The 57,671-nt window shown below is 67.1% G+C and carries 44 protein-coding genes (1 of these 44 cut by a window edge); 33 read left to right on the top strand and 11 right to left on the bottom strand.

Annotated elements, in window-relative coordinates; genetic code table 11:
• From sctJ to asnB, 8 genes are all read left to right on the top strand, one after another.
• Positions 1–74: the 3' portion of a type III secretion inner membrane ring lipoprotein SctJ gene (sctJ, locus tag C5O79_RS27605; RefSeq protein WP_046548328.1), read on the top strand. Its footprint begins 796 nt before the window's first position; 74 of the gene's 870 nt are visible here — the last part of the coding sequence; its start codon lies off the left edge, out of view; the stop codon is at positions 72–74.
• Positions 71–820, top strand: a complete 750-nt coding sequence (locus C5O79_RS27600; RefSeq protein WP_124473986.1) for a SctK family type III secretion system sorting platform protein — start codon at positions 71–73, stop codon at positions 818–820. Before sctJ ends, C5O79_RS27600 begins: the two co-directional genes overlap by 4 nt.
• A complete protein-coding gene (gene sctL, locus C5O79_RS27595; RefSeq protein WP_131931920.1) occupies positions 802–1,431 on the top strand; it encodes a type III secretion system stator protein SctL in 630 nt (209 codons plus the stop codon). The genes C5O79_RS27600 and sctL overlap by 19 nt, the downstream gene beginning before the upstream one ends.
• Entirely contained in the window at positions 1,428–2,804 is a 1,377-nt protein-coding gene (gene sctN / locus C5O79_RS27590) for a type III secretion system ATPase SctN (RefSeq protein ID WP_046548325.1), read from the top strand. The genes sctL and sctN overlap by 4 nt, the downstream gene beginning before the upstream one ends.
• Entirely contained in the window at positions 2,797–3,483 is a 687-nt protein-coding gene (locus C5O79_RS27585) for a hypothetical protein (protein ID WP_046548324.1), read from the top strand. Before sctN ends, C5O79_RS27585 begins: the two co-directional genes overlap by 8 nt.
• The gene (gene sctT, locus C5O79_RS27580; protein ID WP_047849651.1) at positions 3,477–4,286 is read left to right on the top strand and encodes a type III secretion system export apparatus subunit SctT; all 810 of its coding nucleotides are present in this window, start codon (positions 3,477–3,479) and stop codon (positions 4,284–4,286) included. The genes C5O79_RS27585 and sctT overlap by 7 nt, the downstream gene beginning before the upstream one ends.
• A 16-nt stretch (positions 4,287–4,302) precedes the next feature.
• Positions 4,303–5,334 carry an EscU/YscU/HrcU family type III secretion system export apparatus switch protein gene (locus tag C5O79_RS27575; RefSeq protein ID WP_131931918.1) on the top strand — a complete coding sequence of 344 codons (1,032 nt, stop codon included), beginning with the start codon at positions 4,303–4,305 and terminating at the stop codon, positions 5,332–5,334.
• A 266-nt stretch (positions 5,335–5,600) separates the two neighbouring features.
• Positions 5,601–7,568, top strand: a complete 1,968-nt coding sequence (gene asnB, locus C5O79_RS27570) for an asparagine synthase (glutamine-hydrolyzing) (RefSeq protein ID WP_046548321.1) — start codon at positions 5,601–5,603, stop codon at positions 7,566–7,568.
• 54 nt (positions 7,569–7,622) lie between these two features.
• On the opposite strand, the gene C5O79_RS27565 is transcribed toward asnB, so the two are convergent.
• The 7 genes from C5O79_RS27565 to C5O79_RS27535 all read right to left on the bottom strand — a co-directional run bounded on the left by C5O79_RS27565 (position 7,623) and on the right by C5O79_RS27535 (position 27,756).
• Entirely contained in the window at positions 7,623–21,005 is a 13,383-nt protein-coding gene (locus C5O79_RS27565) for an LWXIA domain-containing protein (RefSeq protein ID WP_131931916.1), read from the bottom strand.
• Positions 21,006–21,222: 217 nt separating this feature from the next.
• Positions 21,223–22,020, bottom strand: coding sequence for a lytic transglycosylase domain-containing protein (locus C5O79_RS27560; protein WP_122476376.1), 798 nt, complete (start codon positions 22,018–22,020; stop codon positions 21,223–21,225).
• Entirely contained in the window at positions 22,017–22,691 is a 675-nt protein-coding gene (gene sctR / locus C5O79_RS27555) for a type III secretion system export apparatus subunit SctR (protein WP_046548318.1), read from the bottom strand. The genes C5O79_RS27560 and sctR overlap by 4 nt, the downstream gene beginning before the upstream one ends.
• A 3-nt stretch (positions 22,692–22,694) precedes the next feature.
• Positions 22,695–23,858 carry a type III secretion system cytoplasmic ring protein SctQ gene (gene sctQ / locus C5O79_RS27550; RefSeq protein ID WP_122476374.1) on the bottom strand — a complete coding sequence of 388 codons (1,164 nt, stop codon included), beginning with the start codon at positions 23,856–23,858 and terminating at the stop codon, positions 22,695–22,697.
• A gap of 369 nt (positions 23,859–24,227) precedes the next feature.
• Entirely contained in the window at positions 24,228–24,626 is a 399-nt protein-coding gene (locus tag C5O79_RS27545) for a winged helix-turn-helix domain-containing protein (RefSeq protein WP_046548316.1), read from the bottom strand.
• Positions 24,627–25,081: 455 nt separating this feature from the next.
• A complete protein-coding gene (locus tag C5O79_RS27540) occupies positions 25,082–27,292 on the bottom strand; it encodes a xanthine dehydrogenase family protein molybdopterin-binding subunit (protein WP_046548315.1) in 2,211 nt (736 codons plus the stop codon).
• 2 nt (positions 27,293–27,294) lie between these two features.
• Positions 27,295–27,756 carry a (2Fe-2S)-binding protein gene (locus C5O79_RS27535; RefSeq protein WP_006480868.1) on the bottom strand — a complete coding sequence of 154 codons (462 nt, stop codon included), beginning with the start codon at positions 27,754–27,756 and terminating at the stop codon, positions 27,295–27,297.
• Positions 27,757–27,937: 181 nt separating this feature from the next.
• On the opposite strand from C5O79_RS27535, the gene C5O79_RS27530 reads away from it, so the two are divergent.
• Positions 27,938–28,861, top strand: coding sequence for an AraC family transcriptional regulator (locus C5O79_RS27530; protein WP_046548314.1), 924 nt, complete (start codon positions 27,938–27,940; stop codon positions 28,859–28,861).
• 133 nt (positions 28,862–28,994) lie between these two features.
• On the opposite strand, the gene C5O79_RS27520 is transcribed toward C5O79_RS27530, so the two are convergent.
• Positions 28,995–29,477, bottom strand: coding sequence for a hypothetical protein (locus C5O79_RS27520; protein ID WP_240687926.1), 483 nt, complete (start codon positions 29,475–29,477; stop codon positions 28,995–28,997).
• On the opposite strand from C5O79_RS27520, the gene C5O79_RS38240 reads away from it, so the two are divergent.
• The 8 genes from C5O79_RS38240 (at position 29,476) to C5O79_RS27475 (ending at position 37,133) form a co-directional block, all read left to right on the top strand.
• Positions 29,476–29,631 (top strand): hypothetical protein, encoded by a 156-nt coding sequence (locus tag C5O79_RS38240; protein WP_165935649.1) that lies wholly within the window; start codon positions 29,476–29,478, stop codon positions 29,629–29,631. The genes C5O79_RS27520 and C5O79_RS38240 overlap by 2 nt on opposite strands.
• A 1,474-nt stretch (positions 29,632–31,105) precedes the next feature.
• Positions 31,106–31,429, top strand: coding sequence for a hypothetical protein (locus C5O79_RS27505; protein ID WP_046548313.1), 324 nt, complete (start codon positions 31,106–31,108; stop codon positions 31,427–31,429).
• Positions 31,430–31,541: 112 nt separating this feature from the next.
• Complete coding sequence (locus C5O79_RS27500; protein ID WP_081421033.1) at positions 31,542–32,132, top strand: hypothetical protein; 591 nt, start codon at positions 31,542–31,544, stop codon at positions 32,130–32,132.
• A 75-nt stretch (positions 32,133–32,207) separates the two neighbouring features.
• Complete coding sequence (locus tag C5O79_RS27495) at positions 32,208–32,489, top strand: hypothetical protein (RefSeq protein WP_046548311.1); 282 nt, start codon at positions 32,208–32,210, stop codon at positions 32,487–32,489.
• A gap of 44 nt (positions 32,490–32,533) precedes the next feature.
• Positions 32,534–34,219 (top strand): chemotaxis protein CheA, encoded by a 1,686-nt coding sequence (locus tag C5O79_RS27490; protein WP_122476368.1) that lies wholly within the window; start codon positions 32,534–32,536, stop codon positions 34,217–34,219.
• 156 nt (positions 34,220–34,375) lie between these two features.
• Positions 34,376–34,960 (top strand): hypothetical protein, encoded by a 585-nt coding sequence (locus C5O79_RS27485; RefSeq protein ID WP_046548309.1) that lies wholly within the window; start codon positions 34,376–34,378, stop codon positions 34,958–34,960.
• Positions 34,961–35,095: 135 nt separating this feature from the next.
• Complete coding sequence (locus C5O79_RS27480; RefSeq protein ID WP_047851015.1) at positions 35,096–36,493, top strand: sigma-54 dependent transcriptional regulator; 1,398 nt, start codon at positions 35,096–35,098, stop codon at positions 36,491–36,493.
• Between the two features lie 133 nt (positions 36,494–36,626).
• Positions 36,627–37,133: a hypothetical protein gene (locus C5O79_RS27475; RefSeq protein ID WP_046548308.1), complete on the top strand. Its 507-nt coding sequence runs from the start codon at positions 36,627–36,629 to the stop codon at positions 37,131–37,133.
• Positions 37,134–37,160: 27 nt separating this feature from the next.
• On the opposite strand, the gene C5O79_RS27470 is transcribed toward C5O79_RS27475, so the two are convergent.
• Positions 37,161–37,655: a hypothetical protein gene (locus C5O79_RS27470; RefSeq protein WP_039360941.1), complete on the bottom strand. Its 495-nt coding sequence runs from the start codon at positions 37,653–37,655 to the stop codon at positions 37,161–37,163.
• Between the two features lie 388 nt (positions 37,656–38,043).
• Here C5O79_RS27470 and C5O79_RS27460 point away from each other — a divergent pair, with 388 nt between their 5' ends.
• From C5O79_RS27460 to C5O79_RS27425, 8 genes are all read left to right on the top strand, one after another.
• Entirely contained in the window at positions 38,044–38,727 is a 684-nt protein-coding gene (locus C5O79_RS27460; protein WP_122477477.1) for a response regulator transcription factor, read from the top strand.
• Positions 38,724–39,122 carry a hypothetical protein gene (locus C5O79_RS27455; RefSeq protein ID WP_131931910.1) on the top strand — a complete coding sequence of 133 codons (399 nt, stop codon included), beginning with the start codon at positions 38,724–38,726 and terminating at the stop codon, positions 39,120–39,122. Before C5O79_RS27460 ends, C5O79_RS27455 begins: the two co-directional genes overlap by 4 nt.
• A gap of 74 nt (positions 39,123–39,196) precedes the next feature.
• Positions 39,197–39,466: a hypothetical protein gene (locus tag C5O79_RS27450; RefSeq protein ID WP_131931908.1), complete on the top strand. Its 270-nt coding sequence runs from the start codon at positions 39,197–39,199 to the stop codon at positions 39,464–39,466.
• A gap of 200 nt (positions 39,467–39,666) precedes the next feature.
• Positions 39,667–42,327, top strand: coding sequence for a type VI secretion system Vgr family protein (locus C5O79_RS27445; protein ID WP_131931906.1), 2,661 nt, complete (start codon positions 39,667–39,669; stop codon positions 42,325–42,327).
• 25 nt (positions 42,328–42,352) lie between these two features.
• Complete coding sequence (locus C5O79_RS27440; protein WP_122476358.1) at positions 42,353–44,134, top strand: hypothetical protein; 1,782 nt, start codon at positions 42,353–42,355, stop codon at positions 44,132–44,134.
• Between the two features lie 96 nt (positions 44,135–44,230).
• Positions 44,231–45,451, top strand: a complete 1,221-nt coding sequence (locus C5O79_RS27435) for a T6SS immunity protein Tli4 family protein (RefSeq protein ID WP_124494867.1) — start codon at positions 44,231–44,233, stop codon at positions 45,449–45,451.
• 16 nt (positions 45,452–45,467) lie between these two features.
• Entirely contained in the window at positions 45,468–45,731 is a 264-nt protein-coding gene (locus C5O79_RS27430; protein ID WP_122476356.1) for a PAAR domain-containing protein, read from the top strand.
• A gap of 115 nt (positions 45,732–45,846) precedes the next feature.
• On the top strand, positions 45,847–46,182 hold the full coding sequence (locus tag C5O79_RS27425; RefSeq protein ID WP_226235481.1) for a TrfB-related DNA-binding protein: 336 nt from the start codon (positions 45,847–45,849) through the stop codon (positions 46,180–46,182).
• A 75-nt stretch (positions 46,183–46,257) separates the two neighbouring features.
• On the opposite strand, the gene C5O79_RS27420 is transcribed toward C5O79_RS27425, so the two are convergent.
• Positions 46,258–47,811, bottom strand: coding sequence for a methyl-accepting chemotaxis protein (locus C5O79_RS27420; protein WP_046548307.1), 1,554 nt, complete (start codon positions 47,809–47,811; stop codon positions 46,258–46,260).
• Positions 47,812–48,058: 247 nt separating this feature from the next.
• On the opposite strand from C5O79_RS27420, the gene panE reads away from it, so the two are divergent.
• The 8 genes from panE (at position 48,059) to C5O79_RS27380 (ending at position 57,310) form a co-directional block, all read left to right on the top strand.
• Complete coding sequence (gene panE, locus C5O79_RS27415) at positions 48,059–49,006, top strand: 2-dehydropantoate 2-reductase (protein WP_122476354.1); 948 nt, start codon at positions 48,059–48,061, stop codon at positions 49,004–49,006.
• Between the two features lie 228 nt (positions 49,007–49,234).
• A complete protein-coding gene (locus C5O79_RS27410) occupies positions 49,235–50,194 on the top strand; it encodes an AraC family transcriptional regulator (protein WP_122476351.1) in 960 nt (319 codons plus the stop codon).
• 121 nt (positions 50,195–50,315) lie between these two features.
• Positions 50,316–51,260, top strand: coding sequence for a substrate-binding domain-containing protein (locus C5O79_RS27405; protein WP_122476349.1), 945 nt, complete (start codon positions 50,316–50,318; stop codon positions 51,258–51,260).
• Between the two features lie 62 nt (positions 51,261–51,322).
• Positions 51,323–52,843: a sugar ABC transporter ATP-binding protein gene (locus tag C5O79_RS27400; RefSeq protein ID WP_122477472.1), complete on the top strand. Its 1,521-nt coding sequence runs from the start codon at positions 51,323–51,325 to the stop codon at positions 52,841–52,843.
• Positions 52,830–53,843 (top strand): ABC transporter permease, encoded by a 1,014-nt coding sequence (locus tag C5O79_RS27395; RefSeq protein WP_046548303.1) that lies wholly within the window; start codon positions 52,830–52,832, stop codon positions 53,841–53,843. Before C5O79_RS27400 ends, C5O79_RS27395 begins: the two co-directional genes overlap by 14 nt.
• 46 nt (positions 53,844–53,889) lie before the next feature.
• Positions 53,890–54,978: an alcohol dehydrogenase catalytic domain-containing protein gene (locus C5O79_RS27390; RefSeq protein ID WP_046548302.1), complete on the top strand. Its 1,089-nt coding sequence runs from the start codon at positions 53,890–53,892 to the stop codon at positions 54,976–54,978.
• A 29-nt stretch (positions 54,979–55,007) separates the two neighbouring features.
• Positions 55,008–56,555, top strand: coding sequence for an FGGY-family carbohydrate kinase (locus C5O79_RS27385; protein WP_122476347.1), 1,548 nt, complete (start codon positions 55,008–55,010; stop codon positions 56,553–56,555).
• Positions 56,552–57,310, top strand: a complete 759-nt coding sequence (locus tag C5O79_RS27380) for an SDR family oxidoreductase (RefSeq protein ID WP_131931902.1) — start codon at positions 56,552–56,554, stop codon at positions 57,308–57,310. Before C5O79_RS27385 ends, C5O79_RS27380 begins: the two co-directional genes overlap by 4 nt.
• Positions 57,311–57,377: 67 nt before the next feature.
• Here the strand turns inward: C5O79_RS27380 and C5O79_RS38235 are convergent, their stop codons facing one another.
• Complete coding sequence (locus tag C5O79_RS38235) at positions 57,378–57,518, bottom strand: hypothetical protein (protein ID WP_021158153.1); 141 nt, start codon at positions 57,516–57,518, stop codon at positions 57,378–57,380.
• Between the last annotated feature and the right edge of the window lie 153 nt (positions 57,519–57,671).

Raw genomic sequence — 57,671 nt, 5'->3', positions numbered from 1 at the left:
CACCGCGCGCGGGGCACGGGGCGACCGGTTCCGGCGGCCTGCGCACGCCGGACGGCGCACGCGACGGCGCATGAACGATCCGCATGCGCCGCCGCCGGGCGACGGGCCTGCCGCATCCGATGCGGTGCCGCTGCCGTGGCTGCAGCCGCTCGGGCCGCCGCCCGCGGCACGCCGCGCCGCGTTTCATGCGCTCGTCTGCGACTTCAACCTGCGGCCCGACCGCTATCTGCACGTGACGCGCGTGCCGGCCGACTGGCCCGCGCGCTACCGTTCGCCGGATGCGTTCGGCGCGGCCGGCCGCAAGCTGCTCGCGCGGCACCTGCTCGCGTTGAACGGCGTGGCCGACCGGCACGACTTCGACGTGGCGAACCCGTGCGCGCGGCTCGCGCTGCTGCCGGGCGCGGCGCTCGAGCACCTGGCCGCGTATGCGGGGCTGCTGCTGCATCGCGCGTGGCTGCGCGACGCGCTGGCCGCGCGGCGCATTCGCGCCGAAGTGGCGGCGAAGCTCGGCGCCGACGCACTCGAACTCGCACTCGAACGCGCGCCGGAATTCGGCACGCTCGCCGATACGCTGGAACCGTGGCGCGCCGATCCCGCCGCGTTGCCCGCCGTGATTCGCGCGCGCGGCGGGCGGCTGCTGGCCGATTTCATCGGCGTGGCGGGCGACGCGGTCGCGCGGCGCACGCGCCTGAAATTTCACCGCGCGATCGACGACGAAGCGCCGTACTGGCTGAACCGCGCACAGCGCGACCAGTTCGGTGAGCTGATGTTCCTGTTTCTGATTCCCGAGAGGCTTGCGTCATGGGACTGGCTTTTCTGATCACGAGCGACAACCTGCAACTCCTGTCGGAGCGCAAGGTGCTCAAGGAGCGCGAATATGCCGCGCTGCTCGATGCGTCCGCGGTGATCGCCACCGCGCGCGACGAGGCGGCGCGCATCATCGCCGACGCGCAGCGCGAATTCGACAAGCGCCAGGCGGCCGGCTACGACGAAGGGATGCGCCGCGCGCAGCGCGAGCAGGCCGCGCAGGCCTATACGCAGGCGCTCGCCGCCGCGCGCACGATGGAGACGATGAAGGACGCGATGGCCGACATCGTCGTGAAGGCGGTGCGCGCGATCGTCGGCGAGATGAGCACGCAGACGCTGTACGAGGCCGCGCTCGCGCGGATCGCGCCGCTCGTGCGCGACGAGGCGTTCCTGATCGTGCGGATCGCGCCCGGCCGCAAGGACGAAATGCGTGATGCGCTCGACGGCGCATTCGCCGGGCAGTCGAACCGGCAGAAAATCCGCATCGTCGAGGACGCACAGCTCGAACGCCAAGCGTGCACGGTCGAGACGCCGTCCGGGCGCATCGACGCGAGCCTCGACCTGCAGATCGACGCATTGCGCCAGGCGATCCGCCGCGATGTGCTTAAAGGGGCCGCGCGATGAGCGCGCCGCTCGACGATCCGCAGCCGTTCGGCGACGACGATGGCGCGCCGTTCGATCGCGGCCGTCTCGTCGGCGAACTCGATGCGGGCCTCGCGTTCTTCTCGCCGGTGTCGGTGCAGGGCCGCGTCAATCACGCGGTCGGGCAGATCCTGAATGCGACCGGCATCCGCGCGCGGCTCGGCGAAATCTGCGAGCTGCGCACGCCGAACCAGCCGACGCTGCTTGCCGAGGTGGTCGGCTTCTCGCGGCAGACGACGCTGCTCACGCCGCTCGGCGACGTGGCGGGCCTGTCGCCCGAGACGACCGTCGTGCCGTCCGGGCGCGAGCATGTGTTCCCGGTAGGAGAGGGGCTGTTCGGCCGCGTGCTCGACGGGCTCGGCCGGCCGCTCGACGATCGCGGGCCGGTGACCGGGGCCGCGTGGGTGTCGACGCAGCAGGACCCGCCGAATCCGCTCGCGCGCAAGATGATCGACACGCCGTTTCCGACCGGCGTGCGCGTGATCGACGGCCTGATGACGCTCGGCATCGGGCAGCGCGTCGGCATCTTCGCGCCGTCGGGCGTCGGCAAGAGCACGCTGCTCGGCATGATCGCGCGCGGCGCGCAGGCCGACGTGAACGTGATCGCGCTGGTCGGCGAACGCGGCCGCGAGGTGCGCGAATTCATCGAGCACAGCCTGTCGCCCGAGGTGCGTGCGCGTTCGATCGTCGTCGTGTCGACATCCGATCGCCCGGCGATGGAGCGCGTGAAATCTGCGCTGGTCGCCACCGCGATCGCCGAACATTTCCGCGATGCGGGCAAGCGCGTGCTGCTGCTGGTCGATTCGCTGACGCGCTTCGCGCGCGCGCAGCGCGAGGTCGGCCTCGCGAGCGGCGAGCCGCCGACGCGGCGCAGCTTCCCGCCGTCGACGTTCGCGGTGCTGCCGCGCCTGCTCGAGCGCGCGGGGCAGGGCGCGCGCGGATCGATCACCGCGCTCTACACGGTGCTCGTCGAAGGCGACGAGGAGTCGGACCCGATCGCCGAGGAAGTGCGCTCGATCCTCGACGGCCATATCGTGCTGTCGCGCAAGATCGCGCTCGCGAACCGCTATCCGGCGATCGACGTGCTCGCGAGCCTGTCGCGCGTGATGCCGCTCGTCGCGAGCCGCGCGCACCAGCAGGCGGCCGCGCGCGTGCGCGAGCTGATCGCGAAGTACCAGGAAATCGAACTGCTCGTGCAGATCGGCGAATATCGCGAAGGCAGCGACCGCCTCGGCGATCTCGCGCTGCGCGCGCGCGACGCGATCGGTGCGTTCTGCGCGCAGGCGTCGGACGAGGACGTGCGCTTCGACACGCTGCTCGCGAAGCTGACGAAGCTGGCGAACGATCATGTCTGAAGCCGACGACCGCCTCGTGCTCGCGACGCTCGCACGCCTGAAGCGCGTGCGCGAGATGCGCAGCCAGATCGCACGCGTCGCGGCCGCGCGCCAGCAGGGCATCGCCGCGCAGAGCCGCCGTGCGCTCGACGCCGCGCACGCGCAGCTGGCGCAGCAGGTCGCAGCGAAGGCCGCGATCCAGACGCGGCTGGCCGACGACGTGCGCGAGGCGCGCGCGTTGCAGAACGCGGCGGCCGACACGCGCACCTTCGACCGGCATATCGGCACCGCGAACGCGTCGGTGAACGAGGCCGCGCACGTGCATCGCGGCCACGAGGCGACGCTTGCCGACCTGCAGCGCGCCGCGCGCAAGGCGCAGGCCGCCGAGGACAAGCTGGAGAAAGCCGGCGAGAAGGCGCTGCATGCGCGCGCCGCGCGGGTCGAGCGCGATGCCGACGAAGTTGCGGACGGCTATGCGGTGCGGCGCTTCGCGACGGCGGGCGCCTGGGCGGCCTCGGCCGCCGACGTTGCAGGCCACGGACAGGCGCCGCCCGAAGCCGCCGCCGCATTCGATGCGGCGATGACCGCGGCGCCGGCCGATGCGCAGGCAGATGCGGCCGACCTGGGCGAAGCGGCCGCCGCCGATGGCGACGAGCCCCACGACGCCGCATTGCCCGCCGCCGTGGAGCGCCGATGCTAGACCCGGCCTCGGGCTTCAACGACGTCGCGGGCATGCTGCGGCCGCTGCTCTACGTGATGCCGCGCCTGCTGCCGATCATGTTCGTCGTGCCGGTGTTCAACGAGCAGATCGTCACGGGGCTCGTGCGCAATGGCATCGCCGTCGTGATCGCCGCGTTCGTCGCGCCGGCGATCGACGCCGCGCAGGTGGCCGCGCTGCCGTTTCTCATGTGGTGCCTGCTCGTCGCAAAGGAGGCGGTGGTCGGCATGTTGCTCGCGGGCGCGTTCAGCGCGGTGCTGTTCGCGATCCAGGGCGTCGGCTACCTGATCGATTTCCAGACCGGCAGCGGCAGCGCCGCGTTCTTCGATCCGATGGGCGGGCATGAGGGCGGCCCGACGTCGGGATTCCTGAATTTCGTCGCGATCGCGCTGTTCGTCACCGCGGGCGGGCTGCAGGTGCTCGTGCAGCTGTTCGCGCAGTCGTATGCGTGGTGGCCGATCGGCTCGCTCGGCCCCGATTTCTCGTCGATGCTGCAGACCTTCGTCGTGCGCCAGACCGACACGATCTTCGAATGGATGGTGAAGCTCGCCGCGCCGGTGACGATCGTGCTGGTGCTCGTCGAGCTCGGCATCGGCCTGGTCGGGCGCGCGGTGCCGCAGCTCAACATCTTCGTGTTCTCGCAGCCGCTGAAGAGCGCGCTCGCGCTGCTGATGATGGTGCTGTTCCTGCCGGTGGTGTACGCGTCGCTGCATGCGCTGCTGAGCCCCGACAGCGGGCTGATGGCGTTGCTGCGCGCGCTGTTCGCCGCGCACGGCGGCGCGTGAGCGCGACGGAGCCGCGATGGCCGAAAAGGACCAGAAGCCGACCGCGAAGCGCCTGCGCGAGGCGCGCGAGAAAGGCGATGTGCCGAAGAGCGCGGAGACGATTTCGTCGGCGTTCTTCGTCGGCGTGTGCGTCGCGCTCGCGGTGGGCATCGGCGCGCTGTTCGCGCGGCTGCAGGCGCTGTTCCGGCTCGTGTTCGATGCGGTCGGCGCGGCCGACCCGTCCGCGCGAATCGCGGTGCTGATCGACGGCGCAGCGCGCGACTGGGCGACGCTGTCCGCGCAGATCGTCGCGGCCGGGCTGCTCGCGGGCCTGCTGGCGGGCTTCGTGCAGGTCGGCGGCGTGATGGCGTGGAGCCGCCTCGTGCCGCAGCTGTCGAGGCTCAACCCGGCCGAGGGGATGAAGAACCTGTGGTCGCTGCGCAACCTCGTCAATCTCGCGAAGATGCTGCTGAAGACGGCGCTGCTCGTCGCGACGCTCGGCTGGCTGATCGTCGAGTCGCTCGACCCGTCCGTGCAGTCGGGCTTCACGCGGCCGATCTCGATCCTCGCGCTGATCGTGAAGCTGCTGATGCTGCTGTTCGGCTGGGCCGCGCTGATCTACATCGTGATGGCATTGATCGACATCGTGCACCAGCGGCACGAATTCAATCAGAAGATGAAAATGTCGATCGACGAAGTGCGGCGCGAGCACAAGGAAGACGAAGGCGATCCGCACATCGAGGCGAAGCGCCGGCAGCTCGCGCGCGAGCTGCAGTTCGCGTCGCTGTCCGACCGGATCGGCTATGCGTCGGTGGTCGTCTACTCGCCGCGCGTTGCGGTCGCGCTGTATTACGGCGGGATCGGCACGCTGCCGTGGGTGCTCGCGCGCGGCGAGGGCGACGCGGCCGAGCGGATCGTGCGTGCCGCGCGCGACGAACTGCGCCCGACGCTCGCGAACGTCGGCCTCGCGCAGGCGCTGTACGAGACGACGCCCGAGAACGGCACGATCCAGGCGCAACATTTCCGCGAGGTCGCACAGTTGCTGAAATGGGCGACCGGTGCGGGATGACGTGTGCGACGGCCGCCGTTTCCGTATGCCCCCCTTTTTTCCGTTCCGCGCAATTGTGTGGCCATACGTTGCCATTCGATATGGCCCCGTGAATGGTCATGCATGCGCAGTGCTTGACGTTATTTTTTTCCGGCTGGCGGGGAAGTTCACCTGTGAATTATTGCTGATTTATTTCTTCGTAATATGGCTCGACCGTCACGCTGGGCGGCGGGCCGCGAGGTTGCGCCACGCGTGACGAAAATGGTCAACAGGGGCGGACAAATCAAATGTGCGGAATCGACGGCTTTCTGAATAGCGTCGCCTTCGATGAGGAGACAGCGCGCGGCACCCTCGCGCGGATGACGGCAAGCCTCGCGCATCGCGGGCCGGACGGGCAGGGGATCTGGGTCGATCCGGAGGCCGGCATCGCGCTCGGCCACCGGCGGCTCGCGATCGTCGACCTGTCGGTGCACGGCCGACAGCCGATGGCATCCGCGTGCGGTCGCTACGTCATCGTCTTCAACGGCGAAATCTACAACCATCGCGAACTGCGCGCGGAACTCGAGCGTGCAGGGCGCGCACCGGCGTGGCGCGGCCACTCCGACAGCGAGGTGCTGATCGCGGCGATCGTCGCATGGGGTGTCGAGGCGACGCTGCGGCGCGCGACCGGCATGTTCGCGTTCGCGCTGTGGAACCGCGCGTCGCGGGTGCTGACGCTCGCGCGCGACCGGATCGGCGAGAAGCCGCTCTATTACGGCCGGATCGGCGACGCGCTGGTATTCGCATCCGAACTCAAGGCGCTGCGCGGCTATCCGGGCTTCGACGGCGCGATCGATCGCGACGCGCTGTGCCTGTACCTGCGCCAGTCGAGCGTGCCCGCGCCGTACACGATCTATCGCGGCATTCACAAGCTGCCGCCGGGCACCTTCATCCAGTTCGAGCATGCGCGTGATACGCCGCGCCTGCGCGCGTACTGGACGCTCGAGCAGGCCATCGAGGATGGCCGCGCGCAGCCGTTCGAGGGCAGCGCCGACGAAGCGGTCGGCCAGCTCGACACGATCCTGCGCCAGGCCGTTGCGCGGCAGATGGAAGCGGACGTGCCGCTCGGCGCCTTCCTGTCGGGCGGCATCGATTCGTCGACGATCGTCGCGCTGATGCAGGCGCAATCGGCGACGCCGGTCGACACGTTTACGATCGGCTTCCATGAAGCAGGCTACGACGAAGCCGGTTACGCGAAGGCGGTCGCGCGTCATCTCGGCACGCGCCATACCGAACTCTACGTGACGGCCGATCATGCGCTCGGCGTCGTGCCGAAGCTGCCGTCGATCTATGACGAGCCGTTCTCCGACGCCTCGCAGATTCCGACCTTCCTCGTGTCGGAGCTGACGCGCCGGCACGTGAAGGTGAGCCTGTCCGGCGACGGCGGCGACGAGCTGTTCGGCGGCTATACGCGCTACTTCCTGACGCCGCGCCTGTGGCGCAAGCTGCATCGCGTGCCGGCGGCGGTGCGTGCACGGATCGCCGCCGCGCTGCATGCGTTGCGGCCCGATCACGCCGACCAGCTCGCGGCCGTCGCGCAGGGGGCGTGGGGCGGCGTGGAGGCGCGCGAATCGGCGACGCGCATCGGCGACCGCCTGCACAAGCTCGGCCACGTGATGACGGCAGAGAGCCGCATCGGGCTGTACCGGCTGCTGATGTCGTCGGTGCATCATCCGGAACGGCTCGCGCTGTCGGGGCACGAGCCGCCGACGCCGCTCGACACGGTGTCCGCGTGGCCCGAGCATCTGAGCTTCGCCGAGCAGGCGATGGCGATCGATACGCTCACCTACCTGCCGACCGACATCCTCGCGAAGGTCGATCGTGCGGCGATGGCCGTCAGCCTCGAAACGCGCATGCCGTTCCTCGATCATCACGTCGTCGAATTCGCGTGGCGCGTGCCGGCGGCGGTGCGCTTGCCGGAAGGGCAGTCGAAGGCGCTGCTGCGCCGGCTGCTCGACCGGTACGTGCCGTCCGCGCTGATCGACCGGCCGAAGCAGGGCTTCTGCGCGCCCGTCGATCACTGGCTGCGCGGCGCGCTGCGCGACTGGGCGGAGGCGCTGCTGCGGCCGTCGCGGCTGCGCGAGGAGGGTTTTTTCGACGCGGCGGCGGTCGACCGCCTGTGGCGGCAGCATCAGACAGGCCGGATGAACTGGCAGCACCAGCTGTGGACGGTGCTGATGTTCCAGGCGTGGCTGGAACATCAGCGCGCGGGGTGACGCGGCGCCCGGCGGACGGCCGGCGTTCCGGCCATCCGCGGTCGGACCCGGCCGTCAGCCGACGTTCAGCGGTGTGCCGATCGCGAGGTGGCCCGGATCGCGCGCGGCCGACGGATTGAGCTGCAGGATCTCGTTTAGCGCGCGCGCGTCCTGCTCGCCGCGCGTCATCGCCTGCTGGTCGGCGCGCGATACCTGCGCGGCGTCGAGCAGCGACTGGCGATGCTGGTCCGCGATCACCCACAGCGAATCGCCGGCGACGACGATGTACGGCTGCGGCGAGTTCGATGGTGCCGGCTGGCTCGACGGCGTGCCTTGCGACGGTTGCGGCGCCGTCGTGCTCGTCGTGGGCGACGGTGTGGCGGACGATGTGGCGGATGGCGTGGCGCTCGGCGACGCAGATGGCGTGGCACCCGGCAACGCGCCTGGCGCGAGATTCGACTGAGACGGCGAGCCGCCGCCGAAGATCCAGTTGAACAGGCCGCCGATCATCGGCGCGACGCCGATGATGAACTTGTAGCCGAACGCGGCGACCGGAATCATGACGACCGCGGTCGGGATCTTCTTGACGAAGGGCGTGGCGTTCGGGAAGTGCGTATTGAGCCGGCCGGCGAGCAGCAGCGCGGTCGACGTCGCGGTCGCGACCGCGAGATCGTATTCCCCCTGGTTCCATTGCGACGCGGTGGACAGCCCGCCGAGCGCGACCGACGCGAAGTCGCCCGCCGAATCGAGCACGCGCACGACACGGCTGCGCTTGTCCGCGTTCACGCGCCGCGACACGATCAGGAACGACGCGCCCGCGTATGCGGCGCCGAGCGCGCCGCTGGCGACACCGGTCGTGCCCAGCGCCAGGCCGAACCAGTCGTGCGCGCCGGCGATCTTGCCGATGCCGCTCGTGACGGTGGCGACAGACGCGATGGCCGTGCCCGCGCGTCCGGCGATGCCCAGCAGGCTGCGCGGATTGCCCGCGTGAAGCTGCTGCAACGACGTGCCGCCGACGAACCCCTGCATCTGCGTGAGCACGTCGTCGGCGAGCGCGGTGATGTTGGCCTTGGCGTCCTCGAAGCTCATCGTCCCGCGCCGGTATTGCCGGACGTATTGCCTCGCCATCGCCTGCGCGTCGCGTACCGCGGCGTCGAGCTGGATCGGCCGGTGTTCGCCGTATTCGTGCGTCTGGGAGCCGAATTGCCGCACGAGCGTCGTCTCGAGATGCGAGAGTGCCGCGACCGCGGCTTTCGGGTCGCCCGACTGCAGGCTGCGGATGGCGCCCTGGTGCATCACCTGGAACACGCGCCCGAGACGCGACGCGAGCAGGAACGACGACGACATATTGCTCATGACGGTCGGCTTGATCCAGTGGAACGCGGCGTCGAGGCCGATCAGGCTCGACGCACCGAGGACGATCCCGCTCGTGATGCCCGTCTTCCACCGGTCGGACGGCTCTTTCGACGGCCGGTGCACGCGCAGCGCATTGAGGTGCGCGGTCGCCTCGTCCATCGTCGCGTTGGCGGCGGCGGGCGCATCGGGCTGGGCGATGGCCTTGCGGTTGGCGCCGATCGGATGCGAGCCGTCGTGTTGCAGCGCCGGCCGGCCGGTGACCTTCTTCCAGTGCAGGCGGCTGTCGGAGGCCGGCTGCGGCGCCAGCTTCGGCCGCGCGGGCGTGGCGGCGCGATGGCGCTTGAGCCAGTCGCGGCCGATCTCGCGCGCCTTCTTTTCGAGTTTGCCGACGTCGTCGTCGCCGATGCGCCGCCACATGCTCTGGCCGTACTCGTTCGTTGCGCGGCGCGCCTGGTTCAGCAGCGTCGACGTGTTGTGCTCGTACAGTTCGTCGCGCAATGCCGCGATCTCGCCGTCCGTCATGCCTTGCGTTTTCGCGATGCGCTCGACCTCCGTGAACAGGATGCGCTGCTGGTTCGCGAAGTCTTCGGCGCTGACCGGTTCGTAGACGCGCGTCAGTGCATCGCCGCCGTGCAGTCTCGCGAACTTTCCGGCTGCGTTCAGCTTGTAGTCGACGAGCTTCGCCGCCAGCGCGCGCGTCAGATCCGCATTCGCGATGAAGTCGTCGCCGTGCGTGCCCCAGGACAGGCCGACATGAACCCAGTCGAGCTGTTTCCGGCTGAGGATGGCGTCCAGCAACTGCACGTGGCCTTCGCCCGGCACCGGCTCGAGCACGGCATCGGCGCCGTGGAAGGTCAGCATCACGAGCGGCGCCTTCTCGCCCTCGTGCTGCTTCGCCCACGTTTCCAGCGATTCGGCGATGCGCCGGATTTCGGCATACCCGTTGTTCGTGCCGGCCATCGCGTGACCGTCTTCGCGCGACACGAGCGGCCGGGACGGCGCGGCCTCGAGCCGCAGCAGGAAGCCGTATTTCGATGCCGCCGTGAGCCACTTGTGCAGGTGGGCGAGGTCGTCGAGTTCGAGCGTGTGCTGCGTGCCGTCGGGATCCGTGCGCGTGATCGTCGCCGTATCGTCGTCGTAGCGGGCGCCCGTCGGGTCGCCGAACTTCCTGGCGCGCTGGATCAGCCCCGGGTCCTGCTTGCCGCCGACGGCGGCAGCCTGCGAATACGGATCGACCTGGAGCGCGACGGCCGGGAGCAGGCCGCCGTACTGCTCGAGGTACTGCCGCATCACCTCGGGATCGTCGCGCAGCGAGAACGAGCGCGACATCGGGACGAGCCGGTCGCGGATGTCGGGCGGCAGTTCGGCGTACGCGTCGATCAGCTTCCGGTCGGCGGTTCGCGCGGCGCCGTGGTCGATCACGAACTGCTGCGAACGGCGCACCAGCTTGTTGCGGCCGCCCCCCGGATTGGCGACGGCGCCATGCGGATGCAGGCTCGAAGCCTCGCGCCACATGTCCAGCGTCTTGAAGATCTTCTTCCACAGCGTGGCGTCGGCCATGATGGCCCGCGGCTCGTCGCTGAGCGTCAAGCCGTTGCCGTCGTGCTTGCCCTGGTCGCGCTTGCCCCATTCCTTGACGCGTTCGAGCGTCGACGCGAAATCGGCGACTTTCGCCTTGCCGTAGCGCGTGACCGATTCGACGATCGTGCTCGACACGAAGGCCGGCTGGTACGGTTCGAGCGCGATCGGCTTCGCGGCGGGTACGGCCGGCGGCTTTGCCGGCTGAACGGCCGGTTGCTTCGCTTGCGGTTTGCCGCGCGCGGCCTTGCGGCCGGGTTTGCCGGGCCGGCCGCCCGCATTGCGTTTGCCCGCGGCGGGCGGTGCGGCGGGCGCGGCCTGGGCCGCCGCGGCTTGCCGCGCTGCCTCCTCGGCCTGCAGCGCGGCCTCCTTCAGCGCGGCGGCGCGCGGCACGAACGCATCGGGGGCGAGCGAGGACAGCAGGAAATGCTGGTTCCCGCCGAACGGCCCGCGGCCGATCGTCGCCCGATCCAGCGGCAGGCCTTCGTTGTCGCCGTCGCGGTACTCGGCGAGGGTGTCATACCAGCGGATCGCGCCGTCCTCCACCGCGATGAGGCCGGTGAGCGTGCCGCGCAGCGCGTCGGTGACGCTCCCTTCGTGGTCGAACACGTACACGAAGTGGCCCTCGGGTATCTCGCCCATCTCGATCGCGCGCAACAGCTGCGGCGCGTGCTGCGCGTTGAAGTCGAGCGCGGTGTCCGGCGTTGGCGGCAGCAGGTTCGGCGTGCCGGCATCGGCCGCTTCCAGGTTCTTTTGGCGCAGCGACGGGCGAACCCGCCCGAGCACGCGCTGGACGTAGGCATCGGGCTTCGACAGCGGGGTCTTCCGGTCGTCGAGCGCGCGGCGCATTTTGGCCGGTGCGAAGCCGCCGTAACTGTCGACGACGTCGTGCGTGACGTCGGCCACCACGAAGCGCACGCCGCGGCGCCCGTCGGGCAACAGGCGCGAGCGTCGCCGGAACGCGTCGGCGAGCTCGCGCTCGGCGATCGTCGCGTCGCCCAGCGACGTGGTTTCGACGTACGTCCATTTCTGCTCGGCATCGAGTGTCGCGTACCCGAGCACCTTGCCGGACTTGCGATCGATCGCGTAGAGCGTCGTTTGCGCGCCGGGATGCTTGCGCGCGTATTTTTCCGCCTGCTTCGGCCGCTGGAAGCGGGGCGCATCGTCGAGCTGCTTCACGGTGGCGACGACGCTGTCGGCGACGCCCGTGGCCGACGGTTCGACGTCCCACTGGCGCAGCTCGCCGAAGTACGCCTCGATGCGCGCGGCGCCGCCAAACGAGCGCAACGCGTCGAGCGGGACGGGCGACAGGTAGTAGTCGTAGTTCTTGCGGCTGGCGTCGCCTTTCGACTTGAGCGGCAGGAACGCATCCTGCGCGACCTTCGGATCGATCTCGTCCGATGCCGGCTTCTTGTCGATGAACTTGCCGTTGGCGCTCGTGCGCAGGCTCGCGATGAACTCGGGCTGCGGATGTCGCGCGTCGATCCGGTCGGCCGGCCGGTCGATGTGCGGTGCGATCAGCACATGGGCGTCGTTGCCGAACGCCGCCTTCATGTCGTCGACACTGGCGAGCTGGTCGCCGTCGATGCGGACGAGGTCGCGCTTGCCGTGCGTGGCGAGCTGGTCGAGCGCACGCTGCCCGCGCTTGACGGCCGGTCCCGACGCGTGCGCGGGCGCGGTTGCGCGCCGCCGCGACAGCGGGGCGGGGGCCGGCATCTCGCGCGGGACGCCGCCGGCCCGCATGCGGGCCGCCTGGCTCGTGTAGTAGTCCCGATAGGTAGCATGGCCGGGCACCGACGGCGCGGCGTCGCCGAACGCGGCCGCAAGCCGGCGCAGCCCGGTTGCGTCACCGGGCATCACGTGATCGGCCTCGCGCGCGATCGCGTCGGGCAGGTGGGCGTCCTTCGCGATATCGATGCCCGTGTCGCCGGCAAGTTCGCGGCGCACCGCGAACGCGTTCGCCTGCGCGCGCGCCTCGGCCATCAGCGCGCTGTCGGTCCACGCTTCTGGCGACGTGTGGTCGAGCGCCAACTGGCCGGTGATCGCCTCGACCGCATGCTGCGCTTCATGCGCGAGCGCATAGACGAGCGTGCCGGTGCCGCGCAACCGCCCGTCGAGCACGATCCGCTGTTTCGCGGTGTCGATGCGGCTGCCGCGCCCGGGGCGGCCGAGCACGACTTTCCAGCCGGCCGCGTGCGCTTGCGCGACCTGCCCGCTGAGCAGGGTCGAGCGGTCGACGAGTGCGTAGGCTTCCTTCGGCAGCGGCGCGCCGCCGAAGCGCATCCGGATCCGCGTGATGACGGACGGCTTTTGCGCGAACGCATCGGGCGGCAGATGTTCGGTGATTTCCGGATGCGCGAGCTCGATCGCTCCGCGCGCGATGCCGTCCTCGAGCACGACGCGCAGCGCGCGGATGTCGCGCACGATGCCGTCGACGTTCAGCCGCGGCGCACCGACGTCGAGCGACGACGGGTCGCTCAGGTAGAAGTCGCCCTGGGCGTCGAACACGCCTTCGAAATCGTAATAGAGGCCGTGCCGCTCGGTGATCTCGCTCGCGCGATCGAGCTGCGCGAATGCGTCGTGCGTGACGCGCTCCGGCAGCACGCCGGCGGTCACGTCGTGGCTGCTGAGCGACGCGAACGGCTCGTACATCACGGCCACGCGGTCGAATGCGGCGAACGGGCCGCCGAGCGTGAGCGTCTTCAGCCCGTACGCACGCAGTGCGGCGAGGCCTTCCTGCTCGTGCCGGATCGCGTCGATATGGTTGAGGATCGCGTGGTTGTCGGTGCCGAGGTAGATCCCGATCGCATTGCGGCGGCCGAGTTCGAACACGGTCTTTTCGATGCCGGCACCGGTCGCCGCGCCCATGACGCGCTCGACGGGCAGACGTTCGGTGGGGTCGCCGCTCGTGTGGACGCCGTTGCCGTCCACCGCGAGCGGGCCGAGATCGGGGCGCGTGTGCGGCGCCGGGTCGAAGCGCAGCCACGCGCGCGTGGGGCTCAGCGCGGCTTCGGCGCCGAAGCCGACGGCAATCGTCGGCGGCACGTGCACGGGCCGCTGCCACACGTTCGCGAGCCATGCGCCCGCGTCGCGGCCGTTGCGCGCGGCGAGGATGATCGCCGCGCCGGGAAAGCCGAACACGGAGCGGTGCGCGAGCGTGAACTCGACCGGCGACCACGGGCGGCCGTCGGCGTCGACGAGGCGGCCCTGCGCGTCGGTCGTGCCGCGCACGATCACGATGCCGGCTTCGCGGTCGTACGACAGCCCGTCCGAATGCAGCAGGCGCAGGTCGTCCACGCCGGTCACGCCGCGCCCGTCGAACGGCGAGGCCTTGACGGGACGCGCACGCGACCACGCCGTTTCGGCCGCGAGCGCGGCGGCCGCGTCGTGCTCGGGTGCGGCCAGCGTCGCCCGGCCCGATTGCGCGGCCTGCGCCTGCCGGCGGTACAACTCGCCGTAGCTGATGCCGCCGAGCGAGGTCGGCGCGTGTTCGAACGCGTCGGCGAGGCGTGCGATCGACTCGGCATCGCCGGGCCGCGCGCGGCCGTATTCGTTGGCGATCGCATCGGGCAGCGCGACGTAGCGGCCGACGTCGACGCCGGCGTTCGTGCGAATCTCGTCGCGGATCGCGAACGCGTTCGCCTGCGCGCGGGCTTCCGCCAGCAGCGCGGAGCGCACGTAGCGTTGCGTCGACCCGTAGTCCAGCCCGAGCGTGCCGGTCACGGCTTCGGCGGCATGACCGGCTTCGTGCGCGAGCACGTAGACCATCGAGCCGGTCGAGCGCAGGTTGCCGTCGATCGTGATGCGGCGTCGCTGCGTGTCGATCTTGCTGCCTTCGCCCGGGGTGCCGCGCACGACTTTCCAGCCCGCGTCGCGAACGAGCCGCATCTGCTGCGACAGCAGGCCCGATGCATCGATCAGGCGATAGGCTTCCTTCGGCAGCGGCGCGCCGCCGAAGCGCATCCGCACGCGTGTGATGATCGAAGGCTTTTGCACGAACGCGCCGGGCGCCGGCGTTTCCGCGAGTTGCGGATGCGCAAGCTCGATCTTGCCGCGTTCGAGGCCGCTCGTCAGCGCGCGCTCGATCAGCGCGAGGCGCTGCAATGCCGTGAAGTGCTCGCCCGCCTCCATGCCGATCGAACCGGGGTCGCTCAGCAGGAAATCGCCGTTGTGCGTGAACAGCCCCTGCAGGTCGAAGCCGATACCCGTGCTCTCGATGACGGCACGGATCTGCCGGATATGTTCGAGCGCCGCGCGCGACACCACGTGCGGCAGCGCGCCCGTTTCGAAGCTGAAGCTGTGGAATACGCCGAGCGGCCGGTACAGCACCGCGACGCGGTTGAGTGCGGAGAACGGGCCGCTCATCGTCATGGTTTTCAGGCCGTACGACGCGAGATCGTCGAGTGCGATGCTTTCGTCGATCGCCGCGTCGAGCTGGTGGGCTTCCGATGTATGGGGCCCCTTGTCGTACACCGCGAGCGCGGCGTCGTCGCCGAGCGCGAACACGGTTTTCTCGCCGCCGAAGCCGAGCAGCTCGCCGACGTGGCGTTCGACGTCGATCCGTTCTCCCGGCCGGCCTTCGACGTGCACGCCTTCGGCGTCGGCCGTCAGCGGGCCGAGGTCGTGCGGTGCCGCGGGCGCCGGGTCGAAGCGGCGGAACACGCCGGTGTCGAGCAGTGCGGCATGCGCGCCGACCGCGTGCGCGGGCGGTGCGTACACCGGCCGTTGCCACAGGTTCGCGAGCTGTGCGGCGGCGGCTTCGCCGCCCTGCTGCGCGGACAGCACGATCGAATAGCCGTCCTGGATCATGAACGCGGGCGCCTGGTCGAGTGCGTATTCGTGCACGCCGGTCGGCCGGCCGCCCGTCAGCAGCGTGCCGTCCGGCAGCGTGTCGGCGTGCAGCATCATCACGCCGGCGTCCTCCAGCACCGTGAAATGGCGGCTGCGGGCCGCCTGCAGTTCGGACACCGTGGGCGCCGGCCGCGCACCGAACGGCGACGCGTACTCGGCATGCGCACGGCTCCACGCGACGCGTTCGTCGAAGCTGCGCACGCCGCGCGGCGTGTCGCCGGATTCGCGCGTCTGCGGCGCGGGCATCCGGCGCGGAATGCCGCCGCGGCGTTTCTGGCGCGCCCATACGTCATGATAGAAGTCGCGGTAGGTCTCGCCGTCGCGACCCGATACGGGTGCGTCGGCGAATGCGTCGACGAGCCGGCCGACCGTGCCCGCGTAGTCGTGCGACGGCGCGCGCCATGCGTCGCCTTCGTGCTCGATCGCATCGGGCAGCCGCACGTGCGCGGCGATGTCGCCGCCGCCCGCGAGCTGGATCTCGTAGCGTGCCTCGAACGCGTTGATCTGCGCGCGCGCCTCGGCTTCGAGCGCCTTGCGTGTGAAGCGGCTGCGGTTGCCGTAGTCGAGATTGAGCACGCCCGCCATTGCCTCGACCGCATGCCGCGCTTCGTGCGCGAGCGTGTACGCGATGCTGCCCGGATGCTGGAGGCCGCCGTCGATCGTCACGCGGCGCTTGCGCGGATCGATGCGGCTGCCGCCGCCGCGCTTGCCGAGCGTCACGCGCCAGCCGGCGTCCTGGAGCATGCGCAACTGCGTCGCGAGCGTGCCTGATTGCATCGCGAGTGCCTGCGCGGCCTCCGGCAGCGCCGCGCCGCCGAAACGCATCTGCATCCGCGTGATCCAGCCGGGGTTCGACGCGGCAGGGTCGGGCGGCGGTGTTTCGGTCGTTTCCGGATGCGCGGCGGCGAGCCCGGTATCGTCGTTCGCGGCAGCCGGGCGCGCGTCGGTCGCGTTCGCGCGGGCGGCCGTCCGGTCGGCGGTATCGCCGGCCGCCTTGCCGGCGGTTTTGCCGGTGTCCGTCTCGCGTTCCGCCGTGCGCTCGACGGTGGCGGGGCGCTCCGGCTTGACGAGCACGAGCACGCGATTCGGTGCGCTGAAGATGCCGTCGAGCGCGCTGACGGGTTCGGCCGCCGCGGCAGCGCGCGGCATCGCCGGTTCGTTCGGGCCGCGCTTGCCGGCCAGCACGATCACCGTGTCGTCGCCGGCCGCGGGGTGGGGCGACGCCGGTGGCGCTTCGTCGGCCGCGGCTGCGCCCGGCAAGCCGGTTTCGGCTGCCGCGGTTTCCGGCGCGGGATCGAAACGCAGCACGCTCGCGTTCGCGCGAAGCTGGCCGTCGGCGCCGAACGCGTCGGGCGCGGCCGCGTAGACGGGCTTCTGCCAGCGGTTCGCGAGTTCGGGCGCGAGCGCCGCGTCATGCTCGCCGGCGACGACGATCACGGGTTCGTCGAGATCCTGCGGGCGCAACGGGGACGGCCGCGCACCGGGCGCGTCCTGCGCCGTGCGGTCGCGCACGACATAGACGGTGCGGTCGCCGACCTCCAGCGGTTCGGCGCTCGGCCCGCGCGGTACCGCGATGCCGGCCGGATCGCGCGTGGCCGGCCGCGCGGCGGGCGCTTCGTCCGTCAGGTCGACGACCTTCACGTCGACGCGCGGCGGTGCGCCGTCCGTCTTCGTTCGCGTGCCGGCGCCGGCTGGCTCGTCGAGCTCGGCGGCCCGCGTGCGCAGCGCCTGCGCATCCTGGCTGCGCCGGTCGCTGCGCGCGGCCGCCGTGCGGTCGACTTCGGTTTCGTCGTGCTGCTGGTCGACGCGCGCGCGTTCCTGGCTCGCGCGCTGCGTGCTGCGGGCGTTGCTCGCGGTGCTGGCCGTTTCGCTTTCGGCGGCCGTCTGTGCGAGGCTGCGCGGCGCCTGCGCGTCGGCGCCGTTCGCCTGCCGGATCGCTTCGCTCGTCTGCGCAATGGCGTGATCGAGGAGCTCGAGCCGGGTCTTCGGGATGACGTTCGGCGTCGTGGTCATCTCGCCGTCCGGGCCGAACGACAGGCGCTCGCCGGTTCCCTTCACGTCGTCGACGCGCGTGCCGTTGGTCCATTCCTTCGGCGACGCCGACACGACGGACAGCGTGCCGTCTTCGCCGAGCACCACCGATTTGCCGGGCGGCATCTGCTTGCTCGACGTCTTGTCGAGCACGCGGATCGGCTGGTTGTCGTAGGTCAGGATCTTGTCGCCGACCATCAGCATGCCTTCGGGCGACACCTTCACGGCTTCGCCGTCGAGCGTCGCGCGGGTGCGGCCGTAGGCGAGCGACGACACGTCGCCCTTGTTCAGGATCTGGCCGAGCATCCTGCTGTCGACCGTGACGGTCTCGCCGTCGGTCGTGCGGATCGGCACCGGCCGGCCGGTGCGGGTTCGCGCCGACGTGACCGCGCGTTCCTTGAGGCCGCCCGCGGCCATCAGCGCGACGTTGGTGAGCCCGGACTTGAGCTGTTCGCCGGCCGCCTTCTTGTCGCCTGCGAGATAGTCGACGCCGGCCTCGCCGAACGCCTCGACCGCGCCGCCGACGCCGGTCACGATCGCGGTGGCCTTCGCGCCGGTGGAAAGCAGCGACGCGACTTTCGGCGTGCGCGTGAGCGCCGTCACCGCGCGCGTGAACAGCTTGCTGCCGGCGAGCTTGGCGGCGCCGGCGGCGCCCATCGGCACGAGATTGATGAAGTCGGCGCGCGCGCCCGCGTCGGTGAACGGATTGATGCTGCGGCCGTGTTCCATGCGCGTCGCGATGTCGAGCCCCGCGCTGGTCATCGATGCGCCGATCGCGGTGTACATCATCCCCGCACCGAGGATGTTCAGCGGCACGCCGACGATCGCGCCGATTCCGGTGCCGTCGAGCAGCCCGCCGATACCTTCCAGCGCCATGCCGCCGACCATCATGCCGATGTTCAGGCCGGTGCTGGTCAGCGTGTTCAGGAAGCTGTCGAAGCCGCTTTCATGATGCGCGGCCTTCGACACGAGCTGCAGCGAGCCGTCCGCGTTGTGGCCGGTCGCGATGTCGACGGTGCCGTCCTTCGACAGCTGGTTGTTGTCGATGTAGTCGTTGATGTCGTTGTAGGTGCTCGCCGTCTCGTCGACGTATTGCGTGCCGTCCTTGCCGGTGACCTTGAAGATCGCGCTGGTCGTCATGCCGGCGTCCTTCGCCGCATACACCATCGGCAGCACGCTGACCTGCGTGGTCGCGCCGCCGCCGACCTTCAGCAGCGTGTCGCGCACGCTGTTGATCGTCGACAGCTTGTCCTTGTCGGTGAAGCGCGCGACGTCGTCGTTCGTCGGCGATACGGGATCCGAACCATCGCTCGACGAGGCTGTGTTCGGCACGTCGGGCTGCATCCCGAGCGCGACGCCGATCAGGTTGCGCTGTTCGTTGTCGGTCAGCTTGCCGAACGCGATCGTATTGCCGTTCTGCGTGCTCGCGCTCGCCGCGTCGAGCAGCGAGTTCGACAGTTCGCCCCGATGCGCCTCGTAGAAATCGTGCAGCGCCTTCTTGTAGTCGTTGCCGGCATCCGAATCGGGCGCCGCGTAGCGCAGCCGCTCGTCGAGGCCCGCGTCGAACTGGTCCATCAACACCTGCTGGTGCGACGTCTCGCTCAGCAGCTGCAGGCGCTGTACCGTGTTGTCGGCTTGCGTGACGGCAGCCTTCGCCTTGTCGAGCTGGTCCTGGTACAGGTTCGGCCGCGGTGCCGACGGTGCCGGGATCATGTCGTCGCCCGCGACGTAGCGGAACCGCACGGGCGGCGGATTCGCGGCCGCCCAGTCGTCGTACTGTTTCTGCACCGATGCGAGCGTGCTCTTTGCCTGTGTCTGCTGGATGCGTGCCTGCGATAGCGCGGCCTGGGTTGCGCGCTCGTTGACCGAATTCGCGAGCCGGCTGTCGGCCGCGCGGATCGCGCCTGCGACGACCTGCAGGCGCTTTGCATCGAGCAGCGTCGGGCCCGCCGGCGCGGCCTGCGTGGCCGGCGACTGCGGCAGCACGAACGGAGACGAGTCGGTGAGCGATGGTGGCAGGCCGCCATTCGCGGTCGACAGCGATGGCGCGGGCAGCGGTGACGACGTCGGCAGCGTCGGCGTGCCGGTGGGGGCGGCGCTCGCAGCGGTCGACAGCGACGATGCGGGCAGGGAAGGCAGGCCGCTTGCGGTCGACAGCGACGGCGCGAGCAGCGGCGGCTGGGTCGTCGGCTTCGTGAAGATCGAGCGCGCGTTGACCTGCGCCTGGATCTGCGACGCCTGGTCGTCGTACTGCTGCGCGAGCGTCGCGCCGTAGGTCGCGACGAAACCGTCGTGCGCGATACCGGCCTGCTGTTGCGCCTGCGACAGTTTCGCGTATGCGTCGCCGACGTCGAGGTCGACCTGCGGATCCTTCAGCATCGAGCCCGGGTTGGCCTTGTGCCAGGCGTCGGCGGCCTGCTGCTTCTTCGTGTAGTCGGCCTGCAGCGTGTCGACCTGATGTTGCGCGGACAGCATCTGCAGATAGCTGCCGCTCGTGTTCGCGGCCGTCTGCGCACGGGCGAGGGCGGTCTTCGCATCCGACACCGCATTCGCCACGACCACCGTCGGTCCTTCCTTGCCGCTGACCGAGTCGTACGTTTGCTGCGCGTTCGTGAGCGCCAGGCTGTCCTTCGCGGCGCCGGCCGCGGCATTGGCATAGTTCGCGTCCTTCGCCGCCGCCGTGACGGCCTGCTGCGCGGCGTCCTGCGATGCCGGCGCGTCGGGCATCGTGACCTGCAGTTCCAGCGGCTGGAGCGCATCGTTGAGCCGGCCGACGCCCGAGTCGAGCGCGTCCTTGTAGTCCGGATCGGCGAGATACGACTGGAACTGCGTATAGGCGAGGTTCGAATTCGCGACGTCCGCGTAGTACTTCGACGCACCGACGGCGGCCGTTGCGCTGGCGGTCTGCCAGTTGTCGAAGAGCCGGATCTGCAGCGGGTTCTTGCAGTCGCTCTGCTGCGGCACCCAGTTCGGATCGTTCGCGTGCTCGGGAAACGCGGCCAGCAGCGTCTTGAACTGCTGGTCGGCGGCATGTTGCGCGTCACCCGGATCGGTCACCTTGCCGGAGTCGTCGATCTTCATCCCGGCCGGCATGTCGGCGTTCGCCTGTTCGCCGTACAGGATCATGTAGCCCGCGTCGGTCGTCACGTTCAGGTCGCGCTGCGCGCTGTCGGCGGCGGTGCGCGCCTTCGCGTAGGCATCCTGAGCGGTCTTGCGGTCGTCGGGCGTCGATTCGGGATCGCGGTTCACGAGACGCAGCACGTTCTGCGCGCCCTGCAGCGATTGCGATGCGTTGTCGTATTGCGTCTGCGCGTCCTGGATCGCTTTCTGCACCGCGCGCGTCTTGTCGTTCTCGACCGTGATGTCGGGCGGCGGCACCGTGTACTGCGCGGCCATGCTCTGGACCAGCGAGGTCGCGGATGCAATTTCGGGGTTGGTCGGCTTCGACGGATCGGTGGACGGCGTCGCGGTTACCGGAATCGGCGGCGTCGCAACCGGGTTCGCGGGGCCGGCCGACGAATCGTCCTTCTTCGGCGGCGGCGGCGGCGGCGGCGGGGGCGGCGGTGCGACGACCGGGTTCAGCGTTTCCGACAGAAAGCGCTGCCAGTTGACGCCCAGTCCCAATCCGTCGATCAACAGCATGCTCGTCTCCCTGAAGGCGCGGCGCCATGCGCGCCGCGACGCGATCCGACGAGTGTAGGGACGCGCGTTGCGGCCGGATCGCCGCTGTTTCGTAGCACGGGGGCGCGGCCGCCGCGCGAGCGCATCCCACGCTACGAGACGCGTGCAGCCCGACGGCGGTGCCGCGCCACGTGGCGCGCCGGCGACGTTCGCGCCCCTGTAATCGGGGCGCGCGCCGCTACTCGTCGAGACACTTCACGCACAGCCGCTTCGCCTGGCTGGCCGCGAGCCCGCGGCACATCATCACGACCGGGCGCGCGTGGCACGACGGCGCATCGGCGGACGCGGCAGGCGACGGCAGCCGGCGTGCGCGCTCGGGCGGCGTGGTCGCGGCCGCGTCCATGCGCCGCTGGCGCGCGGGCGGCGGCGTGTCGCCGACGACGGGAATCGGTCCGACGCCGCCTTCGCGCGCGTTGCGCTGTGCGCTGGCGACGACGCGGCTCACGTAGCCGCTCGAGAAGCCGGTCGTGAAGTTGCCGCTGTAGTAGCACGACAGCGCCGCGCGCAACGCGGCCTGCGTGGCGCGACCGGTGCCTGACGAGCGCGCGAAGCATTCGGTCAGGATCGCGCCGCCGGCCCGCAGGTTGCGGCACGGTTCGAACATCGTCGCTTCATCGAGCCCGTATTTCGCGAAATTGCGCTCGTTCACCTGCGCAAGGCCGACGCTGTAGCTGAAGCCGCGTGCCGCGAGGTCGCGCGCGGTCGCGCGCGCTTCGTCGAGCGACGCGGGCTGGCGCGCCAGATGGCCGCCGACCACGCCGATCGCATACGGATTGAAGCCCGACTCGGTACGCACGAGCGCGGCGAGCGTATCGGGATCGACGTTCGGCGCGCAGGTGCGCGCGAGCGACGCGAAGCCGGTGCCGGTGCCTGCGGCCTGCGCGCTGCGCAGCGGCAGGCACGCGAAGGCGAGCGCGGCCAGCGCGGCCAGCGCGCACAGGCAGGCGGCGGCGGTTCGCAGGCGGTGCGCGCTCATCCCGCGCCCGCCACCCGGTACGACATCACGAGGCCGTGCACGAGCAGCGACCAGCCGTCGAGCGCGACGAACAGCAGCAGCTTGAACGGCACCGAGATCGTGGTCGGCGAGATCATCTGCATGCCGAGCGCGAGCAGGATGTTCGCGACCAGCAGGTCGACGACGATGAACACGATATAGATCACGAAGCCGATCTGGAACGCCTTCGTCAGCTCGGCAAGCGTGAAGCTGGGCACCAGCACCAGCAGGTCGTCGTCCTTGATGCCGTCCGCGCGGTTCTTCGGCCACACCGAGGTGGCGGTGCGCACGAAGAATTCGCGATCGCGCTGCCGCGTGTGCGACACGAGGAAATCCTTGATCGGCGGCAGCGCGGCATCGACGAGCGCGCCGACGTCGGCCGTCGACAACTGTCCCGACGCATCGAAGTGACGCGCCTGCAGCGCGTCGCGGATCGACATCCCGACGGGCGCCATGATGAACAGCGACAGGATCAGCGCGATGCCGTTCAGCACGAGGTTCGGCGGCACCTGCTGGATTCCGAGCGCGGAGCGCAACAGGCCGAGCACGACCACGAGCTTCGTGTAGCTCGTGACCATCAGGGCCGCGAACGGCGCGATGCCGAGCGCGGCGATCACCGCGATCAGCGCGACCGGATTCGGCAGGTTGCCCATCGTTCAGCGCTCGCGCGGTGCGGGTTGGGTCAGCGTGACGACCCGCACACCGAGCTTCTGGCCGACCGCGATCAGGTGCCCCGTGCCGATCAGCATCCCGTTCGCGACGAGATGGATCACGCTCTGGTTGATCCCTTGCTGCAGCTCGATCACGGCGCCGGGCTGCAGCGCGCTCAGTTCGCCGAGCGGCATCGACGTGGGCGGCAGCTCGAAGCGCAGGTCGACCGCGAGGCCGTCGAGCGGGCGCGGCGCATCGGCGACAGGCGCGTCGTGCGTCGTCGGCGGCGTGGCATCGGTGCGGGTCGGTTCCAAAGGCATCTCCCTGATTCGTTCGACGGTCAGCCGGTTGCCCGACGGCCGTCCGGTAATTTCCCACGCCGGGGCGGCCGGCAGCCGCGCGACGCACAGCAGGTTCTGCTCGTGGGCCTGCCAGCGCTCGATCGCGATGATGTCGCCGCCGCCGACGTCGGCCAGCTCGGCCGCCGTCAGCTCGGTCCGGCCGATCTCGAACACGAGCGGCACGGGCAGGTTCGCGTAGGCCGCGCGCGCGTCGGCGGGGGCGGCGGGCGCGGCCGGTCGCCCCGCGAAGAACACGGCGAGCGCATCCGGCGCGTCGAACAGCAGCGCGCCGTGGCAGCGCCATGCGGCGTCGGCGCGACGCAGCTCGAAGCGCAGCGCGGCCGGCGCGGCGCGCCACGCCGGCACGTTGTCGGGCGGCGGCAGCAATTCCACGCGCTGCCGCGTCGCCGTCTGCAGCACGGCGGCGAGCGGCGCGCCCAGATCGGCGAGCAGCGCCGCGCGGATCACGGCCGGCACCGCCGGATCGGCCGCTTCGCCGAGCCATTCGGTTTCCGCGAGCGGATCGATCCACAGCGTGCCGGCCGCCGGGCCGACGACGAAGCGGTAGGCGTGCGCGTCGCCCGCCGGCTCGGTGTCGACCCGCCAGCGCACTTCGTATGCGTGTTCGCCGAGCGTGATCGGGACGGCGGCGGTTGTGCAGTACGCGTGCGACAGCCCGCGCGCGGCGGCGGCGGACAGGCGCGGCAGATGGGGCGACGCGTCGAGCGCGACCGCGGCCGGCGCGGCGGCGGGCGGTGCAGCCGCGGCGGGCATGGCCCGGTGCACGGCGTCGCCGGCGTCGGCATTCGTCTGGAACAGCGCAGGCACGGCGGGATCGGGGCGAATTCGGTGTTGATTCGACGGGTTGTTCTGGGGCCGGCGGCGCCGACGGGCGCGCGGCTGCTGCGTCGATTGTAGGGACGGCGGTGGCCGCGTGCCGCGCCGGAATCCGTAGTCGCCGCCATCGCCGGCAGGCGGCGTGAGCGGGGCGCTACGAAGCGCGATGAACGGCCGCGAAGCGGAGCCCGCAAAGGCAACCGCCGCCCGGAGGCGGCGGTCGGGTCGCGACTGGCTGGCGGGCCGGGCGGCGTGCAGGCCGCGCCCGACGGGCGGGCCGCGAGGCGCTGCGGATCGCCGCAGCGCGGTGGGGGGAGACGTTGCCCGCTTGCCGCGCATGCGCGGCAAGCGGGCGAAGCATTACGCGTAGTCGGCGACCATCGCGGGCTGCGGCGCCGCGCGCAGGATCGGCGCGGCTTCGTGGCGCTCGACGTGCGTCATCGCCGCACCGAACAGCACGAGGCGATAGCCGACCGCATAGATCGGGATGATCCGCAGGTTCTTGTCGTGATCGAGCTGCAGCTTCGAACGGATACGCGAGATGTGGGTATCGAGCGTGCGCGACGACACGCCGAGTTCACGGCCCCATACGGCTTCCTGGATTGCCTGCCGCGGCACGATCTTGTTCATGTTGTCGAGCAGGAATTCGACGACGTCGAATTCACGCGGCGTGACATCAATGATCTTGTTGTCGATTTCGATCGTGCGGCGCACGAAGTTGATTTTTATGTTGTCGATGTACAGGTATTTGCAATCCATGGTGGCCCTCGCATGTCCATAAAGGAGTGTTTGCGAGTCCTGTGCTGCAACTTCCGGGCCAGGGGCGGATCGTCTGATATCGACAGCCGATCGCACCGGGACGGGCGGCGCAACGGCCTTGAATTTAAACGAGTTTTTACGGGGTGCGTGCAGCGGGTGGAAAAAGGGCCGGGTTAATGGTGAAGGATTGTTACGTAGCATCGACCGGCGACGTTACGGGCGTTACGTCCGACGTAACGTGCTGGGCGAGGCGGGGAGGCGAGGCCGGCGGAGTGTCGCTGCGGGCGGATGGCGAACCCGACATCGAACCCTCCATGGATCAATTGATTGTCTATATGAATCAATTGGTTATGAAAGATTTTTGCCGGCATGGAACCCTGCATTGCCAGCCTCCTGAACAAAAAAACACCGGCCGCAACGCGTTTCCACTCCGCGGCCGGCGTTCCGATCCATCCTCAAGCCTTCGCGCTATCCGCCGAATCGAACGGCAGCACGTAGTGCCGCTTGCCCGTCGCCGCGAAGATCGCGTTCGCGACCGCCGGCCCGATCGGCGCGACGCCCGGCTCGCCGACCCCGGTCGGGGCTTCGGCCGACGGCACGATATGCACTTCGACCTTCGGCATCTCGGCCATCCGCAGCACGTGGTAGCCGTCGAAGTTGCGCTGCTCGACCTGGCCGTCCTTCAGCGTGATCGCGCTGTGCATCGCCGCGCCGAGCCCGAAGCCGATGCCGCCTTCCATCTGCGCGGCGACGATGTCGGGATTGATCGCGATCCCGCAATCGACCGCGCACACCACGCGTTCGACCTTCACCTTGCCGTCCGCGTCCACCGACACCTCGGCCACCTGCGCGACATAGCTCTTGAATGCCTCGGCGACTGCGATCCCGCGCCCGCGGCCCTTCGGCAGCGGCTTGGCCGGATCCCAGCCGGCCTTCTGCGCGGCGAGGTCCAGCACCGCGCGCATGCGCGGCTCCTTCTCGAGCAGGTCGCGGCGGAACGCGTACGGATCCTTGCCCGCAGTGTGCGCGGCTTCGTCGATGAACGCCTCGACCGCGTAGGCCGTGTGCGAGCTGCCGACCACGCGCCACCACAGCACGGGCAGGCCGACCTTGGTGGTGGTGAGCTCGACCGACACGTTCGGCACCGCGTACGGCAGGTTCGCCGCGCCCTCGACCGACGTGGCGTCCACGCCGTTCTTCACCATGAACGCCTCGAACGGCGTGCCGGCGAGGATCGACTGGCCGACGATCCGGTGGCGCCAGCCGACCAGCTTGCCGTCCGCGGTCAGCCCCGCGTCGAGCTTGTGGAAGTACATCGGCCGGTAGAAGCCGCCCTGGATGTCGTCTTCGCGCGTCCACTGCAGCTTGACGGGCTTGCCGTCCGCGCCGAGCGCCTTGGCGATCGACACGGCCTCGACCACGTAGTCCGACCACGCGTTCGCGCGCCGGCCGAAGCTGCCGCCCGCGTACAGCGTGTGGATCTGCACCTGCTCGGGCTTCAGGCCCGCCGTCCGGGCCGCGTTGGCCTGGTCGACCGTCTGGAACTGGTCGCCCGCCCAGATCTCGCAGCTGTTCGCCGTCAGCTTGACGACCGCGTCGAGCGGCTCCATCGGCGCATGCGCGAGATACGGGAATTCGTACGTCGCGCTGATCTTGCGCGCGGCGCCCGTGATCGCCGCATCGGCATCGCCGTCCTTGCGCGCCGACGTGCCCGGCTTGTCGGCGAGCTGCCGGTATTCGCGCATGATCTCGTCCGAGCCGCGCTTCTCGGCGTTCGTTTCGTCCCATTCGATCTTCAGCGCGTCGCGGCCCTGCTTCGCGGCCCAGAAGCCGGTGCCGACGACCGCGACACCGCCCGGCACCTGTACCACCGACACGACGCCCGGCACGGCCTTCGCCGCCGTCGCGTCGAACGACTTCACCTTCGCGCCGAAGCGCGGCGGGCGCTGCAGCAGCGCGACGCGCATGCCGGGGACGGTCGTGTCGAGCGTGAAATGCGCGGTGCCGTTCGATTTGGCCGACGCGTCGACGCGCGGAATGGGGTGACCGATCAGCTTGAAATCGGCCGGCTGCTTCAGCGTGACCTTGTCCGGCACCGGCAGCTTCGACGCATCGGCGACGAGCGTGCCGTACGCGGCCGTCTTGCCGCTCTTCGCATGCGTGACGACGCCGTTGGCAGTCGTGAGCTCGCTCGCGGGCACCTTCCAGCGAGCCGCCGCGGCCGATACCAGCATCGCGCGGGCCTTGCCGCCGGCTTCGCGCAGTTGCTGCCACGAGTTCGACATGGCCGAGCTGCCGCCCGTGCCCTGCATCGTGCCGAACGCGAGGTTCGCATAGCGTTTCGCATCGGCGGGCGCGCTTTCGACCCGCACGTGCGACCAGTCGGCGTCGAGCTCCTCGGCGACGATCGTCGCGATGCCCGTATATGCGCCCTGGCCCATTTCGACGTGCTTCGCGATGACCGTGACGGTGCCGTCGGGCGTGATGCGCAGGAATGCGTTCGGTGCGAAACCGGCAGCGGGCGCGGTCGCGGCGAGCGCGCGGCGGCCGAAGCCGCTGAAGTCGAAGCCGATGGTCAGGCCGACGGCGGCCGCGGCGCCCGCGGCCTTCAGGAACGTGCGGCGCGACGGACGCACCGACCCGGTGTTGTCGAGTTCGATCGTCATGGTCAGGCTCCCAGCGTCGCGGCCGCGTCGTGGATCGCCGCCCGGATGCGGGCGTAGGTCGCACAGCGGCACAGGTTGCCGTTCATCGCGGCGTCGATGTCCGCGTCGGTCGGCTTCGGGTTCTGTTCGAGCAGCGCGGTGGCCGACATGATCTGGCCGGACTGGCAGTAGCCGCACTGCGGCACCTGCAGCTTGACCCAGGCGGCCTGCACGGCCTGCGCGGGCTTGCTCTGCAGGCCTTCGATCGTCGTGACGTGCTTGCCCGCGATACCGGCGAGCGGCAGCACGCACGAGCGGACGGCCTGGCCTTCGAGATGCACGGTGCACGCGCCGCACTGCGCCATGCCGCAGCCGAACTTCGTGCCGGTCAGTCCCGCGTGTTCGCGAATCGCCCAGAGGACGGGCATCGACGGATCGGCGTCGAGCGTGACGTTCTTGCCGTTGAGGACAAACGAGGTAGGCATTGTGATTGTCTCCGTGGGGAAAACCCGGCATGCGCCCGGTCAGCGGGCAGTGTGCGCGAGGCATCGGTTTTTGCGTCTACCCAATCCTGCAAATTTATTGAACAATCCTGCAAATCCCCGGCAGGTCGCGGGCGGTTTCGCTATGCTCCCGCGACATGAGGAAATCTATCGAGGAAGCGTCATGGACATGACCGATATCGTGGCGTCGCGCGAATCCGGGCAGCGCGAGCTGGCGACGCTGATCAGCCGTTTCGCGCCCGCGGACGGCTCGCATTCAACGGCCGTGCCGGGTTTGATGCTGCACCGGCACACGCGGCCGGTCGATCTCGGCTGCGGTGTGTCGCGGGCCGCGCTCGTGATCGCCGCGCAGGGCTCGAAGCGCGTGATCGTGGCCGGCCAGGCTTACGAGTACGACGCGCAGAATTGCCTGATTACCTCCATCGACTTGCCGATCCTGTCGCGCGTGACGTGCGCGTCGCCGGACGCGCCGTACCTGTGCCTGTCGCTGACGCTCGATCCGCAGCGCATCGTCGAGCTCGCGGCCGAGATGCGGCTGCCCGAACCGGACGCGGGCCCCGAAGGCGAGGGGATCGCGCTCGCCGAGCTGACGCCGCCGCTGCTCGATGCCGCGCTTCGGCTGATGCGGCTGCTCGATACGCCGGCCGACATTGCGGTCGTCGCGCCGCTGATCGAAAAGGAACTGCTGTACCGGCTGATGACGAGCGGGCAGGGCACGCGGCTGCGGCACATGGCGATCGCGGGCAGCCAGACGCACCGGATCGCCCGTGCGATCGAATGGATCCGCGATCACTTCGCCGAGCCGATGCGCGTCGAGTCGCTCGCGCAGGCGGTCAACATGAGCGTGTCGTCGCTGCACCATCATTTCAAGCACGTGACGACGCTGAGCCCGCTGCAGTATCAGAAGCAACTGCGGCTGCACGAGGCGCGACGGCTGCTGTTGCGGCAGGGCGGCGACGTCGGGTCGGTGGCCGCCGTCGTCGGCTACGAGAGCGCGTCACAGTTCAGCCGCGAATACAGCCGGCTGTTCGGCGCGCCGCCGATGCGCGACGTCGTGCAGTTGCGCAGGAAGGAACTGCTCGGCTGACGGCAGATCGCTGAAAGCCGGCGCGCCGTCGATCGCCGCGCCAGCCACCGGGCGACCACTGCCGTCTGCAGGAAGGCCGGCGCCGCCTGTCACCAGGACGCACTGACCGGCGCGCGTCTCGAGCGCGACCCTGTCATTCATGGTTTTCTTCTTCGTCGAGCAGATCGAGGAACCACACGTCGATTTGCTCGACGGCGGTGCGCACGCGTTCCATCCCGCTGCACGGGTAGCGTTTCGGCAAGCGCCGGCTCGCATGGGCCGAGGTCGACGAAGCGCCGTGACAGGCGCTCCGGTTTCGCTGACTACCCCGTTGATGCTTGAACGACGCGCACGTCGACCGATCGGTGGTGATCTTCATCGCCTTTTCCCCGATACGCGGATTGACGAGCAGGCCGCCGTTCGTGATCTTGTGCCTCGGCGTGCCGCTCGGTGAGAGCCGGAAATCAGGCAATCGGCATGCCATGAACGGTGCCGTCGCGATGCGCACGGGAGCGGCGCCGCGATTGCCGTGCGATATGCGCGCTTCTGTTTCATGCATGTATCGTGGGGACAGAAAAGCGGGCGGGTCAATTTCCGGAAAGTTGCGATTCGATACGAAAAAAGCACGATAAATCATGCTTTTGCGGGAATGGGGTCTTCAAGAAGGTGTCGAGTTTGAATGTTTCATCAATGAGGAATGCATGGGTGACGGATTAAAAACGTTTGCGGAATGCGCCGCGAAGCGGGTGACTTGCTACGTGAAAGTCGTGGCGAATGAAAATGAAAAATGATGTGCGGCGCGACGGGGCGCGAGTTTTCATTTGTTTTAACTATTACGCCAACACGAAAGTTTTCTTTTTTACGGTTCATTTCGGCCGTCGAATAGGGTGTGATCCTGTCGGTATTTTCACGGATGAATCAAATTCGTTCCGGTCATCAGGGGAAACGTGTGTCGACGGCTCGTCGGAGGCTGCTGCGCCGGGCTTTCGGTGCCCGGTGCCGGCCGAATCGATTCTCGTTTGTGACGGCACGGGAAGGGGGCGCACATGCTGCGCCCCCCGGTTTGCAGGCGGAAATGCCCGCGCCGCCTGCCTTGCGCGGCAGCTCGGTTCTCAAGTTTGAAACACGCGTTCATCCGGCCGTCCGGGGCGGGCTCGTCGGCCGGATTCGTCCGTCTAATCCGGCGATTGCATCGCGGCGCTCAACGATCGAAGCGGGTGTCAGACTGTTATTGCGATACATTCCTGAAACAAAAAATGTCGTTCCCGGCGCTGTGTGCCGCCGTGGCGGCCGTTTGCCGTGCGCAATCTGCGGTGGAATATCGCGTGGCACGCTGCTTGCGGTACTGGACGCACCGGCGGGCGGCTGAAACGAAGTAACAAAGCGGTGGGGCGGCCAACTCGTCAATAAGCAGTCGGGGAAACGGCGATGAAGACCATGAGCTGCAGGTTGATCGGCACGTACTTTGTGCATCATTGGGGTAGTCGGAAAGGCCGGGGTGACGCTCGCGACGCTGTGCCAGCTTCGCGAGTTGCGCTGTCCCGGTTTCTTGCCCGCCGCACGCTTCGCGTGCTGGCGCGGTTGTCGCGGTTGTCGCGCCGCACGGCAGTCGGGCGACAGCGATACTCGCTCTCATTCAGTTCACCCGGATGGATCAGGCTGTTCGTGCCGGACAGCGTGACGCCGATTCGTCTTCGGCCAAGCAGGGTCGCTTCGATCGCGCCTGGCCCATGCGGGCACCGGCCGGATTAGATCGAGCGCCCGTCGGCCGGAATATCCGGAAGACTTTTCATCGTCAGCTCAGGGAGAAGCCATGCCACCTGGCTGCAATGCAGGCTCGTCGTCGCTCCGGTAAAGGGAGTATTTTCAACGACGCTGCATTTTGCGGTGGTTAATGTATTGGCGTATTAGCGAAATTTCGATTCCGGAATGGGGTGCCGCATGTCGGTATGCCGTCCGGCGGGGTATCGAATATCGCAAACCGGAAAGGTTTTTAAATCGTTCCGGTCTATCAAGCAATGGTGTTTTCGGCTCAATGCCAATGTTCATAAAAATAATAGAAAACACCTACCAAAAAAATTTGGAAAATCAAAAATCTCGAAGCTAAGCTTCGTCTGGCCAAAATCGCAAAAAACGTGAATTAAAAGACAATGAGATTTTATTGATTAGATAGTGATCCTTAATTTTTAGGATTGCTCAAGTCAGGAAGGTTGATGGCGTGCGATCTTCCTGATTCACTCCGTCCACGCCGTTTTGGAGTCGACCATGAAGAAGCTTCTGATTGCAGCAGCAGTTCTGGCGGTTTCGGGTGCAGCGTTCGCGGGCAGCGGCACGGTGTCGAGCAGCAGCTCGACGAGCGGCGGTTCGACGATGGCTGGCGTTGCAGGGTTCGGTCATTTCACCGCGACCGATTCCGGCTCGGCACTCGGTGCAGCCGGCGCACTGGCCGGCGGCCCGGGCAGCGGTTCGGTCTCGTACACGAACCACACCCAAACGTCGTCGGTCGGCGGCTTCGGCTTCGGCGGCGCACAAGCCACGGGCACCAGCGGCGCGAATGCCGGTTCGATCGGCTGGACGTATCACCACTAAGCCGCGACGCGTAGCGTTCGTCATTGGCTGGCGGTACGGATGCCGGGTTTCGTCCGATGGGGGGCAGGCCCGGCTCCGCCACCGCCGAACTTCATCACAGCAAGGGATTGCTATGAAAGCCAACGTGATATTAGCGACAGCGCTCACCGTCTTATCGTCGGTTGCCATGGCTGCAGGACTGTCCACGACCAACCAGACGCAATCCGTTGCGTCGGGTGTTTCCGGTTCGGTGCTGGTCGGGTCCGGCAGCTATACCAGCAACTCGACTTCGACGGCGGGTGCAAGCGCTGGCAGTACGGTGACACCCGCTGGTTCCGTCGGTACGGCATCCGCCTTCCACAACTCCACCTCGACGGCCAGCGGTTCGGGCTTGAACGGGGGCGCGTACGCGGCAGGCGGCGGTATCGGTGCCGCAGCCTCGAACGGAGGAAACAGCAGCACGAACGAGAACGCGAATGCGCTATCGGGAGGGGTAACCGCCACGATCGTACTCGGCGCGAACCACTATACGGCTGCGGGCGGAAACGACCAGGGCATTGCCAACGCGGGTGCCGCTGGCCTGACGGGCAGTGGCGGTTCGGGCGCGATCGCGGGTTCGAATCACTACAACTCGTCGACCGTGTGGAGTACCGGCCCGGCCGGTTCGCCGTCCGCGGCGGGCGGAAGCCAGGGCAGTTCAAGTGCGACCGGAAGCAGTCATTAGTCAGGTGTGGGGGGACCAGTTTCCCAGCGACGCTGGTCTCTTTTCCCCCACATTGTTGTCACGTAAGGAGTTGGCATGAAGCAGAAACTGATTGCCGCCGCTCTGATGCTCGCGTCTCTGACGGCGTATGGCGCTGACCGTATTGCCGACGACGTGCAATCGAATTTGCAGACGTCAAACAACCCTGACCAGACAACCAAACCGTCAGAACAACAAACGCTTTCTTCGGGCAGTGCCATCGGCGGACCAGACGCCCAGCAGTGGCAGGGCATGTCGGCAGGCTCATGGTCCCAGCTGGGCAACGGCTGGAAACAGTTCGGGGAAGCAGGCAAAGCTGAAGGGAATCAGGGGAACTAGTACGGTTGCCTGGGTGGGAGGTCAAACCTCGTCCGGAGAGTGAAATGAACAGCAACAGGATCAAGGTGGCATGCGCTGCGATGTTCGCGATGACCACGATCGGCGCCCAGGCGCAAACCGCCGACTCGACTTCGAGCTCGCAGTCGTCGACATCGTCGACGGCCATCAGCCAGGGCGGCGGCTCGAGCATGAACACGAACACGAACACCACGAGCTCGCGCGGCGGCAATGCCACCAGCTCCAGCGGGGTCCGCGGCAGCGGCAATTCGAGCGTGAACGTGAACGTGACGATGCCGTCCGGCACGAGTGGCGGTTCGAACGTGACGCCGCAGAGCGTGAGTTCGCTGCAGTCGTCCGGCGCGCCCGGCACCAACCCGTACAACACCCAGTCGTCGGAAAACGTCAATTACTCCGGGACGCAGACGATCAAGACGAACCCGTCGATCCAGGCACCGGGCCTCACGACCACGCTGTCCGATACCTGCATGGGCTCGGTGAGCGTCGGCGTCTCGTTCCCGGGGTTCGGGGCGACGGGCGGCACGACGCTGGTCGACCAGGCCTGCGTGCGACGTCTCGATGCGCGTGAATTCCGTGCGATGGGCCTGACCGACGTGGCGCTCGCGCTGCTCTGCCAGAGCGACGCGAACCGGCGCGCGGTGGAAGCGACCGGGCACCTGTGCCCGGGCACGACCGCGCCGCTCGCCCGTTCGAACGTGGCGCCGAGCGTGGAAGCGACGGTCGCCGACGACGTGAAGTATCGCGATCCGATCGTGCGCGACCGCATGGGCTTGCCGCCGCTCGGCGCTGCCGCGCCGGCACCGGCGCAGCCCCGTCCGGTGGCGACGGCTTCGGTGCAGGCGGCACCCGTGTCGGTTCCGGTGCCCGTGCCCGTGCCGTCGATGGCGCCGATTGCCGCCGCCCCGGCTGTCGCAGCGCCGGCTGTCGCAGCAACCGCACCGGCGGTGGCAGCGCCTGCTGTTGCGACCGCCCCGGCCGTCGCAGCCCCCGCCGTTGCAGCCGCGGCGCCGGCCGTAGCCGCGGCACCCGCGGTGGCGGCCGCACCTGCGGCGTCGATCGTCCCGGCGGCTGCGATTGCTGCCGTGCCGGCTGCCGCCGTGATCGCCGCACCGGCAGTCGCGGACAAGGCGTCGCAAGCGCCTGCCACACCGGTCGCCGACACGAAGGCACCCGAGCCCGTGCAGCCCGTGGCCGACAAGGCAGCGGAACCCGCACCGGTGGTTGCCGACAAGGCGCCCGAACCTGCACCGGCGGTCGCTGACAAGGCACCGGAACCTGCACCGGCAATCGCCGACAAGGCGCCCGAGCCCGTGCAGCCCGTCGCCGACAAGGCGCCGGAGCCGATGCCGGCCGCGACCGCCAACGCAGCGCAGGCCGCTGCCGCGCCGGCTGCGGACACGACGCCGGCAGCTGCTGTTGTCGCGGCGCCTGCAGCGGAAGCTGCGATGCCCGCCCCGGCAGCCGATGCGAAGGCCGCCGAGCCGGCGCCGGTCGCCGCGGAAGCGCCCGCCCCGGAAGCCGCGCAGCCTGCCATAGCCGCGGCGCCTGCCGACGCGAAGGTGCCGGAAGAGACGGCTGCGCAGCCCGCCGACATGCCCGCGTTGTCCGATCCGGCGCAAGCATTGCCGCCGGCTTCGGTCGACCAGCAGGCCGCCCCGGCTGCACCGGTCGTGCCGGCTCCGGCGGTCATCTCGACGAGCACGTCGTCGTAAGCAAGCGGGTCGGTCTCCCGTGTGACCGGAACACCGGTCGCACGGGAGACGTTCGAATCCGACGCCCGACGGTCGTTTCCTGTTTGACGGGTGTTGATCCCATCCCCGAGGTCAACACCTCTTTTTGCCTGACGAGGATGCAAGGAGGCCTCAATCATGAGGATCTTTTTGGTCGCTCTATTGTTGTACAGCGCACAAGCCGCGGCGCAATCGGTATTTCAGAACCCGGCGGTCTTCGTGATCCTGGGCGAGCAGACCGCCGCGAACGCCGTGAGCGTCCAGCAGGCGCTGTCGACGCTCGGTCGCGCCGACAACACGGCATGCGCGCCGATGATGATGATCGGCGATCCGCAGATGGTCTACATGATGCCGGAGGAAGGTCACGCCCCGTCGTGGCAATCGCCGGTGTACGGCCGTGGCGCACCGTTCGAAGCGCAGAAGGGGCCGACATCGACCGGCAAGACGATCGGCGCGATGCAGCATGCCGAGGACATGCAGACGCAGCCATGGAGCGACGGCAGCGCGATCACGCAGAAGATCGCCGGCGAGTCGAGCGTGTCGGCGGCGGATCGGGTGAGCGGGTGGCAGCGCAACGGGCTCGGCTCGATCGAGACGGCCCCTGCGACGGAGGTGACGGTGAACGGCAAGACCTACCGCGCCTATCGTGACGACCTCAACCGTTCCGCGAAGCCGGTCGTCGAGCCGCAGATCTACACGCAGCGCGTCGTGTTCTGCCGATAACGAAACGTCAATCCGAGGACGGCCCGGCGCTGCGCCGCGGGACCACGATGTCCCGCCCCGCGCGATCCGGCAACGGCCGTTTCGACAACCCATCCAAGCGATGAGGCCATCGTGAACTATTGCTGCCAGATCAGGGTGTCGGGCCCGCAGGATCTCGAACGCGATGCGGGTACGGCGCCGTTCGTTGCCGTCCGGCGCAACCATGTCGTACCGCCGCGACCACTCGTCTACCTGTCGCAGCAGCACGATGCCGCGCTCGTCGACTGCCTCGCGTCACGCGGCTGGGACGTGTGGCGCGCGAAAACCGTTGCGGACGCACTGAATCTCGTCAGGGTGAATCGTCCGCATGCGGGCATCGTCGATTTCGGCAGCTTCGCGTCGCCGGACGTCATGGCGTTCGAGACGCTGCTGCGCGATCCGCGCGTCGGCTGGGTCGCACTCGCCGACCACGAGCGGCTGCGGAATCTTACCGTCGCGCGCCTGATTCGCCACTGCTGCTTCGACTACGTGCGCAATCCGAACGCCTATACGACGATCGGCTATCTGGTCGGCCATGCATACGGAATGCTGAAGCTCGCCGACGGCAGCCCGGATTCCGATGCGGCGCCTCCCGGCGGCACGATGATCGGCTCGTGCGACGCAATGCGCCGGCTGTTCGCGACGATCCGCAAGGTCGCGAACACGGACGCCACCGTCTTCGTCGCCGGCGAATCCGGCACCGGCAAGGAGCTGACGGCGGCGGCGATCCACCAGCAGTCGTTGCGTGCCGACGCGCCGTTCGTCGCGGTGAACTGCGCAGCCATTCCGCCGACGCTGCTGCAGGCCGAACTGTTCGGCCACGAGCGCGGCGCGTTCACGGGCGCACACCAGCGCAAGATCGGCCGGATCGAGGCCGCGCACGGCGGCACGCTGTTTCTCGACGAAATCGGCGACATGCCGTTCGAGAGCCAGGCGAGCCTGCTGCGCTTCCTGCAGGAAGGCACGATCGAGCGGCTCGGCGGACACGCGTCGATTCCGGTGGACGTGCGGATCGTGTCGGCGACCCACGTCGATCTCGAGGCCGCGATGCAGGCGGGGCGGTTCCGTGCCGACCTGTACTACCGCCTGTGCGTGCTGCGCATCGACGAGCCGCCGCTGCGCGCGCGCGGCCGCGACATCATGCTGCTCGCCGACTACGTGCTGCGGCGCTATCGCGACGACAGTTCGTACCGGATTCGCGGCTTCATGCCGTGCGCGATCGAAGCGATCCACAACTACCCATGGCCCGGCAACGTGCGCGAGCTGATCAACCGGATCCGGTTCGCGGTCGTGATGACGAACGGCCCGATGATCTCGGCCTCGGATCTCGAACTGCACCCGTATACGTCGCGGCGGCCGCCGACGCTCGCGGAAGCGCGCCGCCAGGCCGAGCGGCGCGCGATCGAGGAAACGCTGATGCGCCACCGCCACCAGCATGCGGACGTGGCGGTCGAGCTGGGCGTCTCGCGTGCGACGCTGTATCGGCTGATGACCGCGCACGGGCTGCATAGCTGACGCGCTGCGGCAAACCGCCGCTCAAGACCGCGCGATGTCGGCCGTTAAGACAGGAAACGGCCCGTCCGGATCGCCGCTGCAGCCAAGCTGCGCGCGGCCGGCACGCGGCGCATCACGCTTATCCGAGGTTACCGTGGCAGAGTGCAGTCACTGCGGCAGGACGTTCCTGGTCGGCGGGCGGTCGGTCGACGGCCGCCGCTATTGCCGTCCGGCGTGCGCGCAAGCGCATCCGATCGTCGTCGAGGCGGAGCGGGTGCCCGACGCGAAAGTCTGGGAGTACGTGCACGACTGGCGTTACGGGCCGTGCCCGATCTGCGGTCGTGACGACCAGCCGGTCGATGTCCATGCGTCGCATCGCGTCGTGTCGCTGTTGTTCGTCACGCGCTGGGCGACGCGACGCCATGTGTGCTGCCGGCGTTGCGGTCGCAGGAAGCAGGCGGTCGCGCTGCTGGCTTCGGCCGCGTTCGGCTGGTGGGGGGTGCCGTGGGGCCTCGTGCTGACGCCGATCCAGCTCGTGCGCAATGCGCTCGGGCTGGCCGCGCGCGACCCGGCGGTCGCGACGCAGCAGTTCGAACAGCTCGTGCGGCGCAAGCTGGCGGCGCGCAGGCTGCGGCGCGCACGGCAGGGCGCCGGCGCCTGAGCGCGCGGCCCGGCGCGCCGCGTGCGATCAGGCGGCCGGCCGCTCGAAGCCCGATGCGACCCAGCGCTCGGCGCTGGCCTTGTTGAGCTTGAACCCGGCCGACACCTTCGCTTCGGCCAGCAGCTCGCCATACGGATCGAATGCCTTGAGCTGCGCGTACGGCTCGAATTCGTCCGGCACGATGTCGAGCGTCACCGACACATCCTGGTCGTCCTCGCCCTGAACCGTCACTTCCTTGTGCAGCATCGCGCGCCGCTGCTGCTCGTGCCGCATCAGCACCTCGGTCGCGGTTTTCACGAGCGTGCGGAACGCGTTCGCGTCCATCGGCTTCGGGTTCTTCTTGTCTCGGCCCATGGTCCACGGCCCGACGAGCGCGGGCTCGGACTCGCCGTCCTTGATCATCTCGACGGCCCAGCCGTCGTCGTCTTCGTTCTTGATGATGCGGGCCGTCCAGCCGTTGTCGCGCCAGAGGCCGTCTTCGTGGATGGTGGTGTCGTCGGGTTGCAGGTCGGATTCGGTCATGAGGAAAGCGGGGGTACGGTCAACCGGCAAACGGGCGGTGGCGCGCGGCCGGCATCGGCGCGTCGCTCGCCGCCGGTGGCCCGGCGCGGGATGCAAAGGCGTCGATTTTACCTGCTGGCCGATCGCTTGGCCCGCATCGGCCGCCACGCTGGCCATTTGGCCGATGTCCGCAGAGGCTGGCTCCGATGTGTCGGGGCATTCGAACCGGTGCAAATTTCAAACTCGTATGACGTCCCCGACGGTCGATCCCGATGCCGTCCGATATCCCGCCTGAGCACGGCTTCGTAGAATCGATGGTCAGGCTAAAAATATCCTGACCATTCTTTCAACGCCGAACCGGCCGTGCGCATTCCGTGTCGCGCGGCCGATGAACCACCTGGAACTGCGCATGAGGAAATTCAATGTTCGCGTCGTTTTCGCGTACGACTGGCCGTTGACGCTGGCCGGCATCGAGCAGGTTGCGGGCAGCGGCTGTGCGGTCGAGCTCGTCGCGGTGTACCGGAGCGTGGCCGAACTGGTCGCATCGCTCGGCGGTGTCGACTGCGATGTCGTGCTGGTCGACTATGCGATCCGGGCAGACGAGCAGATGGACGGCCTTGCGCTGTTCGACTGGCTGCGGCGCACGCGTCCGAACGTCGGGATCGTCGCGCTGGTCGCGAACGAGAACCCGCTGATCTTCGGGTCGATCCTCGCAATCGGCGGCGTGAGCGTCGTCAGCAAGTTCGACGAGGTCGGCCATATCGTCACGGCCATTCATTCGAGCTACAGCGGCGGGCGCTACCTGTCGCCGCTCGTCAGGCGCGCGGTCGATGCGTCCGGCGAGCGCGGCGAGGTGCCCGTGAAGCTGTCGGCGCGCGAGATCGAGGTCATTCGCCTGTACTTGTCAGGGGTGCCGATCAAGACGATCGCGCAGCGTCTGAGCAAGGGCAAGCAGACGGTCAGCGCACAGAAGATCAGTGCGATGAAGAAGCTTGGTGTGAGCAACGACGTCGAGCTGATCCAGCGGGCGGCGGGGTTGGGGCTTGGTGGGGCGACGACTCGAGTGAGCGTGGGAGGGAGTGACGGAATATGAAGAGTGACGTGATGTGCAAAGTAGGAATGGATGTAGGTCCGTATTCGTCGCTTGATCTGCAAGACCTTATCGGGAAGTCCCGAACTGCTGGGCTTGCGATCGGCAACGTCGTCGCTCTACATCAACTGATTCAGTGGTTGAGAGACGAGTGCCAGAAGTACGAAGGCGAATTCAGCCATGTGAACGATGAAACAATGCTAAAGGGGTCAATCGCCGCACTCCGTATGGCGATCACGCATTTCGACAATCAACTGGATTCTTCTACCGATGCAATGGTTTGCCCTGTCCAAGGCGCGATCGGAATCATGGTTGAGAAAGGTGTCGTTGAGATGAGCGACGTGGAGACGATTCGTGAGTCACTGTTGCTAATCAATCCTCGGTCGTGCACGAGATGAGGTGTACCCCTTGCGACTTGCCTCCGAACAAACTCTCAAGCTACGCGATCAACTTGGGTGATTCTCGAGCTTTCTTGGAAGAGATCGTCCATTTTTGCGCGCCGCGCTATCGCGCCTATAAAGCTGGGATCGACAGGAATTACCTCAACAGAATCAAGTTATGCGCGATCTACGTGCGCATTGCGCCTACGGAATGGGCGAAGCGTGTCGGCATTGGAGGCATCAGCCTGCTATCGCCGTTCGGGAATGTCGCTGCGCTTGAATCGTTTATCTGGCGGTGCCCCGGACCGCAGCACCACCACGGCGGGTTTTCGTTCTGGGTAATCGAAAAGCAAACCGGATAAGTCCGATTTTAACGAGCACGGGGACAGTACGTCGCACCTGGTCAAATCGCGAACGTTCGTTGACACAAACGAATGGCATATGTAATGTCGCGTTAAATATTCTGTAGGCCAATGGGCGGTGTTCCGACGCTCGGTGCGCCTGCGCATCGCCCCCGGGGATTTGGGGCAGGGCCCTCGCTACCTGAGAACGATTAAGAACAATGAATCCGACCGATATTGTCCGCGCCGTCGCGTCGCAGTTTCCGAACTTCAGTCGATTACTGTCAGGCTTCACGCAGTCACGGCGTTTGTTGCAAGTCAAATTCGCGTCGTCAATGGGGTTGCCTGGCGATGCGATCTTGGCGCATCAACTGACGGCCAGCGAAGGCATTTGCGAACCGCTCAGGCTCACGCTTCAGGCACTGTCGAGCGATGTGTCGATGCCGCTTAAGGTATTCATCGGTGCGCCGATTGCGTTTCAGGTGGGCGACATAGCCGGGGTTGAACGAACCATTTGCGCAATCGTTTGCGAAGCTCGACAACTTGCGTCTGATGGCGGGTTCGTTCTCTACGAATTCGTGTGTACCGATGCCCTTTCATTGCTCGATCGCCGCGTGACATGGCGAGTTTTCCGCGATATGTCGATTGTGGACGTAACTCACACGATCATTCAGGATCACACAAGCCGAAATCAGGTGATCGGCGCGGCGTTCCGCCTCGATGCAAGCGCGCTCGGCACGTACCCCCGACGTGAATTCATGATGCAGGCTCAAGAGAGCGACCTTGCGTTCGTGACGCGCTTGTGGCGACGCGAAGGTATCAGTTGGTTCTTCACGCACGCGATCGAAAATGGCGCGCCGATCCACACGTTGCATCTTGTGGATAGTGCTGGCGTCTGGAAGACGAACCCGGCGGGACGTGTCCGGTTCCATCGGCCCGACGCTACCGAACCAGATGACACGATTTTCGAATGGGAAGCCTACCGTGAGATTGCGCCGGGCGCGGTCATGGCTGCATCGCACGACTACCAAATCGCGGGCGTGCAACAGGTAGATGCCGCGACCGCACAGGACCAGAGGGAGCATGGTAAAGCGCTTGCCGCGACGCTGACCGAATATAGCTACGACTCGCCGCATATTGCCGATACGCGCGAACACTACGAACAGGTTCTGGAGCGGCGCCAACTTGCACTTGCACAGAACGCGAAACACTTCGCCGGGCGGAGTGTTGTTCGCGCGTTTGTCGGCGGTGCGGGCACTGTGTTCTCGCTGTCCGGTCATCCGGAAATCGACGGCCACGCCGCCGAAGAGCGGCGGTTCGTGCTGACGCGGATCGAAACCCGGGTGCGGAATACGCTTCTTCCGAACTCGCCCGGCAAGGGGCGATTCGCGATCGAAGAAGATAGCCCGATCCTCAATCGGTTTGAGTGCGTGCGAGCATCGACGCGGATCGTGCCGACGTGGGACGCATCCAGCGTTCCGTCTGTCGGGCCGATCAGCGCGCGCGTAGTCGGTAATGGTGAAGTCGATGTTGATCAGTACGGCCGCATTGGCGTGCAATTCCTGTTCGCGCGGACCGATGACCATCCTAGCAATGGGGCGAGCGGTACGCTTCGCGATTCGGCCCGCGTGCGTGTCGCGCAGCCGTGGGCGGACGCACAATCGGGTACGGCTTTCTGGCCACGTGTCGGCTCTGAAGTGCTCGTTCTTTTCATGCAGAACGATCCCGATAAGCCGATCGTCGTAGCAAATCTGTTCGACGCGCGGCATGCGCCTGTGCAATTCTCCAGTGCCGGCAATCTGCCTGACAATTCGCCGCTATATGGCATCCGCTCGAAGGAAATCGGTGGGCTCGGGTATGGGGAGTTGCAATTCGATGATACGACGGCGCAAACAAAGACGAAGCTATCTTCGGAACACGGGAAGACTCAACTCAATCAAGGCTGGATCGGTCATCCCCGCGACAAGGGCGTGTCGGAGAAGCGCGGTGAAGGCTTCGAACTTCGCACCGATCTAGCGGGTGCGATCCGTGCTGCACGCGGCATGCTGCTTTCGACCGACGCCCGTAACGGGGCAAAGGGGCAAGTGCTGGATCGTGCCGAACTGGTCGGCCAGTTGGAGCTTGCCTTGTCGATCGCCAAGAACCTGAGCGAACTGTCGTCAACTCACGAAGCGTATGAAACGGATACCGGTCCGCAGGACAAGCTAACGAAAGGTATCCGCGAATGGACGGGCGACGGTGGCGCGGCAGCCATCGGCGTGACCGCGCCGGATGGTGTGGCGGTGTCCAGTCCTGCAAACGTCTTGACGGTGGCCGGCGGTCACGTCGAATCTGTCGCGGCGCAGGATGCGAACATAAGCGCCGGCCGGCGCATTCTGATGCGCGCGGCACAGGGGCTTTCAGCATTCGCGAGGGCGGGGATGAAGTTGATTGTCGGATCCGGGGATTTGACGATACAGGCGCACCAAGGCAAGGGCGAAATCGGCACGTCCGAAAGCCTCCATATCTATTCGCTGCAAAAGCTGATTCTCGAAGCGCCGGAACTCGAGCTGCGAACCAACGGCGCGGTCATCAAACTTGCGAACGGTAAGATCGTTGAGTCGTCCACTGGCGAACATCGGATCGAATCGAGCGGCTTTGAGGCTGTTACCGGTGGCGGTGGTGCTGTCGATTTGCCGCCCATGCCCGCGTCGTCCACAAAGACAGATGAACAGTTTGCGGCGGTGGGGCGTGGCGGTCGCCCGCGAGTCGGCATCGACCATAAGGTGCTGGATGATGCCGGCGGCGTTCTTGACCAAGGCAAGACGGCCGCGAACGGCACGAACACGCAAACGGTGCGCGACGCAGAGATTCGCCCCGTCACATTCCGCCCATTCAAATGAACTTCGCTACGGGTACAAACAAAACATGACCACTGCTGAATGCAAAGACGATAAGGCGCGCGTGCTGAAGCAGGCACGTCGCCGTGTGCCGTTGCAATTCGATGAGAACGGCGACCCGTATTTTGAAAGCGTGACCAGTCCGGAGTCGTTCCCGGTGCGGGCGCTGTGTCAGCTTCCGCCACCGCACGTTATCCCCGTCATCTTCGTTCCCGGCATCATGGGGACGCTTCTATGTGGCAACGAGAAATCGGGTGGCAAAGACGTAAAGGCATGGTATCCGCCGAACGGAATCGGGGAAAGTTTGGGTGAAGTACTTCGTCGCCTCTTGCAATCTGCGGCCGAACGTCAGAAGCAAATGGGACCGGATGTTGTGCAAGTTGATAATAGCGGGCCGGTGAAAATACCGAAGGGTCTTTATACCCTTACCGAAAAGGAAGCCAAACGGCGCGGATGGGGCGAAGTGCACCTTGGAAGTTATGGCTCGTTTCTTGCCGAACTCGAACTCGCACTGAACGATCAGTATTTGGATGCGGAGAATATTTCCGACGATCCCAAGCCCATGCCGATTTGGCAGGTTGCACAGACGTTTGAGCGTGTTACGAAGAAGGAAACGATCGATGTTCGAAAGGCATGGAATCCGGTAGGCGCGACGATCGAGCCGCTGACGCGTGATGAATTCATGCACCTTGACGATTACTACTACCCTGTATGGGCGTGTGGATACAATTGGCTGGCGTCAAATGGGGATTCAGCCGATCAATTGATTAAGCGGATCGACGAGATATTGACCTACTACAGCAAGGGGCAATATTGGAAATCAACTGGGAAAGTAATTATCGTTACCCATTCAATGGGTGGATTGGTGGGGCGCCGTGCTGCGCAGAAGCTTGCCGGGATGGGGGACGGAACAAGGGAAAAAGCGGGTGCCGGGACCATCTTAGGCGTTGTGCATGGGGTCCAGCCCGTAGGCGGCGCGCCGATCGTCTATCGAAGGTTTCGCGCAGGGACGGAAGTGCACGGGTTCGATCCTATGTCGGCTGGGCTCGCCGTAGTGGTTGGATGGAGCGCGGCCACGATCACGTGCGTGATGGCGAATTCCCCCGGCCCGCTGGAACTGCTTCCGACGAAGCACTATGAGCCCGGATGGTTGAGATTCAAGCGCGTTGCATACGGGAAGCAGGTGCCCGCGATGCCACCGCTTCCGATTGGCGATCCGTACGCGGAGATTTACTCGAAGACCACCAGCGACGCGTGGTGGGGAATGATTGATCCGAAGCTTATCAATCCGGCCCAACTTGATAAAGAAGATGGGGAGAGTGAATCGGTAACACTCGATCGAGATTTAAATAATTATAGGAATAATTTGCTGACGGCGAATAATTTCCATGGTGATCTTGGTTTGTACTGTCATGCAACGACGTATGCTTACTACGGTGCAGACAAAAACCAAGTTTCTTATGGAAGCGTTACGTGGTCAACCAAGAACGACGTTGGGGCCGACTTTGAGTCGGCGCTAAGTGGTATGGCGACAAAAAATTACAACCTCCAGGGAAAGGTTACACTGGCTCACAATGAACAAAGCGCAGTATTTCGACTTGAGGAAGGCAAGCCCGGGGATAGTGAGAGTGCGGGCGATGGTACGGTGCCAGTAGGCTCCGGGCAATTGATAGCTGAGAGCGGAGAATCGCCTATTGTGTTTCGCATGGATGGGTTTGACCATCAATATAGCTACAACAATGAAAATGTGCGTGATTGTGTTATGTATTGTATCGGCAAGATCGTTCAGCTCGCGCCTGCTGTCGATTGATGAACATTGGAGAATGATTCGCATATGAGGCTGATGCTTTGGTTTGTTATCGGTGTTTTAATTTCCTCTTCCGCATGCGCGGCTGGCGAGAGTGGCATGACTGACGTGAAAACATATTGTTTCGGACGCTATTTGATAGATGTGCCGGCGGCGCAGCTTAACGGACAGCGTGGTGAGTATATCGTTGGCGCAATTGATTCGAACCCGTCAAAGGAAAATCTTGCAGAGTTTGGGCGAAGAGTTGCCGCTCGAATTGAGGATTATAAGTCGGGGAAGATTCGCAATAAATATGCTTTCGATCGGGAAATCGCCGTCGGTCGCGATGGAATTTTAATATCTTCATCCGCGGATGTGTTCGGGGAAAAGTCTTATGGGCTTGAGGCGTTTAAGTTGGTCGATGGAATATCTTTCCACTTAATGCGTCTACCCCTTATTGAGTCTGACTACACGCGGTTCGTAGGAAAGTTGCATGACGAAATAATTCCGAAGTTGCGCGGACGCGAAGCCGACGAAATTCCGACTCAGCCGGGATTTTGCTTGCGGAACGGGTTCATAGCCGATGATGGAGCAACGCGCCAGAACGAAGCGACCGTAATTTCTTTCAAATTCCCGAAGTCACCGGGTTTATTGGTCATGGTACAAACGATGACCACTCCCCCCGATGAAAAATCTCTGCTTCAGCGCGCGGACGGCGCTTCGATACCGGCGCACCTTGCCGCCGCGTTTGGCGGTGTTCGCACGCTTCGCCGTGGCTCGCATGAAGTCAATGGGCGCGCCGGGGAAGAATTGCTATGGTCCATTCCGGCGGACGGAGGCTATCGGACGCCTCAATTCAGGTGGGAATCACAAGGACCGGGTTTTGAACCGCTTAAGCCGACGATTATTGTTACGCTCGATTGGCAAGGACAAGATCGCCCGAACATGACCGACGAGCAACTTATCAAGCTGTTCGACTCGATCATAAACTCTGTACGTCTTCGTTCGGTGTCGGCGTCCGGTGCAGCGAAAATAAGCGACGCGGGTACGTCGCCGGTTCCGCTGCATTCGATCGTGCGAACAGGCGATGCCTGCCCGCGTAGTGGATGGTGGACCTGCCCCGAGGCGAACGGTCTGTCAGTCGTCGGCGGTAGCCGTCAATACTTCGAACTCGGCGCGATTATGCCGTCGGTCGAAGTGCTGAATCAATCGGGTATTCTGGATCGTGTGTTGGGTCGGGAATCAAAGCACCGCGTCCCGACGACGTGGACGCTTGTGGCTGTCAATGACGTGATGCCGCCTGATTCAACGGACGCGGCCGACGACTACCCGAAAGCCTGACGGAGGATCACGAGCGATGCGTAATGTAATTCGAGTAGGCGACGCAACCGACCACGGCGGGCAAGTCGTGGGTGGCGCATCGAACTTCAAAGTTGATGGTGTCCATGTTGCCCGCAAGGGTGATCCCTGCACTTGCCCGGTCGAAGGCCACCAAGTTTGCTTGATCGCCGAAGGCGATCCGAACTTCATCGTTGAGGGGCGTGAAGTCGCGTTCGATGGACACAAGACAACGTGCGGCGCGACGCTGCGCTCCAGTACGTCAGGATTTGCCAATGCATAAGATGCGTAGACGGGTCGTTATCGCAAGCGTCGCCGCCGTTGGCATGCTTTCGATCGGTGCGTGTGCGCCTCATGTCGGCTTCCGATGATGAACTGATTCATACCGCGATCGCGACATGATGAGGCCGCAACGCCGTATAGCTGCCGAACAGTTCCGCCTGTTGCGGCTGCAAGATACCCGGATCAGCCCCAAGAACCATTGGGCCTTATTCGAAATCTTCGTGAATGGTCGATCCCAGCGCGCACTCGCCGGCGAACTCGGCATGACGCGTTCCGCCATGTCGCAACTCGTTCGGAAAGTGTGGCAGCGGTTTCTGGAGCTACCGGACAACGACACGCGCCTGACTACGGTCACAATCACGATCCCGGCGAAGTATGAAAGCGCGTTGCACGCATGGGTGCGTGATGCTCACCAACGATTACCGCCGCACGATCCATTACCGACGGCTTGACCGAACCTCACGTATAGCGGCAACTGTCGGCCGGGGGGAGGGGGCGGCAAGACGGGCCCTCCCGCCCCCTGAGGATCAAGCCGGCAACGCAAACCGCGTCACCGCATCCCGCAACGCCTCGGCCTGGTCGCGCAGCGAATGCGCGGCGGCCGCGGCCTCCTCGACCAGCGCCGCGTTCTGCTGCGTCACCTGGTCCATCTCGCCCACCGCGCGATTGACCTGCTCGATCCCGGCGCTCTGCTCGCGCGACGCATGGCTGATCTCGTCGAGGATCTCGTTCACGCGCCGCACCGACAGCACGATCTCGGCCATCGTCTCGCCCGCGTGCGTGACGAGCGCCGCGCCTTGCTCGACGGTCTCGTTCGACGAAACGATCAGCGACTTGATCTCCTTCGCGGCCGTCGCCGAACGTTGCGCGAGCGAGCGCACTTCGGCGGCGACCACCGCGAAGCCACGGCCCTGTTCGCCGGCACGCGCAGCCTCGACCGCCGCATTCAGCGCGAGGATGTTGGTCTGGAATGCGATTCCGTCGATCACGCCGATGATGTCGCCGATCTTGTGCGAGCGGTCGGTGATCTCGTTCATCGTGCGCACGACGTCGTCGACCACCGCGCTGCCGCGCGTCGCGACCTGCGCGGCCTGGCCGGCGAGCGACGCGGCCTGCGCGGCGCTGTCCGCGTTCTGTTTCACGTTCGCGGTCATCTGGTCCATGCTCGATGCGGTCTGTACGAGCGCGGCCGCCTGTTCCTCGGTGCGCTGCGACAGGTCCGTGTTGCCGGACGCGATCTCGCTCGCCCCGACGTTGATGTTCTCGGTGCCCATCCGCACGCGCGACACCATGTCGATCAGGCCGCCCTGCATCGTGTGCAGCGCATGCAGCAGGCTGCCGCGATCGTCCTGCTTCACGTTGACGCGCGCGGTCAGGTCGCCCTGCGCGATGCGTTGCGCGGCGTCGAGCGCCACTTCCAGCTCGCCGCCGAGATTCGCGCGCACGCTTTTCAGCACGAGCACCATCACGGCGGTCGCGATCCCGCCGAGCACGGCCGTCATCACGAGCCAGCGGCCGACGCTCTCGAGCACCGCCGAGCGCACGTCGTTCATGTACATGCCGGTCACGAGATACCAGTCCCACGGCGCGAAGCGCTGCACCGCGCTGGTTTTGTCCTGCGGCTTGTCGGCGCCCGGCTTCGGCCACAGATACTCGACGAAGCCCTTGCCGCCTTCCAGGTTGCCGGCCTTCACGATGTCGACGAACAGGTGCTTGCCGTTCGGATCGGTGAAATTCGACACGTCCTTGCCGTTGAGCTCGGACTTGATCGGATGCATCACGATCACCGGCTTCGAGTCGTTGATCGAGATGTAGCCGTCGGCGCCGTGGCGCATCGCGGCGATCGCCTCGAGCGCCTTCTGCTTCGCTTCGGCTTCCGGGAGCGCGTTCTGCTGCGACAGCTTGTAGAAATGGTCGGTCACGCTCGCGGCCTGCGCGACCAGCGACGCGAGCTGTTCGCGGCGATCCGTGATCATCGATGCGCGCGTCTGCCATGCGCCGAGCCCGGCGATCACGAGCAGGCCGAGCCAGAGGATGACGATCATCGAGGCGAGTTTCTGATTCAGGGAAAGGTTGCGCATGGTGTGTGGTCGGTCGTGGAAGCTCGCCGGAACGGCGTGACGGGATAAGTGTCTTGACGGCGTCCGGCGGGCATTACCGTAGACGGGTTATCCCTAGGAACCGGTGCCGTGAACACATGCCTGTCACGACGACAAGGGTATCTATGCATATGCATAACGGGTGTCGCTATACTCACGGGGCGATGGCGTGCGCGCCGCACGTCCGGCTCGGCGGCGCGGCGGCGAATGAAACCGAAAGGAGGCAACGATGCGAATTCTGGTAGTGGGAGCCGGCGCGGTCGGCGGGTATTTCGGCGGCCGGCTGGCTGCGGCGGGGCGCGACGTGACGTTCCTGGTGCGCGACGGCCGCGCGGCCGCGCTGGCGCGCGACGGGCTGCTGATCCGCAGCCCGCGCGGCGACCTGACGCTCGCGAACGTGCAGACCGTGCGCGCGGGCGATGCGGGTGCCGGTGTCGCGCCGTTCGACCTCGTGCTGCTGAGCTGCAAGGCGTACAGCCTTGACGACGCGATTCAGTCGTTCGCCCCGTTCGTCGGCCCGCAGACGCTGATCCTGCCGATGCTCAACGGGATGCGCCATCTCGACGTGCTGCGCGACCGGTTCGGCGCCGCCCAGGTGCTCGGCGGGCTGTGCGTGATCGCGGCGACGCTCGATCGCGAGCAGCGTATCGTGCACCTCAACGACACGCACGGGGTCACCTTCGGCGAACTCGCGGGCGGCGAATCGCCGCGCGTGCGCGCGGTGGCCGATGTGCTCGGCGGCGCGGGATTCGATGCGACGCTCAGCGACAACGTGGCCGCGCGGATGTGGGAAAAATGGGTGTTCCTCGCGACGCTCGCCGCGAGCACGTCGCTGTTCCGCGGCTCGGTGGGCGACATTCTCGCCGCGCCGGACGGCCGTCGCCTGCTGGAGACGATGCTCGGCGAATGCAGCGCGATTGCCGAGCACAACGGCCACCGGCCCGACCCGGCCGCCATCGAGCGGATGCAGCGGATGGTGCTGACGCCGTCACCGTTGACCGCGTCGATGCTGCGCGACGTCGAGAACCATGCGCGCGTCGAAGCCGATCACGTGATCGGTGATCTGCTCGTGCGCCGCGACCCGCAGGCGGCCGATGCGTTGTCGCTGCTGCGGATCGCGTACAACCACCTGAAAGCATACGAAGTGCGAACGGCGCGCGAGCACGCGGCCGCGTAAGCACCGGAGCGGTCGGCCGCCCGGCCGTTCCGCGCTGCACAAATTTGCCGTCCGGCGCCGTATGTGGTCGGGATGCGCAAAAAAGTATCGGAAATCAGGCGTAAAGTTGGTGGAGCCGGGCGCTCGATCGACCTACATTGCTTCCCATGCGACCGGTCGCGTCGCCGTATGAAATACGCGGCGCGCGCCACGAACCGGCCAGCGAGACATGGGAATGGAGACGCCAACATGATGCACCCCGATCTGGAAGTGGTCGACGTGCGACGCGACGAGTCGTTCAAGGTCTGGTCGCACGGCTATCCGTATCGCACGATCCGCTGGCACTTCCATCCCGAATTCGAACTGCACCTGATCGTCGCGACGCGCGGCAAGTATTTCGTCGGCGACCACATCGGTTCGTTCGGCCCCGGCCATCTCGTGCTGCTCGGCCCGAACCTGCCGCACAACTGGGTCAGCGACATGGCCGAAGGCGAAACCGTCGAGCGCCGCAATCTCGTGATCCAGTTCGACCCTGCGTTCGTGCGCCGTTGCATGGACGCGTTTCCCGAATGCCGCGACGCGCAGGCGCTGCTCGACGATGCGCGGCGCGGGGTCGGCTTCGACGCGGCGACCAGCGCCGCGATCGCGCCGCTGTTCGACGAACTGCTGGCCGCGCGCGGCATGCGCCGCATCGCGCTGTTCATGACGATCCTCGAACGGCTTTGCGGAGCGGCCGAACGCACGCTGCTCGCGAGCCCCGCGTACGACCAGGCCGACGTCACGCCCACGCGGCTCAGCCATGCGCTGTCATACATCGGCAAGAACCTCGCGTCCGAGCTGCGCGAATCCGATCTCGCGCAACTGACGGGGCAGAGCGTCAGCGCGTTCTCGCGTGCGTTCCACCGCCAGACGGGCATGCCGTTCGTGCAGTACGTGAATCGTCTGCGGATTGAGTCCGCGTGCCAGATGCTGCTCGCCGACGACGCGAGCATCACCGATATCTGTTTCCAGGCCGGCTTCAACAACGTGTCGAACTTCAACCGCCAGTTCCGCGCGGTGAAGGGGATGGCGCCGTCCGAATTCCGCGCGCTGCAGCGCCTGAACGCGCGCAGCCGCGAACTCGCGCTGCACGCTGCGCCCACCGGCAATCCGCTGCCGCCGCGTGTCGTCACACCGGGCATCCCGGCGTTCGCACCGCAGCCCGGATGATCGCGGGGCCGCGGCCCGCCTGAATATTCCACACCGTTTCACCCAGCGCAATCGCGTCGCCCACGTCGCGAGGGGCGCGTTCACCCACGAAAAAGCCGCACACATAACCGGAGACACCGTCATGACGCATGCATCGCCCGCTTCATCCCCCCGCCGCGCCGCCCGCATGGCGGCGATTGCCGCGCTCGCCGCCGTGGCCTGGCTGCCCGCCGTCGCCGTGCAGGCCGCGCCGTTGCGCATCGGCATGACGTTCCAGGAGCTGAACAACCCGTATTTCGTGACGATGCAGAAAGCGCTGAACGACGCGGCCGCGTCGATCGGCGCGCAGGTCGTCGTCACCGACGCGCATCACGACGTCAGCAAGCAGGTGAGCGACGTCGAGGACATGCTGCAGAAGAAGATCGACATCCTGCTCGTGAATCCGACTGATTCGACCGGCATCCAGTCGGCGATCACGCAGGCGAAGAAGGCCGGCGCGGTGGTGGTGGCCGTCGATGCGAACGCGAACGGCCCGGTCGATTCGTTCGTCGGCTCGAAGAACTACGACGCGGGCGTGATGTCGTGCGATTACCTCGCGAAAGCGATCGGCGGCAGCGGCGAAGTCGCCATTCTCGACGGCATCCCGGTCGTGCCGATTCTCGAACGTGTGCGCGGCTGCAAGGCCGGGCTCGCGAAATACCCGAACGTGAAGCTGGTGGATACGCAGAACGGCAAGCAGGAGCGCGCGACTGCGTTGTCGGTCACGGAAAACATGATCTCCGCGCATCCGAACCTGAAGGGCATCTTCAGCGTGAACGACGGCGGCGCGATGGGCTCGCTCGCCGCGATCGAGAGCTCGGGCAAGGACATCAAGCTGACGAGCGTCGACGGCGCGCCCGAGGCGGTCGCCGCGATCCAGAAGCCGAATTCGAAGTTCATCGAGACGACCGCGCAGTTCCCGGCCGACCAGGTGCGGATTGCGCTCGGCATCGCGATTGCGCGGAAGTGGGGCGCGACGGTGCCGAAGGCGATTCCCGTCGACGTGAAGGTGGTCGATCGCGGCAACGCGAAGGGCTTCAGCTGGTGAACGACGTGCGATGCGACGCGAAGGGCGGCGGCACGGCCGGCGCTCTTCGCACGGAGAAGCCGATGGACACGATACTCAGGCTCAGCCACATCACGAAGAGCTTTCCGGGCGTGAAGGCGCTGTCCGACATCGATCTGGAGATTGCGCGCGGCGAGATCCACGCGCTGCTCGGCGAGAACGGTGCGGGCAAGTCGACGTTGATGAAGATCCTGTGCGGCATTCATCAGCCGGATGCCGGCACGATCGAGATCGACGGCACCGCCCGCCATTTCGCGGACTATCACGACGCGGTCGCGGCAGGCGTCGGCATCGTGTTCCAGGAATTCAGCCTGATTCCGCACCTCGACGCCGTCGACAACCTGTTCCTCGGCCGCGAGCTGCGCAATCGCTGGGGCGCGCGCGACCGCAAGCGGATGCGTCACGCGGCGGCCGCGATCTTCGCGCGGCTCGGCGTGGCGATCGATCTCGATGCACCGATCCGCGCGCTGTCGGTCGCGCAGCAACAGTTCGTCGAGATCGGCAAGGCGCTGTCGCTCGACGCGCGCATCCTGATCCTCGACGAACCGACCGCCACGCTCACGCCGGCCGAGGCCGAGCACCTGTTCGCGATCATGCGCGAGCTGAAGCGGCAGGGTGTCGCGATGATCTTCATCTCGCATCATCTCGACGAGATTTTCGCGGTGTGCGACCGCATCACGGTGCTGCGCGACGGCCAGTACGTGGCGACGACCGACGTCGCGGGCACGGACGTCGAACAGCTCGTGCGGATGATGGTCGGCCGCCGGATCGAAAGCAGCTTTCCGCCGAAGCCGGCGCGCGCGGCCGATGCACCGCGCGTGCTGGAGGTCAACGAACTGCAGATCGAACGCGGCGGCCCGGTGAACCGCTTCACGCTGCATGCCGGCGAGATCCTCGGCTTCGCCGGGCTGGTCGGCTCGGGCCGCACGGAAACCGCGCTCGCGGTGATCGGCGCGACGCGCGCGCATCGCAAGGACGTGCGCGTGCGCGGCGCGGCCGCGAAGCTCGCCGATCCGGCCGACGCGCTGCGCGCGGGCATCGGCATCCTGCCGGAAAGCCGCAAGACGGAAGGGCTCGTCACGTCGTTCTCGATCCGCGACAACATCTCTCTGAACAACCTCGGCAAGTACCGGTCGATGCGCTGGCTGATCGACCGGCGCGGCGAGGCGCGCACGACGCACGACGTGATGCGGCGCGTCGGCGTGAAGGCGCCGTCGATCCACACCGAGGTCGCGACGCTTTCCGGCGGCAACCAGCAGAAGGTCGTGATCGCGCGCTGGCTCAACCATCACACGTCGGTGCTGATCTTCGACGAGCCGACGCGCGGCATCGACGTCGGCGCGAAAGCCGAAATCTACGGGCTGATGCGCGAACTCACCGCGCGCGGCTACGCCATCATCATGATCTCGTCCGAGCTGCCGGAAATCGTCGGCATGTGCGATCGCGTCGCCGTGTTCCGGCAAGGCCGCATCGAGGCGACGCTCGCGGGCGACGAGATCGATCCCGACACGGTCATGACCTATGCCACGGCCGGCACGCGAGGAGCGACCCATGAACCTGCCTGATTCTTCTTCCACGCGTTCCACGACGCTCGCGGCCACCGCCGGAAACGGCGACGCACCGCCGCCACGCGCGATGTGGGCGCAACTGCGGCGCTCGACGCTGTTCTATCCGCTCGTCGGCCTGATCGTCGTGTGCATCGCGATGATGATCGCGAGCCCGAGCTTCCTGTCCGCCGCGAACCTGGAGAACGTGCTGCGCCAGGTGTCGATCAACGCGATCATCGCGGTCGGCATGACCTGCGTGATCCTGACCGGCGGGATCGACCTGTCGGTCGGTTCGGTGATGGCGCTGTCGGGCACGCTCGCGGCCGGCCTGATGGTCGCGGGTGTGAACGCGGTCGCCGCGCTCGCGATCGGCATCGCGGTCGGCCTCGGTTTCGGTTTCCTGAACGGCGTGTTCGTCGCATTCGCGGGGATGCCGCCGATCATCGTCACGCTTGCGACGATGGGCATCGCGCGCGGCCTCGCACTGATCTACACGGGCGGCTATCCGATCGACGGCTTGCCCGACTGGGTCGCGTTCTTCGGCAGCGGCAAGGTGTTCGGCATCCAGGCACCGGTGCTGATCATGCTGGTGGTCTATGCCATCGCGTGGCTGCTGCTCGACCGGATGCCGTTCGGCCGCTACGTGTATGCGATCGGCGGCAACGAGCAGGCGACGCGGCTCACCGGCGTGCGCGTCGCGCGCGTGAAGCTGATCGTCTACACGCTGGCCGGGCTGACGTCGGCGCTCGCCGCGATCGTGCTGACCGGGCGCCTGATGAGCGGGCAGCCGAACGCGGGCGTGGGCTTCGAGCTCGACGCGATCGCGGCCGTCGTGATGGGCGGCACGTCGATCTCCGGCGGGCGCGGCGCGATCCTCGGCACGCTGGTCGGTGCGCTGCTGCTCGGCGTGCTCAACAACGGCCTGAACATGATCGGCGTGAACCCGTATGTGCAGAACGTGATCAAGGGCGGAATCATCCTGCTCGCGATCTACATCAGCCGCGAACGATCGCGGTAACGATTCATTCATCAGTCATCCAGATCATCTACGAAAGAGACTATCCATGACGACACCCGAAGCCCAGCCGCGCATGACCGCGGTCGTCTGCCACGGCCCCGAGGACTATCGCGTCGAACAGGTCGCGAAACCGCACCCCGGCGCGAACGAGCTCGTGATCCGCATCGCCGCATGCGGGATCTGCGCGAGCGACTGCAAGTGCTACACGGGCGCGAAGATGTTCTGGGGCGGCCCGAGCCCGTGGGTGAAGGCGCCCGTGATTCCCGGCCACGAATTCTTCGGCCATGTCGAAGCGCTCGGCGACGGCGCGGCCGGGCATTTCGGCGTGGCGGTGGGCGACCGCGTGATCGCCGAGCAGATCGTGCCGTGCGGCAAGTGCCGCTATTGCAAGTCGGGCCAGTACTGGATGTGCGAAGTGCACAACATCTTCGGCTTCCAGCGCGAGGTGGCCGACGGCGGGATGGCCGAATACATGCGCATTCCGCCGACCGCGATCGTCCACAAGATTCCGCTCGGCGTATCGCTCGAGGATGCCGCGATCATCGAGCCGCTGTCGTGCGCGATCCATACGGTGAACCGCGGCGATGTCCAGCTCGACGATGTGGTCGTGATCGCGGGCGCGGGCCCGCTCGGGCTGATGATGACGCAGGTCGCGCACCTGAAGACGCCGAAGAAGCTCGTCGTGATCGACCTGATCGACGAACGGCTCGAACTCGCACGCGAGTACGGTGCGGACGTGACGATCAACCCGACGCGAGACGACGCGCGCGCGATCGTCAGGTCGCTCACCGACGGCTACGGCTGCGACGTCTACATCGAGACGACCGGCGCGCCGGTCGGCGTGAGCCAGGGGCTCGACCTGATCCGCAAGCTCGGCCGCTTCGTCGAATTCAGCGTGTTCGGCGAGGATGCGACCGTCGACTGGTCGATCATCGGCGACCGCAAGGAGCTCGACGTACGCGGTGCGCACCTGGGGCCGTACTGCTATCCGATCGCGATCGACCTGCTCGCGCGCGGGCTCGTCACGTCGAAAGGCATCGTCACGCACGATTTTGCGCTCGAGGACTGGGACGACGCGATCCGCGTCGCGAAATCGCCCGAATCGATCAAGGTGCTGCTGAAGCCGGCCCGCTGACGGCCGGCGTGCGCGTCAACGGAGACATCATGGAATACGTCATAGGCGTCGACATCGGCACGCAAAGCACCAAGGCGCTGCTCGTCGACCGGCACGGCAGGATCGTCGCGCGGCGCTCGGCCGGCTACCAGCCCGATACGCCGCGCCCGCTGTGGGCCGAGCAATGGCCGCAGGTGTGGTTCGATGCCGTGCTCGCGTGCATCGCGGGCTGCGTGAGCGATGCGCGCGCGCAGGGCGTGCCGTCCGATGCGATCCGCGCGGTGTGCGTGGGCAGCCTGTACGGCGGCTCCGGCATTCCGGTCGACATCTACATGCGGCCGCTTCATCCGTGCCTGATCTGGATGGACCGGCGCGCGACCGCGGAAGTCGACTGGGTCAACGCGAACGTGAACGTCGAGCGGCTGCGCGTGATCACGGGCAACGGCGTCGACAGCTATTACGGCTTCACGAAGATGCTGTGGCTGCGCGACCAGCGGCCGGACGTGTGGGCGAACGTGCGCTACTTCCTGCCGCCGAACGCGTACGTGATCTACCTGCTGACGGGCGAAGTCGCGGTCGATCACAGTTCGGCCGGCAATATCGGCGGCGTATACGACGTCGCGCGCCGCGAGTGGTCCGACGATGCGCTCGACATGCTCGGCATTCCCGCGACGATGATGCCCGAGCGGCTCGTCGAATCGACGGACATCGTCGGCGGGCTGCTGTCGCAATGGACGGAGCAGCTCGGGCTGCCGGCCGGCACGCCCGTCGTCGCGGGCGGCGTCGATGCGGCCGTTGCGACCTTCGCAGCCGGTGCGACACACGCCGGGCAGCACGTCGCGATGATCGGCACCAGCATGTGCTGGGGCTACGTGAGCCGGCACGTCGATGCGCGTCACGGGCTCGTCAGCATGCCGCACGTGTTCAACGGGCAGCGTGACCTGTACGTGTTCGGCGGCGCGATCACGGCCGGCGCGTCGGTCGCCTGGTTTCGCGATCAGTTCTGTCACGCGGAAATCGATGCGGCGCGCCTGCTGCCGCACGGCGATCCGCACGTGCTGCTCGAGGAGGCGGCGGAAAGCGTGCCGCCGGGCGCCGACGGCGTGCTGTTCCTGCCGTACCTGATGGGCGAGCGCAGCCCCGTGTGGGACGCGAAGGCGAGCGGCGCGTTCGTCGGGCTGAGTCTCGCGCATACGCGCGCACACCTGTATCGCGCGGTGCTCGAAGGCGTCGCATTCGCGTTGCGGCACAACATCGAGGCCGGCCGGCAAGGCGCGGCGGCGCTCGACGACCGGCTGATCGTCGTGGGCGGGGCCGCGCATTCGGCGCTATGGATGCAGATCATCGCGGACGTGACGGGCTTCCCGGTGTGGACGATCGAGCAGGACGTCGAAGCCGCGATGGGGGCCGCGTTGCTCGCGGGCGTCGGGGCAGGGCTCGTGTCGAACGACGATGCGCAAGGCGGATGGGTCACGCTCGTCGAGCGTGCACGGCCCGACGTAGAACGCGCGAAAGCATATTCGGCGCGCTTTGCGCTTTATACGGCGCTGTATCCGGCGCTCAAACCGATCATGCACGGGTTGCACACGCCATCATGAAGACACGATTCGATTTCGGCGGTTCGCGGGTGCTCGTCACGGGGGCGTCGAGCGGGATCGGGCGCGCATGCGCGGTCGCACTGGCGCGGGCGGGCGCGCAGGTCGTCGCGGCCGGGCGCGACCTGGCCGCGCTCGATGCGCTGGCCGGCGAGGCCGCGTGCGAGACGATGCGGCTCGATGTCGGTGGAGACGAACATGCGATCGACGCGGCGCTCGCCGCGCACGATGCGTTCGACGGCCTCGTGAATTGCGCGGGGATCGCGTCGCTCGAATCGGCGCTCGAGGTGAGCGCCGCGCATTTCGATCGCGTGATGGCCGTCAATGCGCGCGGCGCGGCGCTCGTTGCTCGGGCCGTCGCACGGAAGATGGTCGCCCGCGACGCGCGCGGCGTCGCGCAGGCGCGGGGCAGCATCGTCAACGTATCGAGCCAGGCCGCGCTCGTCGGGTTGCCCGCGCATCTGAGTTACTGCGCGTCGAAGGCGGCGATGGACGCGATCACGCGCGTGCTGTGCATCGAACTCGGGCCGCACGGCATTCGTGTGAACAGTGTGAACCCGACCGTCACGCTTACGCCGATGGCGCAGTTCGCGTGGAGCGAACCGGAGAAGCGGGCGCCGATGCTGGCCGCGATCCCGCTCGGGCGATTCGCGGAGCCGGACGAGGTCGTCGAACCGATCCTGTTCCTGCTGAGCGATGCGGCGTCGATGGTCAGCGGCGTGTCGCTGCCGATCGACGGCGGGTATACGGCGCGCTAGGCAGCGTCCTGCGTCGATGGCGCATGACGGGTACCCGCGATGAATGCGCGGCCCTGCAGCCCTGCGGCTAAACCGGATCCTTGCTCGGCGGTCCGTCCGGTTGCTGCGGGTTGTCGTGATGGCCGGGCGGCGACGACAGCGGATCGTCTTCCGGGTCGCGGTTCGGGTCGGCCGGTGGCTCGGGCGTCGGGGTCGTGTGATCGGTCATGGTGAACTCGCGCAGTGCGTGACGGCGGTGGCGCGGCAAGGGCGCCTCGTCTCCGTTATAGCCAATCGGGCGTGCGTTTGCAGCGCGATTGTGGCGGCCGGTGGTCTGTCGTCGGTGCAAGCCGCGGATGGGCGGGTTTCGGGCAGGAGCCTG

This window comes from Burkholderia sp. SRS-25 (assembly GCF_004343765.1).
GTDB lineage: Bacteria > Pseudomonadota > Gammaproteobacteria > Burkholderiales > Burkholderiaceae > Burkholderia > Burkholderia contaminans.
The sequence above is the reverse complement of the archived record's forward strand: the minus strand, read 5'-3'. Positions and strand labels throughout refer to the sequence as shown.

Coding starts and splice junctions, on each gene's coding strand:
- C5O79_RS27600 (WP_124473986.1), top strand. CDS start 71: ATGAACGATCCGCATGCGCCGCCGCCGGGCGACGGGCCTGCCGCATCC.
- sctL (WP_131931920.1), top strand. CDS start 802: ATGGGACTGGCTTTTCTGATCACGAGCGACAACCTGCAACTCCTGTCG.
- sctN (WP_046548325.1), top strand. CDS start 1,428: ATGAGCGCGCCGCTCGACGATCCGCAGCCGTTCGGCGACGACGATGGC.
- C5O79_RS27585 (WP_046548324.1), top strand. CDS start 2,797: ATGTCTGAAGCCGACGACCGCCTCGTGCTCGCGACGCTCGCACGCCTG.
- sctT (WP_047849651.1), top strand. CDS start 3,477: ATGCTAGACCCGGCCTCGGGCTTCAACGACGTCGCGGGCATGCTGCGG.
- C5O79_RS27575 (WP_131931918.1), top strand. CDS start 4,303: ATGGCCGAAAAGGACCAGAAGCCGACCGCGAAGCGCCTGCGCGAGGCG.
- asnB (WP_046548321.1), top strand. CDS start 5,601: ATGTGCGGAATCGACGGCTTTCTGAATAGCGTCGCCTTCGATGAGGAG.
- C5O79_RS27565 (WP_131931916.1), bottom strand. CDS start 21,005: ATGCTGTTGATCGACGGATTGGGACTGGGCGTCAACTGGCAGCGCTTT.
- C5O79_RS27560 (WP_122476376.1), bottom strand. CDS start 22,020: ATGAGCGCGCACCGCCTGCGAACCGCCGCCGCCTGCCTGTGCGCGCTG.
- sctR (WP_046548318.1), bottom strand. CDS start 22,691: ATGGGCAACCTGCCGAATCCGGTCGCGCTGATCGCGGTGATCGCCGCG.
- C5O79_RS27545 (WP_046548316.1), bottom strand. CDS start 24,626: ATGGATTGCAAATACCTGTACATCGACAACATAAAAATCAACTTCGTG.
- C5O79_RS27540 (WP_046548315.1), bottom strand. CDS start 27,292: ATGACGATCGAACTCGACAACACCGGGTCGGTGCGTCCGTCGCGCCGC.
- C5O79_RS27535 (WP_006480868.1), bottom strand. CDS start 27,756: ATGCCTACCTCGTTTGTCCTCAACGGCAAGAACGTCACGCTCGACGCC.
- C5O79_RS27530 (WP_046548314.1), top strand. CDS start 27,938: ATGGACATGACCGATATCGTGGCGTCGCGCGAATCCGGGCAGCGCGAG.
- C5O79_RS38240 (WP_165935649.1), top strand. CDS start 29,476: ATGCTTTTGCGGGAATGGGGTCTTCAAGAAGGTGTCGAGTTTGAATGT.
- C5O79_RS27520 (WP_240687926.1), bottom strand. CDS start 29,477: ATGATTTATCGTGCTTTTTTCGTATCGAATCGCAACTTTCCGGAAATT.
- C5O79_RS27505 (WP_046548313.1), top strand. CDS start 31,106: ATGAAGAAGCTTCTGATTGCAGCAGCAGTTCTGGCGGTTTCGGGTGCA.
- C5O79_RS27500 (WP_081421033.1), top strand. CDS start 31,542: ATGAAAGCCAACGTGATATTAGCGACAGCGCTCACCGTCTTATCGTCG.
- C5O79_RS27495 (WP_046548311.1), top strand. CDS start 32,208: ATGAAGCAGAAACTGATTGCCGCCGCTCTGATGCTCGCGTCTCTGACG.
- C5O79_RS27490 (WP_122476368.1), top strand. CDS start 32,534: ATGAACAGCAACAGGATCAAGGTGGCATGCGCTGCGATGTTCGCGATG.
- C5O79_RS27485 (WP_046548309.1), top strand. CDS start 34,376: ATGAGGATCTTTTTGGTCGCTCTATTGTTGTACAGCGCACAAGCCGCG.
- C5O79_RS27470 (WP_039360941.1), bottom strand. CDS start 37,655: ATGACCGAATCCGACCTGCAACCCGACGACACCACCATCCACGAAGAC.
- C5O79_RS27460 (WP_122477477.1), top strand. CDS start 38,044: ATGAGGAAATTCAATGTTCGCGTCGTTTTCGCGTACGACTGGCCGTTG.
- C5O79_RS27455 (WP_131931910.1), top strand. CDS start 38,724: ATGAAGAGTGACGTGATGTGCAAAGTAGGAATGGATGTAGGTCCGTAT.
- C5O79_RS27445 (WP_131931906.1), top strand. CDS start 39,667: ATGAATCCGACCGATATTGTCCGCGCCGTCGCGTCGCAGTTTCCGAAC.
- C5O79_RS27440 (WP_122476358.1), top strand. CDS start 42,353: ATGACCACTGCTGAATGCAAAGACGATAAGGCGCGCGTGCTGAAGCAG.
- C5O79_RS27435 (WP_124494867.1), top strand. CDS start 44,231: ATGACTGACGTGAAAACATATTGTTTCGGACGCTATTTGATAGATGTG.
- C5O79_RS27430 (WP_122476356.1), top strand. CDS start 45,468: ATGCGTAATGTAATTCGAGTAGGCGACGCAACCGACCACGGCGGGCAA.
- C5O79_RS27425 (WP_226235481.1), top strand. CDS start 45,847: ATGATGAGGCCGCAACGCCGTATAGCTGCCGAACAGTTCCGCCTGTTG.
- C5O79_RS27420 (WP_046548307.1), bottom strand. CDS start 47,811: ATGCGCAACCTTTCCCTGAATCAGAAACTCGCCTCGATGATCGTCATC.
- panE (WP_122476354.1), top strand. CDS start 48,059: ATGCGAATTCTGGTAGTGGGAGCCGGCGCGGTCGGCGGGTATTTCGGC.
- C5O79_RS27410 (WP_122476351.1), top strand. CDS start 49,235: ATGATGCACCCCGATCTGGAAGTGGTCGACGTGCGACGCGACGAGTCG.
- C5O79_RS27405 (WP_122476349.1), top strand. CDS start 50,316: ATGACGCATGCATCGCCCGCTTCATCCCCCCGCCGCGCCGCCCGCATG.
- C5O79_RS27400 (WP_122477472.1), top strand. CDS start 51,323: ATGGACACGATACTCAGGCTCAGCCACATCACGAAGAGCTTTCCGGGC.
- C5O79_RS27395 (WP_046548303.1), top strand. CDS start 52,830: ATGAACCTGCCTGATTCTTCTTCCACGCGTTCCACGACGCTCGCGGCC.
- C5O79_RS27390 (WP_046548302.1), top strand. CDS start 53,890: ATGACGACACCCGAAGCCCAGCCGCGCATGACCGCGGTCGTCTGCCAC.
- C5O79_RS27385 (WP_122476347.1), top strand. CDS start 55,008: ATGGAATACGTCATAGGCGTCGACATCGGCACGCAAAGCACCAAGGCG.
- C5O79_RS27380 (WP_131931902.1), top strand. CDS start 56,552: ATGAAGACACGATTCGATTTCGGCGGTTCGCGGGTGCTCGTCACGGGG.
- C5O79_RS38235 (WP_021158153.1), bottom strand. CDS start 57,518: ATGACCGATCACACGACCCCGACGCCCGAGCCACCGGCCGACCCGAAC.